This is a genomic window from Humibacter sp. (assembly GCF_051954055.1).
In the GTDB taxonomy this organism is placed as follows: domain Bacteria; phylum Actinomycetota; class Actinomycetes; order Actinomycetales; family Microbacteriaceae; genus Humibacter.
This window is the reverse complement of record NZ_JBQCIE010000122.1, coordinates 1-57,671: the sequence shown is the minus strand read 5'-3', so window position 1 is coordinate 57,671 and position 57,671 is coordinate 1. Positions and strand designations below refer to the sequence as shown.

The window sequence follows — 57,671 nt, the reverse complement described above, 5'->3', positions numbered from 1 at the left end:
CGTCAGCGGACGACGGGAACTCTCTTGAGCGAGTTCACGAGCGCCTCAGCAAAAACTGCCGCCGCGCTGGTCATCCACAGCGCTCGCAAGCTGGATGTCGACGGCCAGGTCGATGACTTCTGGCTCGCCACCGAGCGCGACCGCATCGTCGCCACCGGGAATGGCACCGGCTGGCGGGCGTACGCGGACGGCGCCACTGTCGCGGATGCCGGTGGCCGCTGGCTCACGCCGGGCTTCATCGACGTGCACTCGCACGGAGCCGGCGGATGCGCCTACGAGGGCGACCTCGATGACCTGCGAACCGCGCTGGGCACGCACCGGCGGCACGGCACGACGCGCTCGGTGCTGAGCCTGGTCGCCAACCCGGTTCCGCAGCTGTGCGAGAGCCTGCGCCTCATCGCCGACCTTGCCGACTCGGATCCCCTCGTGCTCGGCTCGCACCTGGAGGGCCCGTTCCTCAACCCGGACAAGCGAGGCGCGCACAACCCGGACTTCCTCATCACGCCCGACGACCTCGAGGCGGTCGAGCTGCTCATCGCTGCCGCAAGGGACACGCTGCGGCAGATCACGATCGCGCCAGAACTGCCGGGGGCGATGGAGGCGATCGACGTGCTGGTCGAGGCGGGGGTCGTCGTCGCCGTCGGTCACACGGATGCGACGGAGCAGCAGGCCGAGCGGGCGTTCGATGCCGGTGCGCGCGTGCTGACGCACGCCTTCAATGCGATGCCGGGCATCCATCACCGGGCTCCCGGCCCCATCGTCGCGGCGATGGACGATCCGCGCGTCACGCTGGAGCTGATCCTCGACGGGTTCCACGTGCATCCGGATGTCGCGCACCTCGCGTTCGTGCAGGCGCCGCACCGCATCGCGCTCATCACGGATGCCATGGCCGCGGCCGGCTCCGCCGACGGCGTGTACCAGCTCGGCTCGCTCACCGTGAACGTGGTGAACGGCCAGGCCATGCTGGCGGACGGCACGAGCATCGCGGGATCCACCCTGACGCAGGACACCGCGCTCAAGATCGCGGTTGAGCGCACCCGCATCGCGCCTTCCACAGCCGTCGAGGCGCTGACGCTGACACCTGCCAGCATGCTGGGCCGCGAGCACGAGCTCGGACGCCTCGCCGCCGGCTACCTCGCCGACGCCGTGCTGCTCGACCACGAGTGGTCGGTGCAGCAGGTCTGGGCCGCCGGCGAGCCCCTGCGCTAGAGCTGCCAGGCCGGCTTGTTGTCGTAGGTGTACTTGTAGTAATCCGCGAGACGCAGCTTGCTCGCTGCCGCCTCGTCCACGATCACGGTCGCGTGCTCGTGGAACTGCAGGATGGATGCCGGGCACACGCTCGAGACGGGGCCCTCGACGGCAGCGGCGATGGCATCCGCCTTCCCCTCGCCCTGGGCGACGAGAACGAGCCTGCGGGCATCCATGATCGTGCCGAGTCCCTGCGTCACGCAGTGCGTCGGCACCTGCTCGGGCGAGTCGAAGAAGCGGGCGTTATCGGCACGCGTCTTCGGCGCGAGCGTCTTGATCCGGGTGCGCGAACGGAACGACGACGTCGGCTCGTTGAAACCGATGTGCCCGTTACCGCCGATGCCGAGGATCTGGATGTCGATCCCACCCGCATCCGCGATCGCCTGCTCGTAGTCCCGGCACGCCACCTCGATGTCGACCGACCGTCCGTCGGGCACCTGCACGAGCGTCGGATCCATGTGCAACGGCTCGACGACCTCGGTGCGGATCACGGACGCGTAGCTCTGCGGATGATCCTCGGGGATGCCGACGTACTCGTCGAGCGCGAAGCCGCGCACGCCCGTGAAGTCGAGAGTGCCCGCATCCACCCGCTGCGCCAGGCTGGCGTAGATCGCCAGCGGCGACGACCCGGTCGCCAGTCCGATCACCGCGCGCGGCTTCGACTCCACAACCCGCTCGATCAGGTCGGCGGCGAGCACTCCCACCTCATCGGCGGTCTGCTTGATCACGACTTCCACGGATGCCCCTCCAGAAGCTCTCGAGTCCCGGTACCAGTCTGCTCTACCAGGGCGGCCCCGCCCACCGGCCCCGCTCGACCGACGAGAGCCGCGCCGACGGCAGCGGCAGACAACTCGGGCGGCAGCATGCGCACGCGCGATGCGAGTCCGAGCGAGGCGAGGAACGCCGAGTCCGCGCTCCAGTCGCGCAGCACGTCACGCACCGGCGCAAGCAGCCGGTCGCCGAGGTTGCTCAGTCCGCCGGCGATCACGACCGTTCCGACGTCGACCGTGAGCACGAGAACACGGACCGCGGATGCCACGCCCTCCGCGAGCGCGCGCCGCACCTCCTGCGCCCGCGGAACGCCGGCATCCGCCGCATCGAACAGGGCGACGGCGGGCGGTTCGGTCTTGCTCGGCCACAGCCGGGCGACCGCGGATCCGCTCGCGATGGTCTCGAGGCATCCGCGCTGGCCGCAGCTGCACAGCACACCGCCCGGCACGACCGGGATGTGGCCGATCTCACCTGCGCCGCCCTCTGCGCCGCGCCACAGGCATCCGTCGACCACGATGCCGGCGGCGAGCCCGGTGCCGAGATTGAGCAGGGCGGCCGATCCGCTGAGCCCGAGTAGGTGGTACGCCCCGAGCGCGGCCGCCTTCACGTCGTTCTCCACCCGAACCGGCGCCCCGATTCGCAGGGCGAGCTCGTCGGCGAGCGCGAGGTGCTCGACCTCGAGGTTCACGGCGTGGCGCACCTCGCCCGTCGCGGCATCCACCATGCCGGGGATGCCGATGCCGACAGAACTCACGTCGCGCAGTGACACGTCAGGCACGGCCACCACCTCGCGCACGGCGCGCTCCGCCGATGCCAGCACGCGGTCGGGTCCGAGTCCGGTTGGGATCCGCACCTTCGCGATCACGTTGAGGTCGTCGTCGAGCACGACGGCGTCGATCTTGGTGCCGCCGATGTCGAGGCCGACCCTCACTGGTGGTTCTCCTGGTCCGCGGGTGCGGCCAGCAGCGAGATCAGCGCGCGGCCGATCAGCCTCGACGCCCCGAACGTCGCGACGTCGGCGTACGCCCGATCGTCCGACGGCCAGCCCATGTCGACCACCACCGTGGTGCGAGCGGACCGCAGCGCATCCACGGTCGCCCGCGCGAACGGATGCCTGTGCACGGCCTTGCCGATCACCACGACTCCGCGGTCCGCCGGCACCGCGGTCAGCACTTCGGCGATGCGGCGGTCGAGTTCGCCGCGCCCGGCATCGGACTCCGAGACGATGAACTCCGGATGTCCGGCCCACTCGACCGAATCCGCGGACGCCGGCTCCGCGACGACCTGCGCGAACGGTCCCCACGGCGCGACACCGACGGCGATGTTCGCCTCGGTCTCCAACCGCACGACGGCGAACGGCTCTTCTGCACGACGCAGCGCATCCAGGGCGTCCGCTCGCACGTCGAACGCCTGCGCTGCACGGCCCACCGATACCGCGGCATCCTCGAGGCTCGCGGGACGCTCAGGGATGTCCTCCCGCAGCGCCTCGAGACGCCGCGCCAGCGTACCCACCCGTCCTGCGGCATCCGCGACGCGTTCGGCGCTCAGTCGTCCGGCGTCGATGGCGTCGCTCACCGCGCGGATGATCTCGCTGATCAGTTCGTCGCTCGTCTCGGTGCCCAGGCACAGCAGATCGCAGCCTGCGCTCAGTGCACGAACGGCGGCCTCCGGAATGCCGATCTCACCGCTGGCGCCCTTCATGTCGAGCGCGTCGGTGACGATCACGCCGTCGAAGCCGAGCTCGTCGCGCAGCAGACCCTGCAGGATGCGTGAGGAGAACGTGGCGGGCGTGCCGGCATCCACCTGGGGAAGCACGATGTGCGACGTCATGATGCTCAGCACGCCGGCCTCGATCGCCGCCCGGAACGGCACGAGCTCGCGCTCGCGCAGCTCGTCCAGCGAACGGTCGATCACGGGAAGCGCGAGATGCGAGTCGAGCGCGGTGTCGCCGTGTCCCGGAAAGTGCTTCGCGCACGCGGCCACTCCGGTCGACTGGATGCCCGTGGCCCAGGCGACCCCGTGCCGCGCGACGAGATCGGCTTCGGCGCCGAAGCTGCGCACGCCGATCACCGGGTTGTCCGGATTCGAGTTGACATCGACGTCTGGCGCGAAGTCGAGCGTGCAGGCGGTGCGCCGGAGCGCCAGTCCGACGTCGCGGCCGACGCGCTCCGTGAGCGACAGGTCGTCGAGCCGTCCCAGCACCGCGTTGCCCGGGTGCGGCGAGCCGTCCGCGTAGTTCAGCCGCGTGACGTCGCCGCCTTCCTCGTCGATCGCGATCACGGCATGCGGCGCCACGGAGAGGATGTCGTCGTTCAGCTCGCGCAGCTGCTTTTCCGACACGATGTTCGGCCCGAACACGCACACCCCGCCGAGGCCGTGGGCGAGTCGGTCACGCAGTGCGTCCGGCAGACGGATGCCCGTGAAGCCGGGAAGCAGGGTGGCGGCGATGGCGCGAGAGCGGGCACCCGCATCGCTGAGGTCGATCTGCGGCGCGTCCTGATCGGAAGAAACCTCGGGCTCGGGCATATTTGTTAGTAAAGCTTACGAAGCACACGCCTGGCAAACCCGTCGGCTTGACACACAGTTTGTAAGAGCAGTTCACTAAACAACGAACACCACGAGCGATGGAGGTGCCATGGCCCAGCTGAGGGTGACCTCGAAGGCGCTCCCTGAGCACAACCGTCAGCACAACCGGTCTCTGCTCCTGCAGACCCTGCTGCACGACGGCGCGATGAGCCGTGCCGACCTTTCCCGAGAGTCCGGACTCACCCGCGTGACGGTCTCCGACCTGGTGAGCGAGCTGGCATCCGAGGGGCTCATCAGTGAGCTCGGCCCGCGCCCCGACGCACGCGTGGGCAAGCCGGCGCAGCTCATCGGCCTGAACGAGAACGCCTACCACGTGGTGACCCTCGACCTCTCCGCCTCCGACCGGTTCACGGGCGCGATCGTCGCGATCGACGGCCGGATCGTGCACCGCGCGGAAGCACCGCTCGACGACGCCTCAGGATCCGATGCCCTCGCCAAGGCCAGCGGACTCGCCCGTGAACTCGTCAAGCGGTCCACCGTGCGACTGCTCGGCATCGGAATCGGCACACCCGGTGTGGTGGATCCAACCGGCGTCGTTCTGTCGGCGCCGAACCTCGACTGGGCGGGCCTCGATCTCGCCGGCGCCTTCCGCACCGAGTTCGGAGTGCCCGTGCACGTGGGAAACGACGCCAATGCTGCGGCCCTCGCCATCCACACGTTCCACGAAGCCGCGCCGAGCTTCATGCTCGTCGAGATCGAGCACGGCGTCGGCGCAGGTCTCGTGATCGGCGACATCCTGGTCGAGGGCAGCAACCGCAATGCCGGCGAGATCGGCCACCTCGTGGTCGACGAGAACGGCGAGCTCTGCGCGTGCGGGCGACGCGGATGCCTCGAGCAGATCGTCGCCGTCCCCCACCTGCGCGCCCGGTTGCGTTCGTCGAGCCCCGAAACACACGAGGCGGTGCTGTCGGATGCCGGCCGCTCGCTCGGACTGGCCATCGCGCCCATCGTCGCCGCGCTGGGTCTCGACGACGTCGTGCTCTCGGGGCCGCGAGACCTGATCGAGGGACCTCTCCTGGACTCCGCACTGGAGATCGTGCGGTCACGCACCCTGTCCACGGTCGGCGACGGACCACGCATGAGCATCGCGAACGACAGCCACGACCTCGTACTGCTCGGCGCGGCCGTGTTCGTGCTGTCTGCTGAATTGGGGGTGTCGTGATGCTCACGACACCCTGGGCCGAGTTGGGGGTCTCCTGAGGTCGCATTCGCGCGGGGAATCGGCGTGACACGTCGCCACATCAGGCGGCTGGCCGGCGTGTCACGTCGATCCTCCGCACGACGGCGTTCCCACATTCCGACCCGACGTCGCCGGCTGACGGATGCCTACAACACGGCTACCGCGCCTCGCGCCCGCGACTGTGGCCGGCGTGCACCAACCCGGGGCGGGCCTCCCGAGCGGAGTAGGTTGCACAACCATGAGCGACACGATCCTGTTCGAGGTGTCCGACGGTCTGGCGCACCTCACCCTGAACCGTCCGGACCGGCTGAACGCCATCGACGGCGAGGCGGCGTACCGGTGGCGGGACCTGGCTCGCGAGGTCGGCGAGCGCGAGGACATCCGTGCCGTGCTGTTCGACGCGGCGGGACCCGCGTTCTGCGCGGGCGGTGACGTCGCTGCGATGGCGGCGACGGGAGGCGACGGTGAGGTCGTCGCGGGCCTGGCCGACGTCATCCACGAGGGCCACCGCATCTTCAATGAGACGCCGAAGCCGATCGTCGCCGCCGTGCAGGGCGCTGTGGCCGGCGGCGGCCTGGGCTTCATGCTCGTCGCCGACTACGTCGTCGCGGGCGAGGCCGCGTTCTTCGTCTCGAAGTACGCCGACATCGGCCTCACGCCGGACTGCGGCGTCAGCACCCTCCTGCCCCAAGCGGTCGGCGTGCGCAGGGCCATGCAGCTTCTGCTCACCGACCGCTCCCTCACCGCCGTCGAAGGACTCGAATGGGGCCTTGTCGCCGAGGTGGTGCCGAACGACGTGCTGCACGAACGCGCCCGAGCGATCGCCGAGCACTGGCTCGCGGGGGCGGCGGGCGCCTACGGGCAGGCGAAGCGGCTCGTGCGCGGCTCGGTGGCGCGCAGCTACCGCGACGGGCTCGACGACGAGGCCCGCACCATCGGGTCCGCCTTCGAGACTCCGGATGCCCGTGCCCGCGTGGCCGCGTTCGCCGCGCGATCCGCCCGCTGACAGCATCCCAACAGACGACACCAGGAGACCCCCATGACCACTCTCGAAGGACGCACCATTCTGATGTCCGGAGGCAGCCGCGGCATCGGCCTCGCGATCGCCGTTCGCGCCGCCCGCGACGGCGCGAACGTCGCGTTGCTGGCCAAGACGGACACGCCCGACCCGCGGCTGCCGGGAACGATCCACACCGCGGCCGACGACATCCGCGCCGCAGGCGGCAACGCGCTGCCCATTGTCGGCGACGTGCGCAACGACGACGACATCGCACGCGCCGTCGAATCGACGGTCGCGGAGTTCGGCGGGATCGACGTCGTCGTCAACAACGCCAGCGTCATCAACCTCTCCCGCACGCTCGAACTCGAGCCGAAGCGCTACGACCTGATGCAAGACGTCAACGTGCGCGGAACGTTCATGCTCTCCCGCGCCGCCATCCCGCACCTGAAGAACGGGTTCAACCCGCACATCCTCTCGCTCAGCCCGCCCATCAACCTCGATCCGAAGTGGCTCGGCGCGCACACCGGCTACACGCTTGCGAAGTACGGCATGAGCATGGTGACGCTCGGACTGGCCGCCGAGTTCGCACGCGACGGCATCGCGGCGAACACGCTGTGGCCCCGCACCACCATCAAGACCGCAGCGGTAGGCAACGTCCTGGGCGGCGAGGCGTTGCTCGCGAAGAGCCGCACGCCGGAGATCTACGCGGATGCCGCCTACGAGGTGCTCACCAAGCCCGCCCGCGAGTTCACCGGCCGCTCCCTCATCGTCGAGGACGTCCTGGCGGATGCCGGCATCACCGACCTGAAGAAGTACTCCCCCGGGGTGGACGAGAGCGAGCTTTTCCCGGACATCTTCCTCTGAGGCGCTACAGCGACGTGTCGATACCGAAGTCCGTCAGGCTCGATCGACTCGTCTCTGCCACCGCCGCCGTTTGTCCCGTCGTCGCTGCGACCCGGGACTCCGAGTCGGCGATCCGTGCCGTCAGCGGTGCGAAGTACGCGGCGCGCTGCTGCGGAGTGACGGGACGCCCGGTCACACCCGGCCGCTGCTGCCAGGGAAGCGGACCGGACGAACGGCGGTATTCGACGCCGAGGGCATCCAGCCGAGTGAGGTGCTGGTCGAGCCGGCCGGCGAACTCGTCGTAGTCGCGCTCACCGTCGAGCCAGAGCGCTTCGGCGAGCGCGCACATCCGCGGGAAGGCGAAGTAGTCGACCGTTCGGGGTGAGTCCATGTGCTCGGTCCAGATGTTGCCCTGACCGCCGAGCACGTGGTGCGCGTCTTCCGAATCGAGCTCGGCGGGCACGGGATCGAAGCGATACGCGTCGGCGATCGTGAGCACGGTGCCGACCGGGATGGGCTCGTCCGAGCGGTCGGACTGCCGGTAGTCGAGGTACGCCTGGTCATCGGGGCAGGCGACCACGTCGTGACCGGCGCGGGCGGCGGCGATCGCGCCGGTCATCCCGCGCCACGACGCGACAGTCGCCCCCTGGCTCACGGAGCCGGCGAGGCCGCCCTCGAGGATCTCGTCCCAGCCGTAGAGCCTGCGACCGCGGCGCGACAGGTGGTCGTCGAGACGGCGGATGAACCACGCCTGCAGCTCGTCCTCAGTGGAGAGCCCGAGCTCGGCCTTGCGCTGCTGCGTCCGTTCATCAAGCAACCAGCCGTTCTTCGGGCACTCGTCGCCTCCGATCCCGATGAACGGCGAGGGGAAGACCTCGATGACCTCGTCGAGCACGTTCGTGAAGAACTCGACCGTCGACTCCTCGAGGTTGATGACGTTGTCATCCATGCCCCACCTGGTCCACACACCGAGCGGGTCGCTCTCCTCGCGGGCAAGACCCAGCTCAGGGTAGGCGGCGATGGCGGCCTGGGTGTGCCCGGGCGACTCGATCTCGGGCACGACGTTGATCGCCCGGTCCATCGCGTAGGAGACGATCTCGCGCAGATCGTCCTGCGTGTAGAAGCCGCCATGCGGACGGGAGTCGCCGCGCGAATAGGATGCCGCGCCCAGCTGGCTCTCACGCCGCCACGACCCGACCTCCGTCAGCTTCGGGTACCGCTTGATCTCCACGCGCCAGCCCTGGTCATCCGTCAGGTGCAGGTGCAGCGTGTTCAGCCGGTGCATCGCCATCAGGTCGATGAATCGCATGATGTCGTGCTTCGGCATGAAGTGTCTGGCGACGTCGAGCATGATGCCGCGCCACCCGAATCGCGGCGCATCCTGGATGCTCACCACCGGCACCACCCACGGCACGTCGAGCACGCGCCCCTTGCGGTAGATCTGCGGGGGCAGCAGCTGCAGCAGGGACTGGCATCCGTAGAACACCCCGGCCGGACCGCCGCCGGCGATGTGCACGCCCTCCGGCGTCACGTCGAGCGTGTAGCCCTCCGGCGCCAGCTGCGGGTTCCACTCCAGCTCGATGCCGCCGTCCGGTCCCATCTCGAGCGGGAATCCGGTCGCGGGGCGAAGCGCGCCCTGCAGCCACGACGCGGCCCCGGCGAGTTCGGCGGGAGCGGTGATGCGGGCGATACGGGTCAACTCGAACTCGCCCTCGCCGATGGAGAGGGTCGTCGGTCGGGGAAGCAGCATGCCTCTACTCTCTCAGGTGCCGCACAGCATGGGCGAATGCCTCGGCACGACGGCGGATGTCCGGCCAGTTGGATGCCGCCAGCGACTCGGCGGGAACGACCGAGGATCCGGCGGTGACGGCGTACGACCCGGCGTCGAGGAACGAGCGCGCGTTCTCGGCCACGATGCCGCCGGAGGCGATGAGCCGGGCCATCGGCATCGGCCCCAGCAGGTGCTGGAAATGCTCGGGCCCTGCCGTCTGTGCGGGGAACACCTTCACCGCCCACACGCCCTGGGCGAGCGCCTGCATGATCTCGCTGGGCGTGAACGCCCCCATCATCATCGGAACGGATGCCTGTGACGCGATCTCCGCGACCGCGGGGCTCAGCCCGGGTGTTGCGATGAACTGCGCGCCGGCATCCAGCGCACTGCGCGCCTGCGCGGGAGTGAGAACGCTGCCCGCGCCGACGAGGGCACCGGTGTCGCGTGCCGTGGCGCGCTCGATGTGCCTCTCGACGTCGGGCGTCGTGAACGTGAATTCGATGGCCCGGATGCCCCCGGCGACGAGCGTGTCGGCGAGCGCCGCGGCATCCGGAATCACACTGGCCCTGATGAGCGCCATGGCACGGTCATCACCGATGATGTCGATCGCCGCCATGAACGCCCCTTCGTGCCCTGTTCCGTACCTCGCACAGTACCGCTCGCCGGCGACATGCCGGCCGCCGTTCGGCGCCTCACGACGCGAGCACGGACCGCGCGGCGCCCACCTCGTCGCTGATCGATCGCAGCAGCTGGTCGGCGGGAAGCTGAATGGACTCCGGCGGCCGGTCAGCGCGCACCGCGTCGGCGAGATCGGTGAGGGCGTCGTGCAGCGTGCCGACGGCATCCTGGTTGGCGTGCAGCCGGGACTGCGCGGCATGGATGGCCGTGGATGTCACCGCGTCGGTCACGCGTTCCAGCGCCACGATCTCGGGCCACCACGCGGCCGCCGCGGTGCTGATGGGCGGCGGCTCCGCGAGGGTCTGCTGCACGAGCGTGCGCAGATCGGAGAGCCTGCGGTAGGTGCTGCGGCGCGCAGAGGATCTGTCGCGCGCTGCGGCCGGACGGTCCGCCTCGTCGGGTGGCGGTGTGGCGAGCGCCACCTTGAGGTAGCCGGCGACGTCGGTGGCGACATCCGCGACCCGTCCGCTGAGCTGGCGGGACGGGCGCCAGGTGGACGGCCAGGGCAGGTAGCCGACGACGAGGACGATGGCGCAGCCGATCAAGGTGTCGGCCACCCGGCTGACGATGAGGCCGGTGTCTCCGCTGTGCACGAGCTCGAGAAGGATGACGATGACTGGCGTGATGAACGTGGAGAACAGCCCGTAGTTGCGGCGGATCGCGATGGGCATCCCGCCGGCGAGCAGCGCGAGCGCGACGACCTGAGGCCAGCCGGTCGGCAGGAGCTCGACGACGGCTGCGCCGACCAGCACGCCGACCACTGTGCCGAGCCCGCGCTGCACGGCCCGGGCGAATACGGAGCCGAAGTCGGGCTTCATCACCACCGCGACCGTCAGCACGATCCAGTACGGGCGCTCCAACGGGAACAGCACACTCACCGCCTCGGCCACGGCGACGCAGACCACGAGCCGCAGCACCGCGAACCACGTCTCCCCGCCGCTGATCAGGTGGTCGAGGGCGGTGCGCGCTCTCTGCCGCAGGGTGACTCGGGGCAGGCCGACGGCATCCGGTCGCTGGATCGGCACCGTGGTCGTGATGGGGCCATCGCCCTTCAGGAGGGAACCGGCGAGGCGCAGCGACGACGAGAGAGCTGCGCGTCCTGGCGTCGACCGGTCGGGCGTGGGCATCGTCGGCGGCGGCGCCTTGGGGTCCTCGATGGATCGCGCCAGCGACCGCAGGGTGTTCGGCAGGAGCGGCGGCAGCGGTTCCCCCTCCGCCGCCACCGTGGTGGCGGCCTCCACGATCGGAGTCGCTGCGTTGAGCTGGGTGACGAGGGTGCGCCACTTCGGATCACGGCCGGCGAGCGCCGTGCGGGCGGCCACCATGAGGTCGTACGCCTGGTTCATCGCCGTCGTCACGTCGCGCCTCGCTGCGTCGATCGCGGGCGTGCCGATCGCGTCGAGCTGTGCGGCGACGGCGGTGTAGACGGATGCCACGGCCGCTCGCTCCGGCGCCCGCGCCCGCCCGGTGATCGCGATCGCGATGCCGGTGAGGCCCAGCCGCCACGCCGCCCCGACGAGCAGCGGCAGCGGCGCCACCCAGATCGGACGCAACCCGAAGTCGATGCCGCTGCCGACGATGACGTAGATCAGGAACTGCAGGGCCGCCTGGGAGGCGTTCGCGCTCACCACGCCCGCGATGCCGGACAGCACGGCCGCAGCGACCACGACGATGACGGTGGCGACGTCGTTGCCGAGCGCCAGGGATCCGGCGAGCAGCCCGATCGCGGCGGAGATCGCGGTGGTCAGGATGCGCCGCATCCGGTCGACCGCCGCGCCTCCGCGGTCGGCCACCGACGTGATGAGCGCGCCGATCGAGACGAGCACGCCGAGCCCGAGGATCGCGGGGTCGCCGGGGAAGATCACGAGCGACACCCCGACCGGCACCGCGACCGCGATGGCGGTGAGCACCGCGAGATCCCAGGGCGCCGGGGCGGACTTCGGGCGCACCAACTCGCGCACCCAGGAGCTGCTCGGCGCTCCCGGCGGTGACGACATGTGGATGAGGTTACGCGTGCACCGAGTGCCTTAGGACACAAGCACTCGCTCTCGCGCAAGCCGTGTCCTGTGCTCGTCGAGCTCGGCGGCCACTGTGATGGGCCGGGTGACGGCTCCGATGGCGCCGGAGACGCGCCGTCCGGCCCATCCGGCGAGGCGACGGGACGGCCGCTCGACGAGCACGTACATCACGATCGCGAGCGCGAAGCTGGTGATGATCGCGAGGCCTGCTCCCAGCGCCCAGCGGGATCCGGTGAAGTTCAGTCCGAAGAGCACCACGATGGGCGAGTGCACGAGGTAGAGGCTGAAGCTCACCTTGCCGAGCGTGGCGAAGGGGCGGGCCGCGAAGATGCGTCCGGCGGCCGGCCAGAACGCGACGGCTGCAACGAGCAGAAGCGCGCCGGGCACGCGCATTGCCATCGCGACGCCGTCACCGGTCGTGCCGGCGATGGGCCGGACGAACCAGTAGCAGATCGATAGCAGCGGACCTCCGACCAGGATGCCCGCGAACACGAAGGTGAGCACACGGCTGCCCTGCCACCGGGCGACGAGGTCGCGGATCCGGTCGGCGTTGGCGCCCATCAGCGCTCCGAGGGCGAAGGCCGGCAGGAACATGGCCGCCTCGATCACGGCCAGGTAGCCGTAGACGCTGACGGCGATGAACAGCATTGCCCACAGCACCGGAACGCGGCGGCTGAACAGGGCGATCAGCACGACGAGCGGCAGCAGAAGCGAGAACCACATCTCCCAGGTGAGGGACCACAGTGGCGGATTCACCGAGGGATGATTCGGGTCGACGATCAGCAGAGTCTCGGTCCACAGGTTGTGGAAGCTGGTGTCCGGATGCGCCTGTCGCGTCAACCACGAACCGTCCGATCCCTTGGACGGATGCGGGAACAGCGTGATGACGAAGAACGCCAGCACCATCGACGCGACGACCGGCACGCCCAGCCGCAGAACGCGCCGCGGGTAGTAGGCGAACCAGTCGTAGCTGCGACTGCGGAGCCCCGCCAGCCCACCCCGCCCCGACCGCAGGGCGGCCGCATCCAGGTCTTCCCGAGCCTTCAGCGGTGCGAGTGCCAGCACGAAACCGCTGAGCACGAAGAACACGAGCACGAACTCGGGGCCCGCCACGAAGACCTTGAGCGGCGTCTCGACCAGCCACCACGCCGGCGAGAACACGTCCAGCTCGCTGGCGCTGTCGTAGCCGTTCGACACCGCAGGAATGGTCATCGAGAGGTGATGAAGCAGCACGATGGCGGCCGCCACGCCTCGTAGACCGTCGAGCGAGCGGAGTCTGAGCTGGGGTTCCGAAACCGATGGTACTGAAGCCGATCGCATCGGTAAGACGCTACCGACTCAACCTAAGAACCCCCCGAAAGCGGGTCAGGAGGCCGCTATCACGCCGATCGGAGGCGCAACGTGACCACCTGGAACGGTCGTACCGAGAGGATGTTCGTGTCCGCGTCGAACCCGTCGGGATGCTCGAGCGGCTGCTCCAGTAGGTCGGTCTGCACGACCGAGCCCACCGGGAAGCCGAACCCGATGGTTGCCGAGGTGCGGCGGCCGAGGGCCTCGTACAGCCGCACGATGACGTCGCCGGAGCGGTCCTCGGCGAGCTTCACGGACTCGACGAGCACGCCGTCGCCGTCCACGGTCACCAGCGGCTCGATCGGCGCCGCGGCCTGGCGCAACGGAAGGTTGAGCGCGTAGCCGGCGGCGATGGCATCCGCGAGCTCGGCCCCGAGCGTCAGCGAGGACCGCACCACGTGCTCGCCCTGGTCCGCCTCGGGGTCGGGGAACAACGGCGCCCGTAGCAGCGACTGGCGAACGAGGGTCATCGTTCCGCCGCCTCGCCGGGTGCGGCGGGAGATGTCGTGCCCGTACGTGGAGTCGTTCGCGACGGCGACGCCGAATCCCGGCTCACCGACGTGCACCCAGCGGTGTGCGGAGGTCTCGAAGCGGGCGGCATCCCACGACGTGTTCTCGTGCGTCGGCCGGTACACGTGCCCGAACTGCACCTCGCTGGCGGCGCGGTCGGCACGCACGTCGAGCGGGAACGCGAACTTGAGCAGGCGCTGTCGCTCGTGCCAGTCCACCCGCGTGGTGATCTGAAGGGTCGGCGTGTCGGGCCCGAGCGTGAACTCCTGCTCGATCGTCGACTCCCCCACTGAACGGGTGACCCGCACCGCGCCGCGCGACTCGTCCGCCTCCAGCGAGACCACGGCGTCGAGCTCCTCCTCGTGGCGGCGGTAGTGCTCGTCGATGTCCCACGCATCCCACCGATTCGGGGTGTCGCGGAAGAGCTGCAACCCAGCGGATTCGCCCGGTGCGATCGCCTCCCGACCGCTCGCCAGGTCGACGGCCGAGACCACCCGGCCACGGGCATCCAGGATGAAGCGCGCCAGGCCGTTCTCGAGCACCATCGTGTCGCCGTCACGGCGAACGGATGCGGCGACACCCGCGGTCGGCGCACCGGCGCCCAGTGCAGGCACTCCGCGTAGCGGAACCGGCGCCGCGTTCACGAGCACGCCGCCTTCCGCCCCGCCCGCGCCGCCGCCGAGCGTGTCGAGCGCGCGCTGGATGACCACTTCGACCCGCTCGGCGACAGCGGCGTAGTTGCGCTCGGCCTCGCGGTGCACCCACGCGATCGAGGACCCGGGCAGGATGTCGTGGAACTGCTGCAGCAGCACGATCTGCCACGCCGCCTCGAGCTCGTCGTACGGGTACTCCGCCCCGGTGCGCACGGCCGCGGTCGCCGCCCACAGCTCCGCCTGGCGAAGCAGGTGCTCGCTGCGCCGGTTGCCCTGCTTGGTGCGCGCCTGCGACGTGTACGTTCCGCGGTGCAGCTCCAGGTACAGCTCCCCCGACCACACCGGCGGATGCTCGTACTCGGCCTTCGCCCGCGCGAAGAAGTCCTCCGGGGTGCCGAGCTCAACGGCGGGCAGACCGTCGAGCGAGCGTGCCCTGCGCGCCGACGCGATCATCTCGCGCGTGGGTCCACCGCCTCCGTCACCCCAGCCATACAGTGCCAGCGACGAGTTCGCCGCGCCCTTCTCCGCATACTGCCGATCCGAGAGCGCCAGCTCCCGCGGCGACAGGTCGGAGTTGTAGGTGTCCATCGGCGGGAAGTGCGTGAACATCCGCGTGCCGTCGATGCCCTCCCATAGGAATGTGTGGTGCGGGAACCGGTCGGTGTCGTTCCACGAGATTTTCTGCGTGACGAACTGGCGGATGCCCGCACCCGCCAGCAGCTGTGGCAGCGCACCGGTGTAGCCGAACGAGTCGGGCAGCCACCCGGTGACCGCGCGCTTGCCGAACTCCCGCTGAAAGAATCCCTGACCCGCCACGAACTGGCGCACCATCGCCTCGCCGCCGACCATGTTCGTGTCCGACTCCACCCACATGCCACCGACCAGTACGAACCGGCCCTCCGCCACCCGGGCACGGATGCGCTCGAACAGCTCGGGATAGAACTGCTTCACCCACGCGTACTGCTGCGCCGACGAGCAGGCGAACACGAAGTCCGGATGCTCGTCCATCAGCGCCAGCACGTTCGAGAACGTTCGCGCACACTTGCGGATGGTCTCCCGCGTCGGCCACAGCCACGCGGAGTCGATGTGGGCGTGCCCGACAGCCGTGATGTGGTGCACGTTCGCGGCGGCCTCGTCGTGCAGGACCCCGGCGAGCGCGTCCCGTCCCGCCTGCGCCGTTCCCGCGACGTCGTGCGGATCCATCACGTCGCACATGCGCTCCAGCGCCCGCAGCAGCCGCGCGGCCCGGTTGGATCCCGGCACCAGCTCGGCGTGCAGCCCGAGCAGGGTGAACACGTCGCGCTCCAGCTCCCACACTGTCAGGTCGCGTCGGGCGAGGGCGATGCTCCGAACGCGGTAGATCGGGTCGGCTCCGGCCGTCGCCTTGTCGCCCATCGGCGTGGCGCCCCAGCCCCACGAGCCTCCGATGTTCGGGTTCGATGCCGCCTCGATATAGAGGTCGACCGTCTCTCCCTCGACGGCGACCGCGGCGTTGAACGGCTCGACCGCCTTCACGATCGTCCCGTCCGGTGCGTACACCAGCCCCTCGGCCTGGAAGCCGGCGCCGTCGCCCTCGAACCCGAGATCGACCACGAGCTCGACGCGAGAGTCGTCTGATGCCTCGCGCCAGGCATCCGGAACGCTCCCCTTCACGTGGAACCAGGTCGTCCCCCACGGCTTGCTCCACGGCTGACCGACCGCGAACGGCTCGAACGGCTGCACGATCGCCTCGGCGAACGGCACCGGTTCGTCCGGCACATCCCACGCGGTCAGCTCGAGCGGGATCCGCTCCGGGTAGATGGCGGGGGCGATGCGCTCGCCGAGAAAACGGTTGATGCGCTCCAGAACGAGGCGCGAATCATCGTGCACTGTTGTGCTCCTAGGTCATGCGTGCGGACGGGGTGGTGCGTGCGGACGGTGTGGTGCGTGTGGACTGGGTGCTGCGTGTGGGTGCTGCTGTGGTCGGACGCCGCCCTCAACCCTTGACGGCGCCGGCCAGAGCCGAGCTTCCGCCGAGGAACCGGGACGTCACGACGTAGAGCCCCAGCACCGGCAGCGAGTAGATCAGGGAGAACGCGGCCAGTTTGCCGTACGCGACCGCGCCGTACTGCCCGAAGAACTGGTAGATGCTCACGGATGCCGGCATGTTGTTCGGGCTGAGCAGCAGCACGAACGGGATGAAGAAGTTCCCCCACGCCTGCACGAACACGAAGATGAACACCACGGCGAGCCCCGGACGCATGAGCGGAACGACGATACGGGTCAGGGTGGACATCATCGACGAACCGTCGGTCCAGGCCGCCTCTTCGAGAGTGATGGGCACCGAGTCCATGAAGTTCTTCATCATCCAGATCGCCATGGGGAGGCTCGTGGCCGCCATGAACAGAACCGTTCCCCAGAGGGAGTCGAGAAGGTTCATCGAGACGAAGAGGTTGTAGACCGGCACCATCATGGCCGTGATGGGCAGGCACGTGCCGAAAAGGATGCCGTACATGTACGGCCGGTTGATCCGCATGCGGTAACGAGAGAGCGGGTACGCCGCCAGCACGGCGATCACGACCGTGATGATCGCGCATCCGAACGAGATCACGACGCTGTTCCAGAGCGGCTGGAACGCCAGGCTCGGCGTCAGCACCGACGTGAAGTTGTCGAGCGTGAACGGTGCGGGCAGCTTCAGGGTGAGGTTGGCCGTGCCGTCGAACGACGCGATAAGAAGCCACAGCAGGGGCAGCAGAAAGCAGAGTCCGACGATCACCAGGATGGTGTTCGAGACGATCTTCAGGCCGCGGCCCGATGGCGATGAGAGCTTCATGTCAGTCGACCTCCGGCTTGAGGGCGCGGATGTAGATGATGGAGAACACGCCTCCGATGATCAGCATCACGACGGCGATGGCGGTGCCGAGGCCCAGTTGCGAGAACTTGAACGCCTCCTGATACGCGAGCACGGGAAGCGTCGAGCTGGAGGTGCCTGGACCGCCTGCCGTCATGATGTAGATCAGGCCGAAGACGCTCAACGTCTGCAGCGTGGTGAGCATCAGGTTGGTCGAGATGCTCCGGCGGATCATCGGGATCGTGATGTAGATCAGCCGCTTCCACCCGCTCGCGCCGTCCAGCTCAGCCGACTCCGTGACCTCCTCGGGCACCTCCGTGATCGCCGCGGAGTAGACCATCATCGAGAACGCCGTGCCGCGCCAGATGTTCGCCAGGATCACGGATGCCATCGGCAGCACGTAGAGCCAGTCAGGGCCCTTCAGCCCGGCGACCGACAGGATGGCGTTGAGTGTGCCGCCGCCGTTGAAGAACGCGTAGCAGCAGAACGCTCCCACCACCTCGGGAACGACCCATGACGTGACGACGAGCGTTCCCACGATGCCGGTCAGCACCTTGTTGCCCGAGCGCATGAGCATGGCGAGCGCCAGGCCGAGCACGTTCTGGCCGATGATCGCGCTGCCGACGACGAACAGGATCGTCAGCCAGACCGATTTCAGGAAGTCGGGGTTCTGGAACAGCTGGATGTAGTTCTGCAGGCCGACGAATTGGGAGCTCTCGGCCGCGGCACCGGTGAGCGCCATGTTGGTGAACGACCCGTAGAACGCCTCGACCACCGGGCCGAGCAGGAAGATCGCGACCAGCACCATGGATGGAAGAAGAGGCAGTGCGCGTACGAAAGTGCGGCGAGCGCGGTGCGGGCGGGAAGAGGAATCCCCTCCCCGCCCGGTCGCGCCCGTCGTCACGGCGGTGTGCGTGAGCGACGTCATGGTCATGCGCTATTTCGTGACCACGTTCTTAGAGCCGCCGACCGCTTGAGGCAGCGCCTGGTCGTACGCCTTTTGCGCCTCGGCGGACGTCTGCTGGCCCGTCATGACCGACTCCATCGCCACCTGGATGTTGTTCGACACCGCGGGGTACGACGAGGTCGCTGGACGGAAGTGCGTGATCTTCACGAGATCGGCGAAGAACGCGTTGGTCGGGTTCGACTTCACGTAGGCCGGGTCGTTCGCCACATCCGTGCGCACCGGGATGTTCTGGTTGCTCGTGGCGTAGAAGAGCGAGTTGTCCTTGTTGAGCGCCAGCGAGATGAAGTTCCATGCCGCCGTCGGGTTCTTCGACTTCGAGCCGAGGGCGAGGGTCCATCCACCCGACAGGCTGGTCGCACCGGGAGCGGCGCCATCCTGCGTCGGCATCTTCGCCTCCCCCATCACGGAGTTCCAGTCCTTCCACGGCGCCACGCCCGCGTTGCCCCAGTTGCTGGACACCCAGGAGCCGTCGAGGCTGATGCCGAGCTTGTTCTGCGACAGCAGCGCCGGCGTCTGATTCGACCAGTTCGGGTCGAGCGCTTGCTGCGCCGTCGGTCCGAGACCGCCCTGGTAGACATCGTGGATGAACTGCAGCGAGTCCTTGAATCCGGGCGACCCCGCGACCCACTTGCCGTCGCTCGTCGTCAGCTGGTTCTTGGTGCCGTAGAGCAGCATCTCGAAGCCCTGCATCGTCGATCCCTCACCGGTGCCCTTGCCGGAGTAGATGTTGAACGGGATCACACCGGGCTCGGATGCCTTGATCTTCTTCGCGGCGTCGAGGATGTCGTTCCACGACTTCGGCTGCCAGGGAACCGTGATGCCGGCCTTCTGCAGGACGGTCTTGTTGTACCAGAGCGCCCGGGTGTCCGTGCCCATCGGGATGCCGTAGAGCTTGCCGTCCGCGCCCTCACCGGCCTGCCGCGCGTTGGCGGGGAACTGCGACCAGTCGCTCCACTTCTTCACGTAGCCGTCCAGGGGTGCAAGGTAGCCGGCGGCCGCGTCGGACTTGATCAGGAACGTGTCCTCGTAGAGCACGTCCGGCGCGGTCGCGGCCGACTTGTTCATCAGCGCGAGCTTCGTGTAGTAGTCGTTCTCCGCCGCCTGGATCGGCACGAGCTTGGCGGTGTAGCCGGGGTACTTCTTGTCGTATTGCTGGGCGATGCGGGACATGTAGTTCTGCATCTGCTTGCCGCCGTACGACTCGTAGGCGATCTTGATGGTCTTGCTACTGCTCCCGCCCGCCGACGAGCATCCCGTCAGCGCCGCGGCAGCGACCACACCCACCGCAATGGCGGAGATGATCCTCTTCTTCATGATGCTCCTTCGCCTCATGGTGCAAGGGGTGCCGGGCCATCCGCTCGGCACGATCGTCGTTAGTAAATCATCTGCATTTATTACTGTCAACATGTCACGACAAAGTTCTCGAATGTCGCCCATGCGGGGGTCAGGACCGACGATTCGACCGCCCGACTCCCGCCCAGTCGCGCCGCGCGCCGCAATTCATCAAGTAACTTGACTGATTGCCGCACTGCTCGGGATGATGTGCTGCACAACCGAATGAATGGAGACGACGATGTCAGCCGATGGCCGACTCAGAGTGGCCGTGCTCAGCTTCTGGCACGTGCACGCCGGGGACTACGCGAAGACCGCAGCGCAGCATCCGCAGACCGAGCTCGTGGCGGTGTGGGACGACGACGAGGCTCGGGGACGGGAGGCAGCCGCAGAGTTCGGCGTCGACTTCGAGTCGGACCTCGACGCACTGCTGGCCCGTGACGACATCGACGCCGTCACGATCACCACGTCGACGAAGGATCACCGCGATGTCATGCTGAAGGCGGCGGGCGCCGGCAAGCACATCTTCACCGAGAAGCTGCTCGCCCCGACCGTCGAAGAGGCCGAGGAGATCATCCGAGCCTGCGACGAGCACGGTGTGAAGCTGATCGTCTCCTTGCCGCGGCTGTACCACGGATACACGCAGGCGGTGAAGGATGTTCTCGCCGACGGAGCGCTCGGCACCATCACGTACTCCCGTGTGCGGCTCTCGCACGACGGGGCCGTCGCGAACTGGCTGCCTGAGCGGTTCTACGATCCCGAGCTCACGTTCGGACTGGCCATCGCCGACCTCGGATGCCACCCCGCCTATCTCACGCAACTCTTCCTGGGCGCTCGGCCGGCGACGATCTCCTCGACGTACACGCACGTGACCGGCCGCGACGTCGAGGACAACGCGGTCGTCGCCGTCACGTACGACGACGGCACGATCGGCGTGATCGAGTCGGGCGTCGTCTCCCCCGACCCGTTCCTCATCGAGATCGGCGGGACGAACGGATGGCTGAGCTACTCGGAACGCGACCGTCACGTCGCGCTCGCCCTCAAGGGCGGGGACACCGAGACGATTCCCGTGCCGGAGGACCTGCCGACCGCGTTCGACCAGTGGGTCGAGCACATCCGCGACGACACCCGAGCGGACGACAACCTGAGCCGCGCCGTCGAGCTGACCAGGCTCGTCGTCGCCGCGAACCACGCAGCACGAACAGGAACCAAGGAGGACTATCGATGATCAGGATCGGTCTGATCGGCGGCGGCGGAATCGCCGACGCCCACATCCGCGGGTATCGCGCCCACAGCGACTCGATCACGGTGGTCGCGGTCGCCGACGCCTTCGAGGAGACGGCGCAGCGCCGCGGAGCCGAGCTGGACGCCGCGCCGTACACGGACTACCGCCAGATGATCGTCGGCGAGCAGCTCGACGCCGTCGACATCTGCCTTCCGCACCACCTGCACGCCGACGCGATCGTCGCCGCCGCCGAGGCCGGCCTTAACGTGCTCTGCGAGAAGCCGCTGTGCCTGACCGCCGAGGAGGCGCGGCGGGTCAATGCGGCGGTCGCCGAGAGCGGCATCACGTTGATGTGCGCGCACAATCAGCTGTTCCTGCCGGCGGTGGCGAAGGCGAAGGAGCTGCTGGAGGCCGGCACCATCGGCACGGTGTACGAGGTGCGGACCACGGACTCGTTCTACAACGACTTCGATCCGGCGAACATGGGCTGGCGTGCGCACGCCTCGACCTCCGGCGGCGGCGAGCTCATCGACACCGGCTACCACCCCAGCTATCTCTTGCTGCATCTCGCAGGAGCCAGGCCGATCGAGGCGACGGCCATGCTGTCGACGCATCGGCTCAAGTTCATGGAGGGCGAGGACAGCGCCCAGGTGCTCATCCGCTTCGAGGGCGGCGTGGTCGGACAGCTCGTGACGAGCTGGGCGTACGAGCCGGCGACCTCGACCGAACGGTTCTCCGTCGTCGGTGAGCTCGGATCGCTCACGAGCGACGGCACGACGGTCAGCTATCGGCTCCGGGACGGCCGCGAGGAGTCGTTCTCCTTCGAGCCGGTCGACACGTTCGTGGCCGAGATCGGCGCCTTCGCGCAGTGTCTCGCCACCGGCTCCCGTCCCCCGCACACCGAGGATGAGGGCATCCAGGTGCTCGGGATGCTGCTCGCGGCGTACGAGAGCGCGCGCGGCAAGACCATCGCGCCCGTGCTGGACGTGCTGCGGCCGGCGGCCGCCGTGCTGAGTTGAGAGCGCAGCCGAGCTGAGCTCTCGTCGCTGGCCCTCCGCCGCGTCCCGTTGCGGAGGGTCAGCGACTGATCAAGAACGACTGCGGCCTCGGCGACAGCCGGTCGTCGAGCACGAGGCACGCGGCGCCGATGGCGGCCACGTCTTCGCCGATCGACGACTCGCAGAACGTGATGGGGTGCGGCAGCGTGTACGAAGGCGACCCCATCACGAGCGGGGGCACGCGCTTCAGGAACGCGTCCCGCATCGGCGCGAAGAACGGACCGCCGAACACGACGCGGTCCATGTCGAGAAGGTTCGCGAGGATCAGCAGGCCCTCGGCAAGGTCGCCGACGGCCGCGCCGACGATCCGCTGGGCACGTGGGTCGTCGGTCATCCCCGCCAGTTCGGAGAAGGCGGCGCCGACCTCCGCGGTCGTCATCGAGTCCGCGTCGCCCGCGATGATTCCGGCATCGATCGCGTCGCCGACCAGGAGCCTCGGCATGATGGAGTTCCCGAGCCGCCAGCGCCGGTGACCGGTCTTCGGCACCCCGCCCACGATCACGCTGCCCACGTCGCCGGCGTTGCTGGAGAACCCGCGGATGACCTCGCCCCTTGAGACCATGCCGAGACCGATCCCTGTGCCGCAGTAGAAGAACACCATGTCGTTGCGCTCGCCTGCGGTGTCCATCCACAGCTCCGCGACGGCCGCAGCCGTGACATCCTTCTCCAGGATCACGGGCATGCCGAGCGCTTGCGCCAGGTCGTCGCGGACGGGCACGTCGTGCCATCCGGTCAGGAGAGGCGGGTTCAGCACGACGCCGGAGACCATGTCGATCGGTCCGGGGGCGGCGATGCCCGCGCCCATCACCCTCGAGTCATCCACTCCGGCCTCGGCCAGCAGCGACTGGACCCCGCGCACGATGCGGGTGATCGTGCGCGACGCCTTCGCCGTCGAGGTCGTGCGGAGTCGCCGATGCGAGACCACACTGCCGGCGAGGTCGAGGAGCACGATCGTGATGACGGAGGGGTCGAGGTGGATGCCGACCGCGAGACGCGCCATGGGGTCCAGCCGGAGGATGGTGCGCGGCTTCCCCACGCCGACTCCACGCGTCCCCGCCTCGACGACGAGCCCCTCCTGGATGAGCCGGCGCACGATGTTCGTGACCGTCTGCGCGGACAGCCCCGTGCTGTTCGCCACCTCGACGCGGCTGACCCCGTCAGGGGCGCGGCGGACCGCGTCGAGGATCACCGCCTGGTTGTAACCCCCGACGGCAGGAAGGTTGCTTCCCGCACGCATCGCAAGTCCTGTCATCACCCGGTCGCGCCGGACGGCGCGTCTGCTGAGACTATCGCCAGACGGCGTCTGCGAGCAGCGCCGGTGTCGGGTATCGTCTAAACCAGACGATTTATCTTGACGTCAAGATTGTTTTCTCCGCCATACCGCCGATTGGAGCGTGCTGACGCGATGGCAAAGATCATCTACACCCACACCGACGAGGCTCCGCTGCTGGCGACGTACTCGTTCCTGCCGATCGTCTCCGCGTTCGCGGAGAAGGCCGGCGTCGAGTTCGAGACCCGCGACATCTCGGTTGCTGGGCGCATCCTCGCGCAGTTCGGGCTCGCCGACGACGCGCTCGCGGAGCTCGGCGAGCTGACCGGCTCGCCCGACGCGAACATCGTCAAGCTGCCCAACATCTCGGCATCCATCCCGCAGTTGAAGGCGGCGATCAAGGAGCTGCAGGAGAAGGGCTACGACGTTCCCGACTACCCGGACTCGCCGGTCACGGACGAGGAGGCCGAGATCCGCGCGAAGTACTTCAAGGTCATCGGATCCGTCGTGAACCCCGTGCTGCGCCAGGGCAACTCGGACCGCCGCGCACCCCAGTCGGTGAAGGCGTACGCGAAGAAGCATCCGCACACCAACAAGGCGTTCGCCGACGGCTCGAAGACCACCGTCGCCACCATGGGCGAACACGACTTCAAGAGCAACGAGAAGTCCGTCACCATGGCCGCAGACGACACGCTGACGATCGTGTTGGAGACCCAGGACCGCGAACAGAACGTGCTGCTCGAGCAACTGCCGGTGAAGGCCGGAGAGGTGGTCGACGCGACTCACCTCTCCGCTGAGCACCTCGACGCGTTCCTCGCGAACGCGCTGAAGCGGGCTCAGGCCGAGAACGTGCTGTTCTCCGTGCACCTCAAGGCGACCATGATGAAGGTCTCCGACCCGATCATCTTCGGCCACGTCGTGCGCGCCTACTTCAAGGATGTCTTCGACACGTACGGTGCCGACCTCGCCGCCGCCGGCATCTCGGCGAACGACGGGCTCGGCGCCATCCTCTCCGGCATCCAGTCGCTGCCGAACGGCGACGAGATCCGTGAGGCGATCGACCTTGCACTGGCCGGCGGCCCGCGCCTCTCGTACGTCAACTCGGACAAGGGCATCACGAACCTGCACGTGCCCTCCGACGTGATCATCGACGCATCGATGCCCGCGCTCATCCGCAACGGCGGCAAGCTGTGGGACGGCGAGGGACGCGAAGACGACACCCTCGCGGTCATCCCGGACTCGTCCTACGCGGGCGTGTACGCCACGGTCATCGAGGATGTGAAGAAGAACGGCCCGCTCGACCCCGCCGTGATCGGCTCGGTCTCCAACGTCGGCCTCATGGCGCAGGCCGCCGAGGAGTACGGCTCGCACAACAAGACGTTCGAGATCCCCGTCGCCGGCACCGTGAAGGTGCTGAACAAGGCGGGCGACGTGCTGCTCGAGCACGAGGTGGGCGCCGGCGACATCTGGCGCGCATGCCAGACCAAGGACGTCCCGATCCGCGACTGGGTGAAGCTCGCCGTCGCTCGTGCCCGCGCCAGCCGGACGCCGGCGGTGTTCTGGCTCGACGAGACCCGCGCCCACGACGCGCAGCTCATCGCAAAGGTGCGCGAATACCTCGCCGACTCCGACCTCGTCGGAGACACCGACGGTCTGACGATCGAGATCCTCGCACCGGAGCTCGCCACCGCGTACTCCCTGGAGCGGATGCGCAAGGGCCAGGACACGATCTCGGTGACCGGCAACGTGCTGCGCGACTACAACACCGACCTGTTCCCCATCCTCGAGCTCGGCACCTCGGCGAAGATGCTGTCGATCGTGCCGCTGATCGCCGGCGGCGGCCTCTTCGAGACCGGTGCGGGCGGCTCGGCTCCCAAACACGTTCAGCAGCTCGTGCAGGAGGACTACCTGCGCTGGGACTCGCTCGGCGAGTTCTTCGCGCTCGTGCCCTCGTTCGAGAAATATGCGGAGCAGGCGGGGCGCCCGGCCGCGAAGGTGCTCGCCGACACGCTCGACCGGGCGACGGCGACGTTCCTCGACGAGGACCGCAGCCCCGGCCGCAAGCTCGGCACCATCGACAACCGTGGATCGCACTTCTACCTCGCGCTGTACTGGGCGCAGGAGCTCGCCAAGCAGACGGATGACCCGGAGCTTGCTGCCGTGTTCGCGCCGCTCGCGGAGGCGCTCACCGAAAAGGAGTCCACCATCGTTGAGGAGCTCGTCGCGGTGCAGGGGCAGCCGGCGGACATCGGCGGCTACTACCTGCCCGACCCGGAGAAGGCGAGCGCCGTGATGCGCCCTTCCGCCACCTTCAACGAAGCGCTCGCGGCGTTCTGAGCGGCCTTAGCACCTATCCGAATTGTGGACGCTTCCTGCCGCTGCAGGCGGGCGCGAGCGACCACAAGCGTCCACAATTCTGCTCGATGCCCTCTGCCGCCCTCTACGGCCGCGACTACCGTGGGCACAGCACACCGGATAGCCTTTTGCCATGGCTGAGCTGCGTCTTGAGGAATTGTCCGCGTCGAACATCTCTGCTGCGAACGCGTTGACGCTCAAGCCGGGCCAGGAACAGTTCATCACCCCGGTGTCGTACTCGGCGGCGGCAGCGGTGAACGATCCGAACATGACGTGGCAGCGCGTCGTGGTCGACGGCGATCACGAGGTCGTCGGCTTCATCATGGGCAGCTTCGACCCGGATGCCGACGACGAGTTCCGCTCGATCCTCTGGCGCATCAACGTGGACGCCGAGGTGCAGGGTCGCGGCATCGGCCAGTTCGCCGTCGACGCGCTCGCCGACGAGGCGCGGGGGCGCGGGCAGGACAGGCTCTACGTGATCTGGGAGACCGGTGAGCTCGGCCCAGAGGCGTTCTTCCTCCGCACCGGGTTCACCCCCATCGGCGAGACGCAGTACGGGGAGACCATCGGCGCACTGGACCTCTGAGTCCTCGTCGCATGTCGGCATCGAACGCGCAGCAGCGGATGCCCGAACCCGCCGAAGGATTCGTCGAGGCCGTCCTCGAAGTGGTGGCGGACATCCCGCCGGGTCGCGTCATGACGTACGGGCAGATCGCGGCGCTCCTCGGTTCGCGGGGTGCGCGCGTCGTCGGCAACGTGATGGCCAGGTACGGATCGGACGTTCCGTGGTGGCGGGTGATCAGGGCATCCGGCCAGCCGCCCGCCTGTCACGAGGGCAAGGCGCTCGAGCACTACCTCGACGAGAGCACGCCGCTGAAGGGCATGACCGGCGAGCAGGCGTCGCGTGAGGATGCCGTCGACCGCTACCGCGTCGACCTCGCGTCCGCTCGCTGGTCGCCGATCTGAGGTTCCGTCCTCTCCGCTCAGAACGTCTCGACGTATTCCTCGCTCTGCCCGAGCTCGGCGTGGTCGCGCAGCTCGAGCGAGTCGCCGCGGTGCTCCAGCTCAAGCACCGTGATGGTGTTCTCGCCGGCGCGCAGCAGCGGCGCAGGCACGTAGAGCGTCTGCTGCGGGCCGATGTTCCAGTAGCGACCGAGCAGGAAGTCCCCGATCCACACAAAGCCCTTCCCGAACCCCGGAAGCGCGAGGAACGTGTCCGCCGGTGCGCCGAGGTCGAGGTGTGCGGTCGCGAAGCCGCCGGAATCCGCTGCCGGTGTCGGATCGCCATCGGCGTGCCCGTTCATCCGCCGGCGCAGCTCGTCGCCGGACCACTCGTCGAGCGGGAGCGGCGTGGTGTGCCAGCCACGAACATCCACCCCGTCGACCTCGACGCCGCCGAGGATGCCCTTGCCCTGCCCGAGCAGCGGCCCGTAGTTGATGCGGCCCTGGTTCTCGACCAGCAGCTCCAGGCGGGCGACTCCGCCGCGGGCGGACAGCGCGAGCTCGCCCGTCTCCGTGTCGATCACGCCCACGCGCTTCCCGTCGAGGAACACAACCGCTCTGTCGTGCAGGCCGGTCACGCGCAGGACGCGCTCGCCCGCCGGCAGCGTCGGGTGGGCGCGATAGAGCACGATTCCGGCACCGAGACCGAGCTGCTCGAAGCTCGGCGGGCGGCTGGATGCCTGCGCTTCAGCCGCACTGGATCGCAAGGCGGCGAGCAGTCCCGCGCCTCGGACGACCGGGATCGTGCGCGGCCGCAAGGTGGCAGGCGCTGGCTCGAACGAGGTGGAATCCGTGCAGGCGTCCGGCCAGAGCGCCGAGCGGATCGCGAAGTACTTGGGAGTAAGGGCGCCGTTCTCGGCGATCGGCGCATCCGAGTCGTAGCTCGTCACGGTGGGCTGCAGACTGCCCTCGCGATTCGCGCCCTCCTTGTCATTCGCGCCCTGCTTATCATTCGCGCCCTGCTTGTAGTTCGCCCCCGCCCACAAGCCGAAGTTCGTGCCGCCGTGCGCCATGTAGATGCTGACCGAGCCGCCGGTCGCGACGATGCTCTGGACGTTGTGCGCGGCATCCGCCGCCGAACGCACGTGATGCCGCTCACCCCAGTGGTCGAACCAGCCGTTCCAGAACTCCGCGCACAGGAACGGTTCCCCGTCGCGGCGGGCGCGAAGCAGCGCGGCAGCCTCCTCCGGCTTGGAGCCGAACGTTGCCGCGGCCAGCACGCCGGGGATCGAGCCGCCTTCCTGCATGCGCTGGGTCGGGCCATCCGCGGTGAACATCAGCTCGGTGATCCCGCGGTCGCGCAGCGCGTCGTGCACCCACTGCAGGTACTCCTGATCGGCGCCGAAGCTGCCGAACTCGTTCTCCACCTGCACAGCGACCACGGGACCGCCGGCGGATGCCTGCAACGGCACGAGGCGCGGGACGAGCACGTCGAACCAGCGTTCCACGGCATCCAGGTACTGGGGGTCGGTGCTGCGCAGGCGGATGCCGGGCCGTGCGGACAGCCAGGCGGGCAGGCCTCCGTTGTCCCACTCCGCACAGATGTACGGGCCGGGACGCACGGCCACGTCGAGGCCGGCGTCCTGCGCGAGGAGCAGGTATCGCTCGATATCGCGCCAGCCGTCGAACCGAGGTTCGCCCTCCACCCGCTCGTGGAAGTTCCACGCCACGTAGGTGTCGAGCGCGTTGACCCCGAGGTCGGCCAGGCGCGCCATGCGGTCCTGCCACAGTGCAGGATGCACGCGGAAGTAGTGCATGCCCCCCGCGATCACCTGGTGCGGCCGGCCCTCTCGCAGGAGCACGCCGTCGGCATACGTCAGCGTCGCGGTCGCCGGTAGGGGCGACGTGGGACCCGCTGACGACACAGCGCGGGTTGCAGGGACGATCGCTCGGTCCGCGAGCGCAGTCGCGTTCGGGGTCGGGAGAGTCTGCGACATGGTGCGACTATGTCACAGTATTGATATCGATAACAACAGCCGCGTCCCCCTCCGTTCGGGCCACACTGGCCTCGGGACACGGTGGGCGCACCCGAGATCCGGGCGATGCGTTCTGTCGGGCCGTAGTATCGATCATCCGTGAGGAGACCTCCCATCGCATGAGCAGCACGACGAGCAGCGCGCGGAGCGCCGCATGACCGGAACCGCCTCGAAGCAGGATGAACCGGCGACGCCACGCGCACCAGGCATGACCGATGTCGCTCGCCTCGCGGGCGTCTCGGCGCAGACGGTCTCGCGCACGCTGAGCGGGCATCCTAACGTGCAGGCGGCGACTCGCGCAAAGGTGCTCGCAGCCGTCGAGCAGCTCGGGTACCGCCGGAACAACGCGGCACGTGCTCTGTCATCCGGCCGCAGCCGCACCCTCGGCGTCGTCACCTTGCGCATCGGGTTCTACTCGCGCACCGCACTCGCCGTCGGCATCGAGGCGGCGGCCGCCGCGGCAGGCTATGCGGTGAACACCGTGACCACGCCGTCGCTGGACGCCTCCGCCATCGAGGAATCGATGTCGCGCCTGGCCGACCAGGGCGTTGAGGGCATCGTGCTCGCGGTGCCGCTCATCGAGTCCAACAGGGCGATCGACGAGCTCACCCGGTCGCTGCCCACGATCACGATCGACGGCTCCCGCACTGAGTCCACCGAGGTGGTCGCGATCGACCAGGCGGAGATCGGCAGGATCGCCACCCAGCACCTGCTCGACCTCGGGCACGAGACCGTCTGGCACGTGGCGGGCCCGCAGCGCTGGCTCGACGCGGCCAGCCGCAGCCAGGGCTGGCGCGAGGCCCTGTCGCAAGCCGGGCTGCAGCCGCCGCCGGAGCTGACCGGCGATTGGTCGCCGGCATCCGGATACCAGGCCGGCCTCATTCTGGGACGGATTCCCGAGGTGACGTCGGTGTTCGTGGCCAGCGACGAGATGGCGTTCGGCGTCATCAGGGCGCTCGACGAGCTCGGGCGACGCGTTCCCGACGACATCTCGGTTGTCGGAGTCGACGACATCTCGCTCGCCGCGTACTGCTCCCCCGCGCTGACGACCGTCGCGCAGCCCTTCGCCGACATGGGCCGCCTGGCCGTCGAGCACCTGCTGCGGTACATCGCCAAGCCCGACACCGTTCCGCCCATCGAGACGATCGAGCCGCAACTCGTGGTGCGCGCGTCGACCGCGGCGCCGCGGCGCTGAGGCGTCGTTAATCGTTCCTGGAACTGAGGCGTTGTCACCGCTACCACGAGCGTGTGCTCTCTGAACTCGTGGTCCCTCGGCTCACTGCACGCCCCTTGTGTTATCGATGCCAATCGGCGTAGCGTTTTCGGCGTCGCGCCCCCACGGCCGACGGTGAAGTCCACGACGGAGCCCGGCGATCGCCGAGCGCCACATCAACGAAGCCCCGAACAACGAAGTGAGGAAGGGCCATGACTCTCCGCATCCGATATCCGCAACGCCTACGGCGGCCGCTGCTCGGCGTGCTCGCCGTCGTCGGCACGGCCGCGCTCTGCCTGAGCGGTGGTCTCGCCGCGAACGCCGCGACCTCGTCCACCGGCACGGATGCCGGCTCCTCGAGCCCGCAGTACACGGTGAGCACGGGGTCCCTCGGAACGTTCGACAACCCGGACGACACCCCGGCGAGCCCGTTCATGGACTCCAATGGTGCGTACTACTACAGCGAGTCGCACGCGCTGTACGGCGCAAGCGACCCTCGTCAGTGGCAGTTCTACACCGGCACCACTATCGACGACGCCCAGCCGGACGCCGCGCTCGACAACGCGGTGGATCCGAACGACCCGAGCGATAAGAACAACGACACCACGGTGCGCTGCAACAACAGCCCCACGGGTCTCACCGCGACGTATGCGCCCGCCGGCTCCGGCTACTCGCAGCGCAACTACTGCGACCTCACACAGCAGTGGGTCGACCCGGATACGGGCGACTGGTACGGGCTGGTGCACAACGAGTTCACGCCGCAGCCGTTCGGCGACGGACTGCACTTCGACTCCATCGACTACGCCGTCTCGAAGGATCACGGACACACCTGGACCATCGAGGGCCACGCGATCACCTCGCCGTACAGCACGACCCGCGGCGACACGGCGGCCTTCCCGCAGCAGACGTACTACTACGGCGACGGCGACCCGCGTATGTATGTGGACACGGCATCCGGATACTTCTACGTCTATTACGGCTCACGCGTGGTGAACAAGGGCGGCGGCTGGGTCGCGTTCTACGAGCACGTGGCCCGGGCGCCGATCGCCGACAAGATGGCGACCGGGTCGTGGCAGAAGTTCTACGACGGCCAGTGGAGCCAGCCGGGCGTCGGCGGCAAGGAGAGCAACCTCATCCCGGTGTCGTCGTCCAACCCGAACGGCTACACGCCGCCGTCGAAGGAGTACAACCCGAACACGCCGGGCACGGCGCAGCAGCAGATCGCCGCGGGTCTGACGCCTCCGACTTCGCCGCTGTTCGTGATGGACATCACCTACGACGCGTACCTCGGCCTGTACATCGGCGAACCGCAGAATCCGGACCAGAGCGGCAACGCACCGCAGCAGTACTACGCCACGAAGAGCCTCGCCACCCAGAAGTGGTTCCTGCTCGGAGACTCCGGCAGCTCGTTCGAGACCGCATCGTGGTACCGGTGGTTCATCGACCCGGCCAATGCGACCAGCACGTCGATCGTGGGCAAGACGTTCCGCTCGTACTGCGCATGGGCGTGCGAGGGCGGCGCGTACGCGGACTACGCGAACATCACGGCGGACTCCACCGCTCCCGCCGCACCGGTCAAGACGTCGATCTCGTACCGCATCGCCACCGGCAATGGCCTGGAGCTCTCGCAGGTGCCCGGGCAGTCGGCGACGAAGGCGACGGGTGCCGGCCACTCCGCGCTCGGAGCGTGGCGGTTCACGGCGACCGGCGACGGCGCGTACACGATCACGAACGTCGGGACCGGGCAGCTGCTCGGCGTGGACTCGAGCTCGACGTCGAATCGGGCGTGGGGCACGGCTCTGACGGTGCGCGCCGCGACGACACCGACGGTCGGACAGCAGTGGTTCGTCGTGCCGGACACCTCGGCCGCAACCGGGGAGACGACCGGCACGTTCCGGCTCGTCAACCGCTACAGCGGGCTCGTGCTCGCCCTGACCGGGAACGGTGCCGCGGCGCAGAGCGCACCGGGCCGCACCTGGGATGCCCAGGCATCCGACGCGGTCGACACCGCACCCCTGGAATCGCAGCAGACCGTGTCGCTGATTGCGACGCCGGCAGGAGGCCGCCACTGATGCGGTAGAGCACCTTTCCGATCACCGCGTTGGCGGCAGGGAACCGACTCCGCCCTGGGTCCAGCGTCGACGCGGGCAGCGCGCGGGCGGCATCCTTCAGATGGATGCCGCCCGCGTGCGGTCTCCCGGCGGCTGCGACGGCGGTCCGAAGAGAGTTCGGGCCCTGTGGTGCTCCTCGGTGAGATCGTGCAGCCTCGGCTGGAGGAGATCCGCGATCCCGACCCGGCCGATGACGTTGTTCTCGGCATCGACGACGTCCGCCTCGGTGCAACCGTTCTCGGCGAACAGGTAGGCGAGGGCGCGCACCGTCAGCCGGTCGCGTACCGCGAAACGACCGCTCTCGCCGGCGCTGTCATCGATCGGATGCATGACATCTCTGACGAAGAAGGTCTCCAGCGGATCCGTGGAGTACTCCCTGGTGAGGTGGAGCCCGCGTCGCGCGATCTTCTCGGTGAGAACGGACCGTTTCAGCACGAGCACCGAAAGCGCATATGCGGCGGTCGCCGAGAGCAGAAGCGCTGGCAACGCGTCCCACGAGTGCGTGAGCTCGAGCGTGAACACGACACCGGTCAGCGGAGAGCGCATCACGCCCCCGAGCACGGCGGCGAGCCCGCACATCGCCCAGAACCCCGGCATGACCTCAGGCAGGACCGCGCCCTCGAGCGCACCGAGCGCCCCGCCCACCATGAACATCGGAGCCAGCACTCCGCCCGAAGTGCCCGAACCGAGGGACAGGGACCAGATCAGCGTCTTGACCACCAGGATGCCCAGGATCAGCGACATCGTCGCCTTACCGGTGAGCAGCTGGTCGATCACGTCGTAGCCCACGCCCAGCGCCTGCGGCTCGATGAGGCCGCCGACACCGATGATGAGCCCGCCTATCGCGGGCCACCACATCCAGTGGATCGGAAGCCGGGTGAAACCGTCCTCCGCCTTGTACACCATCCAGGTCGCGCCGACGGCGAGGAGTCCTCCGGTCAGGCCGACCACCGCCGCCAGCCCGCACACCAGCGGAGACAGGTGCAGGTGCGAGGCATCCACCGGGAACACCGGTCCCGTTCCGAGCAGCACGCCACGGACCATCGTCGCGACCGCGACTGCTGCCACGGCCGGCACGAAGCTGCGCGGTCTCCACTCGAACAGCAGGAGCTCAACGGCCAGGAGCACCGACGCCAGCGGGGCGTTGAACGTGGCGGCCATGCCGGCGGCGGCACCGGCGACGAGAAGCGTCTTGCGCTCATCGGCCGAGAGCTTGAGGAGCTGAGCGAGAAGCGAACCGAGCGCACCGCCTGTCATGATGATCGGTCCCTCGGCGCCGAACGGTCCGCCTGTTCCGATGCTCACGGCTGCCGAGATCGGCTTGAGCACCGTCACCTTCGGGGAGACCCGACTGCCGCCGGTCAGGATCGCCTCGATGGCCTCCGGCATGCCGTGACCGCGGATCTTCTCCGAGCCGAACCGGGCCATGAACCCCACGACGAGGCCGCCGAGAACCGGGGCGAACAGGATGATCCACCACGGTGCGTGCGCAGCGCTCGGGGCCACCAGCGCGGTGTCGATGCGTCCGAAGAACACCAGGTTCGTGACCAGGCCGATGAGCCGGAGCAGCACGAAGGCCGCCAGCCCGGCCAGTGCCCCGATCGGCAGGGCGAGAGCGGTGATGACGAGCATCCGGCGGTCCACGGCGAAGTCTCCGAGGACGAGCCCGCGGGCATGCGCTGACTTCGAGACGCGGCCGGGCCGACGCCTCTGCTTCTTGCTCATCACAGCGGCAACCACCCGAGGTGCGAGTGCTCCGGGCGGCTGGCGGCGGCCTCATGGAACGCCGCAAGAGCGCGCGTCGTCACCGCACGGTCCGCGGGATCGAGAGCTCGGAGAATGCGGGCCAGTTCGACGTGGCGCCACGACAGCACGTCGCGCACGGTCTTGACTCCGAGCGGGCTCAACGCCAGCGCGACGATCGAACGCTTCTCGCCGTCCCGCTCACGGTTCACGTGCCCCGCCGTCACGAGCCGGTCGGCCATGCGCGTCACCGACGACGGCGAGACGGCCAGTTCACGAGCCAGCTTCGTCGACGGAGTGACGCCCAGGTCGTCGAGCACGAGCATGAGCCGGAACTGCGGAAGGGACAGGCCCGGCGCCACGACCTCGACGCTGCGCACGGCCACGTCGATCAGGTCTCGGGTGGCCACCTGGAAGGCGGAGATCTCGTCGTCGGAGGGCGCGGCTCCGTCCGAGGGGTCGTTCATTTGCACTAAGCAAGTATTGCAGCGGGCAAGCGATTCTTCACAATCGTCACCGCACGCGTCACGCCGGGCGAAGTCGGACGACCAGATGCACGACCATCGACACGGCGACGATGACCCAGACGCCGAAGGCCACCCAGATGCTCACCACGCCGATGGCGCCGAGAATCGGCAGCCGGTCCGCCTTGCCGAGATACATGCTCGCAACGGCATACATGCTCATCGGGAAGACCATTCCCCACAGGCTCGCCTCGTACCGCAGCGGCACGCGATGCACGACGTGCCTCCACCAGCCGATGCCGAGGAGGGCAGGAATCAGCCAGGTCGCAAACGACCACAGTCCGACGGCTGCGCCGGCGATGAGGCCGCGGGACACGTCGATCATCGGCATGTCGGTCATCTCGACGAGCTTCGACGCCGCGAGCACCGTGATCGCCGCTGCGCCCATCGCCACCCAATAGTCCGGACCGAGCTCGGCTGCCGAGATGCCCTGCGTCAGCATGCGAACGACCATGACCACACCGATCACGCCGTAGAGCACGACGCCGATCGACCAGGACAGCACGGCGATGATCGCGAGCAACTCTGCAGAGAATGTGGCTAGCGGTTCGAGCGACGCGGCGACCAGCGCCACGGACTGGCTCGCGACCGGCCAGATGAACCAGGTCCCGTTGACGTCGCGGAGGGCGTCGACATGCCAGGGATGCGACAACACGACACCGCCGGGGATCGCGTATTCCAGCACGAGCCACGCCGCGAACGCGACGATCAGCAGCACGCAGGGCAGACCGAATCCCACCGCCGGGATGAACCTCGCCGCGAGCACGTCGGTGGCCGCGACGAACGTGAAGAACGCGAAACCGGTCCGCACGCGAGTGAAGTCCGTGACGATCTCGTGACGGTAGGCGATCAGACGCCACACGGTGAGCACCACGAGCGCGATGTAGGCCAAGACCGCGATCCAGAGCAGTGCCTGCGAGATCGCCGGTCGCCCCACTTGCGCGATACCGACCGACACCGTGCCCGTGGCCATCACCACGGCGAAGTACGTCGGCGACAGCGTGCGAACCGCTTCGCTCAACCCGTGGCCTTGCGCCTCCAGCACACCCCCAGCCTAGGCTCGCGACATCGGACACGGACCGGCCGCCGAGACGGCGGCCGGCGCTGGGGTGGAAGCGGAGGGCAGAGCGTGGGAGCGGAGGCCGGAAATGGCCCGCCGCTCCCACGTCGGCGCGCTACACGAGCGAGTCCCGCCAGGCGGCGTGCAACTGGGCGAAGCGGCCGGTGCCGGCGATGAGGTCGGCTGGTGAGCCGTCCTCGACGACGCGGCCGTGCTCCATGACGAGCACCCGATCGGCGATCGCGACCGTGGAGAGCCGGTGAGCGATGATCAGAGCCGTTCGGTCCTTCAGCAGCGTCTGCAGGGCATCCTGAACCAGACGCTCGCTCGGGATGTCGAGCGAGCTCGTCGCCTCGTCGAGGATGAGCACCGCCGGGTTCGCGAGGAACGCCCGCGCGAACGAGATCAGCTGACGCTGACCCGCCGAGACCCGTCCGCCGCGCTTGTTCACGTCCGTGTCGTACCCATCGGGCAGACCCTGGATGAACTCGGCGGCGCCGACCGCCTCCGCGGCGGCACGGATCTCGTCGGACGTGGCATCCGGTTTGCCGAGCGCGATGTTGTCGGCCACCGTCCCCGAGAACAGGTACGCCTCCTGCGTGACCATGACGATCGCGCGCCGCAGATCCTTCGGGTGGAGATCCCGCAGGTCGACGCCGTCGAGCGTCACCGATCCTTCCGTGGGGTCGTAGAACCGCGCGATCAGCTTCGCCAACGTCGACTTGCCTGCCCCCGTGGAGCCGACGAGTGCGATCGTCTGCCCGGCAGGCACATCGAGCGTGAACTCCGGCAGGATGACCCGATCCTTCTTGTAGGCGAAGGTCACGTCGTCGAACTTCACATGGCCCTTCGCCTCCCACAGGTCGACCGGGTGCGCCGGATCCGGCACGCTCGGCTCCTCCTCCAGAACACCCGAGATCTTCTCGAGTGCTGCGGCGGCCGACTGGTAGGAGTTGTAGAACATCGCCATCTCCTCCATCGGGTCGAAGAACCGACGGGTGTAGAGCAGCACGGCCAGCAGGATGCCGATGGGCAGTGCACCCATCGCCACCCGGAATCCGCCGACCAGCAGCACCACCGCGACGGTGATGTTGCCGATCATCACGAGGCCGGGATCGAAGATCCCGAACAGCTGGATGGTCTTGGCGTTGACGTCGCGGTAGTCCTCGACCAGGTCGCCGAACTCCTTCTCGTTGCGCTTCTCCTTGCGGAACGCCTTGACGGCACGGATGCCCGTCATGGTCTCCACGAAGTGCACGATGAGCTTCGCGGATGCCACGCGCGAACGCCGGAACAGCACCTGCGAACGCTTCTGGAACCACCGCGTCAGGAAGTACAGCGGAACCAGCGCGCAGAACAGGATGACGCCGGAGACCCAGTCGTTCACGAACATGAACACCGCGATGAAGCCGGAGTACAGCACGCCCTGCACGAGCTGGTTGATGCCGGAGTCCAGCAGCTCGCGGATGGAGTCCAGGTCGCTCGTCTGCCGCGAGATGATGCGGCCGGACGTGTACGACTCGTGGAACTCCAGGCTCAACCGCTGCGTGTGCAGGAACACCCGCTTGCGCAGGTCGAGCAGGATCGCCTGGCTGATGCGCGCCGACATGACCGTGTACCACGACACGGTGGCAGCGCCGATCACACCGGTGACCAGGTAGGCGGCACCGGTGAGGGCGATCGGCCACCAGTTCTGCGACTTCAGCGCCGCGATTCCCTGGTCGACGCCGATGCCGATCAGCGTCGGGCCGATCACCTGCGCGAGCGTGGAGACCACGATCACGACGAACGCGAACGCCACCCGGCCGCGCAAGGGCCGCAGCAGCGACCCGAGCAGTCGCAGCGATCTGCGGCGGATCTGCCGCGACTCCTCCTTGGAGAAGTCGCCCCGCTCCTCGCCCTCGACACCGAGAACAGTTGCCGTGCTCACAGGTTCACCTCCTCGAGAATCTCTTGTTCTTCGTCGTCTTCCAGACTCGAGATGACGAATCGGTAGTGCTCGTTGGTCGCCAGCAGGTCGTGGTGCGTGCCAACCGCCGTGATGCGACCGTCTTCGAGCAACGCGACGCGGTCGGCCAGCATGACCGTGGACGGTCGGTGCGCCACGATGAGCGCCGTCGTGGACGCGAGCACTCGTCGCAGCGCCGCCTCCACGAGGGCCTCGGTGTCGACATCCAGAGCCGAGAGCGGGTCGTCGAGCACGAGCACCTCGGGGTTCGCGGCGACCGCACGGGCCAACGCCAGGCGCTGTCGCTGTCCACCGGACAGGCTCAGGCCCTCCTCGCCCACCTTCGTGTCGACGCCGTCCGGGAGGTCGTACGCGAAGCCCGCCTGCGCAACTTCGAGCGCCTCGGTGAGCACGGCATCCGCCCGCTTCTGCGTCTCCGGATCGTCGCCGGCCAGCTCGGCGCGGCCGAGCAGCACGTTGTCGCGCACGGAGGCGGAGAACAGCGTGGCATCCTCGAACGCCATGGCGATGTGGGTGCGCAGCTCGTTCCTGCTCAAGGCCCGGATATCGACGCCGTCGAGCGTGATCGACCCGCCCGTCACGTCGTACAGCCGGGTGGTGAGCGCGGTGAGCGTGGACTTGCCGCTACCGGTCAGACCGACGAGCGCCATGGTCTCCCCCGGCTCCAGCTCGAGGTCGATGCCGTCGAGCAGGTCAGGGTAGCCGGCCGGCGTGTCGGCGTAGCGGAAGTGCGCGTCGTGGAACGCGAGCCGGCCCTGCGGGTCGGTCACGACCTCGGGATGCTCCGGGTCGTCGATCTCGTTCGGCGTGTTCATCACGTCGAAGAACCGGTCGGCTGCCGTGCGGGTGTCGAACGTCATCGACAGCAGGAATCCGATCGACTCGATCGGGAACCGCAGCACGGTCGCGGTGGCGAAGAAGGCGAGCAGCTGGCCGGCCGTGAGCGAGTTGGTCGACACCAGCCAGACGCCGACGACGAGGCACACCGCGAACGCGACATCCGGAACCAGCAGCAGCCACAGCCAGATGCCCGCGATGGCCTTCGCCTTCGCGATCTCGGTGCCGCGCAGGTCTTCCGCCTGCTTCTCGAAGTTGCGGAGCGCGTGCCGGCCGCGGCCGAACGCCTTGAGCACGCGGATGCCGTGCACCGACTCCTCGACGGCGGTCGCCAGGTCACCTGCCTGGTCCTGGCTGCGGCGTGCGATGACCGAGTACCGGCTCTCGAAGACGTAGCCGTAGATCCACAGCGGGATCGAGCACACCATGAAGATGACCGCGAGCAGCCAGTTCCAGGTGATCAGCACGACGAAGCCGATCGCGATCGTGAGGATGTTCACGAACAGCAGCACGAAGCCGAAGCTCAGCCAGCGGCGGATCAGGTTGAGGTCGCTGACGGCACGGCTGAGCAGCTGACCGGATGGCCAACCGTCGTGGAAGCTCACCGGCAGGTCCTGCAGCTTGGCGTAGAACGCGTTGCGCAGATCGGCCTCCACCTTCGTGCCAGGCGTGAGCACGAACCAGCGGCGCAGCGAGATGAGCACCGCCTCGGCGGCGCCGAGCACCAGCACGAGCAGCGCGGACGGCACGACCTCTGACGGGTCGCCGTCTTTCATCGGGCCGTCGACGAGCGCCTGCAGCACGATGGGGATCAGCAGCGCCACGATGGATGCGCCGATCGCCGCGACCATGCCCAGGTAGATGCGCGACATGGCCGGTTTCGCGTACGGGTAGATGCGCGCGAGCGAGCGGAATGTGCTCAGACGCTTGCCGCTCGTCGCCTCGTGCTCGGGCGCGCGCACCTCCTGCTCCGGCTCGTACTCGGGCGCTTGCTCGGGTGGGTGGAGAAGAGGTGTCTGGTTCTGTGCCTCAGAGGCAGACATGGTTCACCGTTTCGTGTGGAAGGTGTGTGTTGTGCTTTGTTCGTGGATGTCTTGTGAGGCATCCATGAGCGCAGAATCGCGAGTCGAATCGATTCTGCCGCTGGGGAGCGACACTCGATCCGTTTCAAGACACGAGATCGGTCGCGAGCGAAGTGGTCCGAGCGGTGAGCGGGGGTCGCAGGAGCCGACAATCGTCGGATGCCCCGTGCGGGTCGGACGTTCGCGTGGGCGGCGGAGGTCTCCGCGCGCCTGGCCGGAAAGGCTGAAGGGTGAGCTGGCGTGTGGCCTTTGTGTCAGCTAACCGATCGCGGCGGCGCTCCCGCCGGCGGGAGACGCTGCATGCCGATACCCGGCCGGACCGCTGAAGGCGGTCGGCACGAGGAGGACCGCGACGCCCGCGCGCTGCCGCGGCGTGATCTCGGTCTTCGTCATCATGGCGTCCTCCTTGCGGTGTCGGGACGCTCGCACGTGGAGCGACCCGGGTCTCGACCAGTCATCCGGAATGCCGCTCAAGGTAGCCGAAAGGCGTGAAGAGCGACAGCAGATCAGGCTATACCGATGCACGCGCCGATCGCAAGGCGCGCATCGAGGTCGCTCGACATGACATCCGCCTCGGAACATGCCAATGCGTCCTGTCCCGGGCGGGAGAGCGCGATCTGTCATGTTGACGGATTCGGCCGGGCGGCCCTGCGGCGAGGTCAGACCAGGGCGGGGACGGCGTCCAGTCGCTCCATGGCGAGTGCCTCGGCCGCGGCGAGGGTCGTGACGTCGCGGTCGCGGGCATCCTCGAAGATCCGCGCGACGGTGTCGCCGATCTGCTCGACCCGCTCCCTGGTGGCCTCGGCGGACGCGCCGGGTTGGGTGAGCGTGTCGAGGAAGATCACGCCGCCGGCGTTCACCACGAAGTCCGGCGCCCAGGCGATGCCGCGCTCGCGGAGCAGGTCGGCCACGCTGCGCTCGGCGAGCTGGTTGTTCGCCGGCCCGCACACGGCGCGCACCTGCAGCCCGTCGACGACCTCGGGGGTGAGGATGCCGCCGACCCCTGCCGGCACGAACACGTCGCCTGGCACGCGGGTCGCCTCGTCGGGCTCCGTCCACTGCGCGCCGAGTCGTGCGGCCAGCTGGCGCTTGACCGGGTTCACGTCGGTGACGGTCAGGATGCCGCCGTCTCCGGCAAGGCGGGTGGCGAGCAGCGATCCGACGTGACCGAGTCCGAGCACGATGAAGCGGCGCCCGGTGACCGTGCGGTCTCCGAAGACGGCCTCGAGAGTGGCGAGGATGCCCGCATACACGCCGTGCGCGGTCGCGTCGCTCGGCTCCCCCACGCCGCCCTTGTCGGAGGGCAGCCCGCATACGTCGGACGTGCGTTCCGCGACGATCGCCATATCGTCTGCACTGGTGCCGACATCCTCCGCGGTCATGTAAGCGCCATCGAGGGAGGCGATCGCGTCACCGAGGTCGAGCATGACGGCGCGGCGGCGCTCGTCATCCAGTTCCGTGCCGCGCGGCAGGTAGATGACCGTCTTGCCGCCGCCTCGGCGGAGGCCGGCTGCTGCGTTCTTGTACGTCATGCCCTCGGCGAGGCGCAGTGAGTCGTGAACGGCCTCGACCCAGTTGTCATACGACCACAGCCTGCAGCCGCCGAGAGCCTGGCCCAGCTTGGTGGAGTGCACCGCGATGCTGATCGTCAGTCCGCTCCGCGGCCCCTTCACGATCAGGAGCTTCTCGTGCGGAAGATCGGTTCCGAACGCTTCGGTGAGTTCGGGCATGGCGGACATCGGTGTCTCCTTAGCGGGCCGCGGCAACGGGGTGGTGTGTCACAGGCATCCGATCCGCTTTGTGAGCGGACCGTGCACCTCCATCTTGCCACCTCGCGCGGGGCATGGAGACCGCGTGAGCGCGCTCAGCCGATGAGGATGCTCAGGCAGGTGACGCAGCCCTCGAGCTTCTCGAACTCGGAGATGTCGACCGTGACGACGCGGTACCCGAGGTCGGTGAGTAGCTCCGCGGTCTTCGGGGCGGATGCCGCCAACAACACGGCATCCGGAGCGAGCACGAGCACGGCCGCACCACTGGCCTCCGGGACGGGAAGGAACCGGTCGAAGACAGCGGGGTCGACGTGGGCGGCGCTGCCGATGACGGTGCCGTCGGGCAGCGCAGTCACGGCGGACTTGAGGTGCAGTGCGCCCTTCACCGGCACCGCGACGACGTTGTAGCCCTCCTCGGCGGCCATGCCGCGCAGCTGGCGGATGCCCTCGCCGTTGGTGCGCTCGCTCCGACCGACGTAGAGCGTGGTCCCAACACGGAGCACGTCGCCGCCGTCGAGCGTTCCGGGCTCCTGGATGCGATCGATGCGCAGCCCCAGGTCGGTGAGCACGGCCTCGGTCCCCGGCGTCTCGCCGCGTCGCTGCTCGGCGCCGGACCGGGCGATGACGGCGCGGTCGCCGAGGATGACCGCGGTGTCCTCCACGAACACCGAGTCGGGGAGCACCTCGGCCGAGGCCACCTCGACCGTCTCCCAGCCGTTGTCGGCGAGCGCGGCGACGTAGGCATCCCACTGCTCGTCCGCCTTGGGCGAGTCCACCTCGACACGGTCGATGTTGGTGACGATGCCCTCGGCGAGGTTGGTGGCGGGGATGCGCACCAGTGCCACCCTGCGGCCGCGCACGGTGGCCGTGTCGTACTGGGCGATCACGCGGTAGAGCCAGCGGCCGAAGGTCGGCGTGAGCGCCGCGACCAAGGCGATGAAGAGCAGGTTGCGCTCGCCCGTGAAGCCCCACAGCACTTCGATCGTGGGCTTCTGCCCGTTGACCGCGTAGTAGATCATCGTGTCGAGCGCCGTGGAGATGACGCCGATCACCACGCCGGCGATGAGCGCGCCCCACCAGGTGGCGAAGATGTCGAAGATGGCCGCGACCGCCAGCAGCACGAACGTGAAGATCGACGCGAGCACGAAGTATCCGCTGATCGAGACGATCGCGGCCCAGCTCGCGCTCTGCGCCGCCAGGTAGGCCTCGTTCGTGAGCACCACCGTTCCGATGTGCACCAGGAGCGCGACGAGGAAGGCGGTGAGGATGGACGCCGCGATGCGGCGGCCCCAGGCGACAGTCATGGGTACGACCCTAGCCGAGCGCATGCTATGCGCTTGCTGGGCCGGCACTAGCCATCCTGGGACAGACTAGGTTAATTTAACTTACTGTGGCTTATCCCGAGATTCTCATCCTCCGTCACCTGTCTCGCCGACCGGCGCACGGCTACGAACTGCGCAAGCGGGTCGAGGAGACGACCGGCATCGTCATCAACAACAACTCGCTGTATCCGGCGCTGAAGCGCTTCGTCGAAGCCGGCGCGGTCGAGGTGACGGTCGAACAGCACGAGTCGAAACCGCCGCGACACGTCTACACGCTCACCGACATCGGTCGGGAGCTCCTGCACGACCTGCTCTCCGACCTGCCCACTGCGCAGGCGGGTGACGATCTGGAGTTCCTCACTCGGCTCGGCCAGTTCGCCTTTCTGGATGCCGGCGAGCGCACCGCGATCATCGACACTCGTTCGGCGGCGCTGGAGAGTCATCGGGAGCGGCTCGGGGCGCTCGAGGGGCGAACCTCGGGCGAGTTCTGGAGCTCAGCGGTCGTCGCCCATCTCCGCGAGCAGATCGAGGCGGAGCTGCGCTGGCTGAAGGAGCTTCGGGCGGAGGCGACCCGCACATGACGACGAGGACCGCTGCGCGCCTCGGAGTGGCCGCGCAGTACGGACTCCTCGCCGGTCCGTTGCTGTCCATGCTCGATTCGAGCATCGTGAACGTGGCGATAGCGCCGATCGGGGAGGACCTGAACGCGGGGCTCGGCACGGTCCAGTGGGTGACGAGCGGCTACCTGCTCGCGCTCGGAACCGGTCTGGCAATGACGTCGTACCTGGCACGTCGCTTCGGGACTCTCCGCACCTACGTGGTGGGGGTCGTCGCCTTCACCGCGGCTTCCGTGCTGTGCGGGCTCTCGCCGGACATCCAGTTCCTGATCGGCGCACGCATCCTGCAGGGCCTCACGGGGGCGACGCTCGTTCCGCTCGCGATGAGCATGCTCCTCGGCTCGGCCGGCGCCTCCCGCAACATCTCGCCCCTTGCAGGAATGGTTCTCTTCCTCGGGCCTGCGCTCGGTCCGAGCCTCGGGGGGCTGCTCATCGGCGCGTTCGGCTGGCGCTCGATCTTCTTCATCAACCTGCCGGTCGGCATCCTCGCCGCGTTCGCCGCTCGCGCCATCCCCGGCGACGTCGCACCGCCCCGGCAGAAGGATGCGCGCCTCGACGCACTCGGACTGGCGCTGCTCGCGTTCGGGCTGTTCGGTGTGCTCTTCGGACTCGACCGTGGGGCGAGCAACGGATGGGCGTCAGCCGTCTCCTGGATTCCGCTCGCGCTCGGTGCGCTGCTGCTGTCCGGCTACGCTCTGCGCTCGGTGCGATCACCGCGCCCGGCGCTGGACCTTCGCGTGCTGCGCGATCGCGGTGCAGCGGTGTCCTTCGTGCTCTGCGCGGCCGCGTCGGTCGCTGCGTGGTCGATCCTGTTCCTGCTGCCGATCTTCCTGCAGCAGGTGCAGGGATACTCGGCGCTCATGGCGGGGCTCGCGATGCTGCCGCAGGGCATCCTCACCGGCCTCGGCACCGTGCTCGGGCAGAAGGTGGCAGAGCGGATCGGCGTGCGCTTCACCGTGCTCATCGGGTTCGCCGTGCTCGTGGCGTCCAGCCTCGGTCTCTTCGCGGTCGACGCGACGACGTCGCTTTGGATCACCTCGGGCATCCTCGCCGCCCGCTCGGCCGCGATCGGCCTGGTCGTCACCCCGCTCCTCACCGTCGTGAACCGCAGCCTGAGACCGGATGAGCAGGCCGACGCCAACACCGTCTTCAACGTCGTTCAACGGATCGCGGGTTCTCTCGGCATCGGACTCCTCGCCGGATTCTTCGCGACGCAGAGCGCCGCCAGTGGACCCGTGGATGCCCTCCACGAGGTCGCGATCGTCATCGCCGCTCTCGCCGCGGTCGCGGCTGCCGGCGCCGCGCTACTCCCCCGCAGGCATCCGTGATCCGGCCTCTTCGGCCGGATGGCGCTCTGCGGTCTTGAAGACACGCAGGCTCAGCAGGACGAGCAGGATCGGTACAGCTACCGCGCATGCCACGACCACGAACGCGGTGCGGGGTCCCGCCGCGTCGTTGATGAGGCCGCCCGTGAAGGAGCCCAGCGACATCCCGCAGATCACGAGCGTGTTCAACCAGGCGAGAGCTTCGGTGATGATCGCCGGCGAAACGATCTCGTGCGCGATGTGGTTGACGGCGATGAAGAACGGCGCGATCGTGGCGCCCGCGAGGACCCCGAGCGGGTAGAACCACCAGATGCCGGGGAGGAGCGCGAGCGATGCCCACGTGACGAAGAGAGCGAGGGCCGTGCCGACGAGCATCTGCCGCGAGCCGAGCCTGGTGGACAGCGCACCGAAGAGGAACCCGCCGGAGGCGCTCCCGATCGAGTAGGCCGTGAGCACGGTCCCGGCGAGCTCGGGAACACCGTTCGCGCTCGCGAGCGACACGATCGACAGGTCGTTGATGCCGAAGCCGATGCCGGTCGCGAAGCTGGCGATCAGGAGGATGACGAACGGCGCCGAGCGCAGGAGCTGACCGGGGCGGTGAGCGTGTTCGGTCACGGCGGCGGGTTTCGCGTCAGGCATCATCCGCAGGAAGAGCGCGCCGAGCGGCCCGATGATGCCGGAGAGGACCAGACCTCCTGCCGGCGCGACGCCCGCCGCGAGGAAGGCGGCGACTGCCGGGCCGAACACCCACACGATCTCGTCGGCCACCCCCTCGATGGCGTACGCGGTGCGGAGCAGGAACGTGTCCTCGACGATGGCCGACCAGCGAGCGCGCATGAACGCTCCCACTGGTGCGACGGTGACGCCGCAGAACACCGACATGATCACGAGGCCAACCATCGAACCGAGGTAGCCACAGGCGATGGCGCCGGCGATGGCGATCGGATGCGTGATCGCGGATGCCAGCAGAAGCTGTCGCTGTCCGCGGCGGTCGGCGACGCGCCCGGCGAGCGGTCCGACGAGGCCCATCGACGCGATCGCGAGCCCGGAGGTGAGACCGCCGAGTGCGTACGATCCCGTGCTCGCGTGGGCGAAGTAGAGGAAGCCGAATCCGAGAACGGCGATCGGGGTGCGTGCGAGCAGACCCGCGACGACCATGAGCGTGCGGGAGGGTACGGAGAGGAGCCTGCCGTATGCGCGGAATCCGAGATTGCTCATGGTGCGATCCGTGCGTTCGGGACTCGCCCGATCACCGTCTCGTTCCGCGCGTGTGCCACAGCGTTCTACGCTATCGCGCCGGGACTCCCATCCGAGCGGCGTGTGAGGGTCCAGACGTTGGAGTCACCGTGCCGTTCGCAGGAGATCGTCGAGAGCAGGCGGCGGGCCAGAGCCAGACCACGCTCGATCAGAGCCTCCCATCCAGCCGGACAACCGCACAACAGCGACCCACGAGAGCTATCCGCTAGGGCTCCCGCATCCGTGCCCTGAGCACGTCGAATTCGCAGCCACGCGCATCCGGATCGAAGCCATGCTCGATCAGCCATCGGGATGCCACCAGGCTGCGCAGTGACCACCAGCCGCGGATGACGTCGCGGTCGGCATCGTCGCCGTACCCGTCGAGCAGGTCATCCAGTCGTTCCTCGTGTCCGAGCGTCAAGATGGCGAGGTCGAACATGGCGTCGCCGGGGCCGGCTTCGGACCAGTCGATGATGCCGGTCACCTCGTCTCCGTCGACGAACACGTGGGTGATCTGCAGATCGCCGTGGATGAACGCAGGTTTCCACGGTCGTAGTGCGATCTCGGCGACCTCGCGGTTGCGACGGATGACGTCCCTCGGCAACACGTCGTTAGCCAGCAGCCACTCGCACTCGCTGTCGAGCTCAGTCGCGAGGTCGTCGAGTCTGCGCCCGCCAAATGAAGGCAGGGGTGCATCGTGCAGGGTTCGTACAGCGGTACCCGCGGCAGCCCAAGCTGCGGATGACGCCGGTGACGGTTCGCCGAGAACGCCGAGCGCTTTGCCGGGAACTGCAGCGATCGCGAGCACCGGTGGCCGGTGCCAGAGGATGTGCGGAGTCGGCACCGGCGCGATCGCCATCGCCCGCACCTCGACATCGGCATGCGATGTGTCGCCGTCGATCTTGAGAAAGACGTCGCCGACGCGCAGGGTCGCGCGTTGGCTGTGCGCGACGACCACCTCGACCTGGCCCATATCGGCCATTCTCACGGATGTCGTCAGTGGTCGCGCTACGCGCTCGACTGACTCAATCGTCAGTAGTCGCGCTACGCCCTCGACTGACTCAATCGGCTCGGCAGAGCACGCGAGCGTGCTCTGCTCTCGCCTCAATCGTCAGTGGAAGAAGTGGCGCTCTCCGGTGAAGTACATCGTGATGCCTGCGGCCTTCGCGGTGTCGATCGTGAGCTGATCGCGGATCGACCCGCCGGGCTGCACGATCGCCTTCACGCCGGCCTGGATGAGAATCTCGGGGCCGTCAGGGAACGGGAAGTAGGCATCCGACGCCGCCACCGAGCCGGCGGCACGATCGCCCGCACGCTTGACGGCGAGATCGCACGAGTCGACCCGGTTCACCTGCCCCATTCCGACGCCGACGGATGCCTCGCCCGACGCGAGCAATATCGCGTTCGACTTCACGGCGCGGCACGCCGTCCACGCGAACTCGAGGTCCTTCATGGTGGCCTCGTCGGCCGCCTCGCCGGCGACGAGCGTCCACTCCGAGACGGGCGCGAAGTGCCGGTCGGCATCCTGCATCAGCATCCCGCCGGAGAGCTGCTTGATCTCCGTCGTCGGCAGCGCGAAGCCCTCGCGCAGCTTCAGGATGCGCAGGTCCTTCTTCGTCTGCAGCAGTTCGAGCGCCTCAGGCTCGTAGTCCGGCGCGATGATCACCTCGGTGAAGATCGGCTTCACCGACTGGGCCATGGCGAGCGTCACCGTGCGGTTCGCGGCGATGACCCCGCCGAACGCCGACGTCGGGTCGCACTCGTGGGCCTTCCGGTGGGCATCCGCGATGTCATCGGAGACCGCGATGCCGCACGGGTTCGCGTGCTTGATGATCGCGACCGCCGGGCGCTCGAAGTCGTGCGCGGCGCGCAGCGCGGCATCCGCGTCGACGTAGTTGTTGTACGACATCTCCTTGCCGCCGAGTTGCTCGGCCTGGGCGATGCCGTTGCCGACGAGCGAGGTGAACAGCGCAGCGGCCTGGTGGCTGTTCTCGCCGTACCGCAGGGATGCCTTGCGCTGCCAGGTCGCACCGACCCACGCCGGCAGGTGAGAGTCGGCGTCGTCCGGCGCGAGCACGTTGCCCAGCCAGGAGGCGACGGCCACGTCGTAGCCCGCTGTGTGCCGGAACGCATCGCGCGCCAGCTCGCTGCGGAACGCCAGGTTCGTGCCGCCCGAGGCGATGGCATCGGCCACCTCGGCGTACCGCTCGGGCGAAACGACGACCGCGACGTTCGCGAAGTTCTTCGCCGACGCGCGCACCATCGCAGGCCCGCCGATGTCGATCTGCTCGACGATCTCGCCCGCATCCGCTCCGCTGGCGACCGTCTCCGCGAACGGATACAGGTTCACGACGACGAGCTCGAACGGACGGATGCCCAGCTCGGTCAGCTGCGTCTCGTGGTCCTGGAGGCGGAGGTCGGCGAGCAGCCCGGCGTGCACGGCAGGGTGCAGTGTCTTCACGCGGCCGCCGAGCGACTCCGGAAATCCGGTGAGCTCCGAGACATCCGTCACCGCAATGCCCGCATCACGGATCGTGCGGGCCGTGTTGCCGGTCGAGACGAGCTCGACGCCGGCGTCGTTCAGGGCGGTGGCCAGCTCGGCGATGCCCGTCTTGTCCGTCACGGAAAGCAGGGCGCGACGCACCGGGATGACGTCGCGTTCGCGATAGAGACTCGGGTCGGCGGCGTGTGCGGCGCTCATGCTGTGGCCAGTTCCTTCAGGTCGATGTGTCCGTTGGCGATGTCGAGAACGGCCTGGATGAGCAGACGCCGCTCCACGATTTTGATGCGTTCATGCAGGCCCGCCTCGGTGTCGCCGGGCAGCACGGGCACGCGCTCTCGCGCGATGATCGGACCGGTGTCGACCCCGTTGTCCACCACGATCACGCTCGCACCGGTCTGGCTCACACCCGCCTTCAGGGCATCGCGCACCCCGTGGGCTCCGGGGAATTCGGGCAGGAACGCGGGATGCGTGTTGATCATCTGCGGGCTGAGCGCGTCAACGACCCGCGGCGGGAACAGTCGCATGAATCCGGAGAGGATGACCAGGTCGGGAGACCACTGCGTGATCTGCTCGAGCATCGCATCCCCCCACTCGGCACGGTCGTCGAACGACGAGAACGCGACGGTGAAGGTGGGGATGCCGTACTCCTCCGCCACCTGAAGGCCACCCGCGTCGTCGCGGTCACTGCCCACGGCGACGACTCTGGCGGGGAACTCGGCGTCGTGGGATGCCTCGAGCAGCGAACGCAGGTTGGAACCCTGGCCGGAGACCAGCACGACGAGCGACAGCACCCACTCAGCCTACCGGCGCCTCAGGGCTCTACCGACGCTGGGCGACCTCCACGCCGGACCCGGCCCGCGACGCCCTAACCCTCGTCGGGATCGGCGGTCTCGTGGCGGGAGAAGTCCGGCGAGGCGAACTCGGATTCGCGGTAGACGCGCGGAAGACGGCCGCGCGGTGTCGGCACGCGTGGTGCCGACGGGCGCGCGAGTCCTGAACTGGCCCGCGCCGGGGCCCGCGCGGTCTGCTCTGCCTTGCCCTGACGCTTCACGGGCGGCGGAGCATCCTCCTCCAGCACCTTGCTGATCCAGTCGTCATCGTCCGACGCATCCGTCTCGTCGCCGAACGACGCGAACACAGTCGACACGTCGATCGGACCCGTGACCGCCGTGCTCGCGTCCCAGGCCGGAGCAGTTCGTGAAGGCCTCGGCTTTGCGACCGGGGATGGATCGGCGCTGATTCGCCGCTCCCGCACGCTCAGCCGTGCCGTGCTCGCCACGTGCTCGCGGCGTACGGCGACGCCGATCGCCGCGCCGACCAACACCTCGGCGGCGACGGCGCCCGCGACGAAGAGCGGATTCGGCCCTGCCTGCTGCAGCCGTCCCGGCCCGATCGCGCCCGACGCCCACCACGCAAGCAGCCCGAGCACGGCGCCCGAAACGACCGCCGTTCCGAGCACGACGAGCGACAGCCGTCCGGCGCTCCAGCCTGAGTCGTATGGGCCGCTGCCGCGCGGCGCGGGCATCCGGTCGAGGCGTTGCCGGGTGAGGAAGCCGGCCGCCACCCCGCACAGCACGGGCAGGATGATGGCGATGAGTCCGAACCCGGGGTCGCCCTGCGGCAGCGCTCCGAACAGCGGAACGCTCGGCAGCGGCCCGAGTGCGGTCTGCGCGACGTCGACGGATGACCCGGTGCCGACCGCGAAGCCGGGTCCGGCGATCCACGACGCCGTCCAGATAACGGCGTTCGGCAGCAGCGCGAGCTGGGCCAGCGTGAGGGCGATGGCGCCGAGCACTCCGGGCTGTAACGTCTCGTAGAGCCCGACGATCCGCCCGTAGTTCACGGCCATGAGCACGGCGAGAAGCACGGCGGATACCGCGACGACGAGAGCGGATGCCGCGACGCCGCCCCGCAGGGCAGCGGCGAGCACGGCCCGGGTGGTGGGGTTCCACCGGTCGACCGGCCACGGCAATCGCCCCGCGCTCTCCGCACGCACTGATGCCGCGCTGTCGCCGCGCGAGACATCCGTCGTCCCGGTGCCCGGCCCCTCGCTCATGCGGCCGGCGATCATGCCGATCCCGATGCCGATCGCGAAGACTCCCGCCGGTAGCAGTGAGCCCTGCAGCAGCGACGGCACCGCGGGCAGGGTGTGCGCACTGAGTGTGACGAGCGCGGAGAGTACGGCGAAGGTCCCGATGCCGGCGATCGCCGCCGTCCACGGATGCGGTGTCGCCCACGCGCGCCGCCCGGTTCGTGTGCCGAGAAAGACGGTGAGAAGGGCGAACCCGAGGGCGGCGATGCTCACGGTGAAGACGTTCGTGCCGGTCAGCCCGAAGGCGGCGGAAGCGACGGGATTCAGTGTGACGGTGACGTCGACTCCGTGGCCGAGCAGCCAGATGTCGGCGCCGGCGTGCCAGAACGGCAGCCAGTCGTTCGAGAGGTCGAACTGCAGTCCCCACGCCACTGTCAGCGGAACGAGCGGGATCGCCACGCCCACGCCGAGGGCGATCACCGCGTCGAGCGCGGCCAGCAGGATGACGGTGATGCGGTTCATGCGCTGACGACCCTACCGGCGCCCGGCGGCCGGGCCGGGCGGGCGCGCCAGGGCACAGGCATCCTTCACGAAGGCTGCGGTGGACTATTGCTCGGCGCCGCGTTCAGCTGGCGTTGTGGAGTGTGTCGAGGAGCGGGTTTTTGCGGTGGAGGAGGATGTCGTCGCGGTCGTCGGTGGATCCGGGCGGTCGTAGCCAGTACCGGTCGTGTCCGGTTTTGTCGGGTCGTCGGTGGATTCTCCAGCCGTCGTTGTGGAGTCTGAGGTGGCAGGGGCGGCAGAGCAGGATGCCGTCGTCGATGTCGGTGTTGCCGTGGTGGGCGTCCCAGTGGTCGGTGTGGTGTGCTTCGCACCAGTCGGGTGGTCGGTCGCAGCCTGGCCACATGCATCCCCCGTCGCGGGCGTTGAGGATCTCGCGTTGCCTGCTGGTGAACAGGCGTTGTGCCCGCCCGTAGTTGAGGGTGTGCCCGTTCTCGTCTTGCACGATCTGCTGGTGCCCGTTGCACAGGTGCCGTTCGACGGTTTCAATCGAAACCGGATCGGTTTGTCCCAGCAGCACCCCGAACGCGGCACCTGTGCCGCTGCCGGTCCGGCCATTGGTGCCGTCGCTGGCGCTGGCGCGCTGGTCGATGCTACTGCCACCGCCTGTGCCGCTGCTAACGGTGGCGGTGTGGAGGGTAGCGATCAGCCGCACGGTGGGGCGGATGGTGCCGAAGAGTTTCCCGGTGTCCTTCTTCACGGCGAGGGTGACGATGTCGACGAGGGTGTCGGCCATGATCTGTTCGGTGCTGCGCGGGTCATCCAGGAGTTTCTGCGCCCGGTCTTGGTCGGTCTTCTTCGTGAACCGGGGTCCGCCGCGGCGGGGGCTGGTGACGGTGTCGAAGGCGGAGCACACGATCTGCGCGGATTCCGGGTCCAGGAGTCCGGTGAGGCGGGTCATCCCGTCCGGTTGAGGGAACAGTCTGAGGTAGCGGGCGTCGCGGCGTTGCCTCTCCCGGTCGGAGATGCCGTCGGGGTCGAGCAGGTCGCGTTCGTTGCGGGCACGCGCCCACACATCATCTGCGTGCGCCCTGCCCGCGTACTCGATCAGCCGGCTGACCGCGGCCCGCATCGCTTCTACCGGGGCACCGTCGCCGGGCTCCCCGAGCCCGCGGCGGATCCCGTCGGCAGCATCCACCGACACCACACCGGCGGCGACGGCACGGTCCAGTTCGGCATGCCACGGCCCGGCAACGGCCGATGCCGTGTGAGGACTTGTGTTGTCGCTGTCTGCGTCTTCCGGTCGGACGACCGGTGGGTCGTCGAGTAGCCCGGGCTGGTCTGCGCGGGTGTCGCCGGCGAGGGTTTCCGCGACCTGGGTTCCGACGCGCACCAGTTTGCGGGCATCCGCCCCGGTGGTTCCGGTGACCTGTTGGATCAGTTTCTCCGGGGACCGGAACCCGGCCCGGTGCGCCAACCCGTCGTGTCCGAGTTCCCGGCGAGACCGGTGCGCGATCTCTGCGGCGATCAGGGCGCTGATCGTCTGCAACCGCTTCGTGGCCTCAGCGACACCGGCTTGCAGCTGCAGCAGCTGTGCGTCGGTCTGGGTGCACGGTTCGATGACACTGTCCCCAGCGGGATGCAGCGCGGTGATCTTCTCGATCACTTCATCGAACCTGAATGCCATGCTGCATGATACCAACGCGACTCGACATTCGAAAGTGTGTGTGAACAACTCATCAAACCAACAACTGGGGACGGAAAGACATCACCAGCGTGTGGGGAGACGGGGATAAGAAAGTGGCGCGCTCCACGCGTCACGCGGAGAGGGACGCTGTCTCGTCGCGCCCGACGCCGCTCGCCTCGTCCACCTCCACCGGTGGGCGGCTCACCAGCTCGAGCACGGCGATGATGATGACCGCGATGACGGCCGTCCACACGATGACGGGCGGCGTGAGCGGACGCAGGAACAGCACGACAGCGGCACCCGCGAGCCCCACGATCACCCGCAGCAGAACGCGCTGCCCGTAGATCCACTCCCCCGGGCGCCCCGTCGTGATGCCGTGGCGTCCCGCACCGCGGCGGGCGGCGGCGAACCCCGACGAGACGTAGCCGCGCAGCGCCCTCGCCCAACGGAACGGCCCGCCAACGAGCGCGATCACCAGCACCGTGATCGCGAGCACCGCGACGGCCACCACGATGGACTGCACGAAGCCGAGGATGCCGCTGTAGAGCGTGCCGGCGGCATCCGCCGGTATCGCGTCGGAGACGGACAGCTGGAACACGGTCTTACCCACTGAGATGCCGATGCTGACGAGCACCATGGAGAGCCCGAGCGCTACGGATGCCCACACCAGCGCGATCGTGCGACGTCGCGCAACGAGCACGCCCGCGACCAGCAGCACGAGCACCGCCCAGGGCAGCCAGATGCCGACGGCGACGACGAGGTTGTAGAGCCCCATGTACAGCGTCACGGAGCTCGACTTCGCGATCACGATCGTCTTGTCGATGGTCGGAATGCTCTTCGCGAAGCCGAATCCCTGCTCCACGAGCCGGGACTTCACGGCGTCGATGATGGGCCCGAGCTGGAGCCCGATCTGGCCGTTCGGACCGATCGAGACGGCGGCGTTCTTGTCGCCGTTCAGTGTGGCCAGCAACTGCTGGTGCGTGGTGGTGAGCGCCTGTCTCCAGATATCGGCGAAGGCATCCGATTGCACGAACTTCGTCACGGTCGAAGTGATCAGGCTCTTGATTCCGGCGACGAGCGGTGCCTGCAGCGAGTTCAGCGCGGATGACGCGCGAGGACCGAGGCCGAGCTTCTCGAGGCCGGTGAAGACGTCGGAGGTGATGCCCTGGATGTCCACGTTCGACTCGATCGCCGCAACGGTCTGCGTCACGACGAGGTCCTGCACAGCGGGCTGTTTCACGAGCGGCGCGAACGTGCTCACGAAGTAGTCGGTGTCGGTCAGCTCACGCTGAGCCCAGGTGGAGACGACGGCGACCGGTGCGAGGATCGCCGCGATCACGACCAGCACGGTCGCCAGCAGCGTCCACCCCCAGCCCCGCTTCTTACGCCCGGTGGATGCCGCCGTCGTCGCGCTCGCAGCGCCTCCCTGCGCGGCGGCGGCCTGCGCCTCGGCTCGCGCGGCTTCCGCCTCAGCTCGTGCGGCCTCCGCTCGCTCGGCGTCTGCACGAGCCGCCTCCGCCCTCGCGGCTTCCCCTTCCGCGCGTTCGACGGCTTCCTCGGCCAGCACCCGCGCCGATTCCGCTTCGGCGCGGGCACCCTGAATCTCGGCCACGGCGCGCGCCCGCTCCGCGTCGGCGTCCTCCCGCGCTCGCAACGCCTCCTCGCGGGCTCGTTCCACGGCCGCCTTCGACCGCTCGACCTCATCCCTGGCGCGTTCAGCATCGGCCAGCGCGCGCTGGAGCTCCTCCTGCAGTTCCTGATTCGTCTTGCGCGCCATGGCTTTCCCCTCAGCTCCGGCGGGCGGTGCGGCGTCGTCTGCCGTCATCGGACTGCGCCTCGGCGGCGACGGCTGCGAGCCAACTCTACGAGCGCCGATGGCCGGCATCCGGTGCCCCGCCGAACGGATCATCCGGAAGGGATGAGCGCGGTAACGTCGAACGGATGGACTGGCGCGACGATCGGATCGGCTCGGCTTCCCGCGGCGAGAACCCCACGGTGCTGGCCGAGCTGCGAAGCGGGTACGCCGTGATCGGCGACGTGCAGTTCCTCCCCGGATACTGCGTTCTGCTCGGCAAGAACCCGACGGCGACGGCGCTCGCCGACCTGCCGAGAACCGAGCGAGTCCAGTTCCTGGCCGACGCCGACCTGCTCGCCACGGCCGTCGAGCGCGCCTGCCGCGACGCGGATCCCGCGTTCCGCAGGGTCAACATCGAGATCCTCGGCAACGCGGATGCCTTCGTGCACGCCCACATCTGGCCGCGCTACGAGTGGGAGCCGCCTGAGCTTCGTTGGCGCCCGGTGTGGCTCTACGATCTGGCGAACTGGCACGATCCCGCGTCGCAGCTGGGGGCAGCACAGGATGCCCTGCGAGCCGCGATAACGGACGAGCTGCGGTCGCTCGCGCAGCGCGACGCGATTCAGATCACCGCATCCTGACCACGGGTACGCGCACCACACCGACAACCGCCGCATAGCGGCTCCGAGCAGCGAAGTCCTCCCACATCCAGAGCGCTGGACGACCCTCCTCCGCGCACAGGTGCAGGAGCGACGGGCCGAACGCCACGGCGACGTGCGCTCCCCATGCGGCACCGTTCGTGCTGAACAGCACCAGGTCTAGGTCACGCGCCTCGTCGGGTTCGACGTGGGCGAACGACCGGTCATCCCACAGCTCGCTGGACCGGTGCGGCGGCACCATGCGCCCGAACAGCGCCAGAACCGCATAGGCGTAGACCTGGCAGTTGGCGCCGTCCTCTGGCCGAGCGGAACGAACGGCGTCGGGGAAGACAGCCGTCGCATACGGCGCATCCCTCGCCCAGGACGGCCAGCCCGACCGAGGCACTGCGACGCGACTCAGTTCAGCCTTCGTGATCGGCATGTTCCGATTCCAGCACGGCCGAGTGTTCCCTGCGTCAGTGGCGCCGAGCCCGATGCCGGATTTGCCGTCCGAGATGGCCGCTACCGTCCCACCTCGAACTCTCAGACCAGAACTGCGGAGCTCAGCTGCGCGCGGATGAACGCCCCGGCCCGGTCGAGCGCCTCTTCCGCCTCGTCGAGCTCTCCCGCCCGGTTCTGGAACACGTGCGGCAGCGCGGCTCCGACCTCGAGTCGTACCTCGACGTCGGCGAGCGCCGCGGCCCGTGCGAGACCGATCGAGTCATCCAAGAGCAGCTCGTGACCTCCGACCTGGATCAGGAGCGGCGGCAGCCCGGCGAGGTCGGCGAAGAGCGGGCTCGCCAGCGGTGAAGCGGGGTCGGCCGATCCGACGTACTTCGGGCCGTACCAGTCCAGCGCCTCCGGCGTGAACAGTGGGTCGACACCGTCGAGCCCGTGGATGCTCTGCCCCGAGTGGGTCTGGTCGGTGAGCGGCGAGAACACGACGGCCGCGATCGGCATCGGCAGTCCTGCATCGCGGACCGCGACAAGGGTCGAGATGGCGAGTCCACCGCCCGCCGAGTCGCCTGCGACCACGAGCCTGGCCGCGTCGGCCCCACGCTCGATCAGCTCCCGGTAAGCCGCGACCGCGTCTTCCACCGCAGCTGGGAACGGATGCTCGGGTGCCAGCCGGTAGTCCAGGCTGTACGCCTCGAGTCCAGCCCGCTCCGCCACGAGGCGTGCCAGCTTGGCACCGGTGCGATGCGAGCCCACGACGTAGCCCCCACCGTGCAGGTAAAGCAGGGTGCCGGAGTCGGCGCCATCCGGAGTCAGCCGGAGAGCGGGCCGGCCGCCGAGCGTCACTTCCTCGACGGCGGTATCCGCCGGCACAGGCTCGACCGCGAACGCCTCGAAGCCTCGGCGGTGCTCCTCGACGGTCTGGTCCAGGTCGAAGGGGAATGCGCGGAGTCGTGCGATGATCGCCTCACGCTGGGACGTGCTCATGGGGTTCTCCCTGTCTGTGTCATGATCGTTCCGGGACTGCATTCCTCGGAATCAATGTCCACAACCAGGCTACAACAAAATGTATTCCCTGGAATATTGAGGAGGGCCATGGGCGCCGGTATCGACTTCTTCGACGACCTCGTACGCACCGAGATCACCGTCTACAACCAGGTCGACGACCGCATCAAGGCTGCCAACGGGGTGACCGTTGGCACCGTCAACGTGCTGAGCATGATCGAGCGCACCGAGAACGCACGAGTCGACGATCTCGTGCGCGCGCTCGAGCTGCGGGTCGGAACGGCGAGCAAGATCGTCGACCGCTACGTCGAAGCGGGCTGGCTGACGCGGGTGCCGAATCCCAGCGACCGACGATCGTCGTGGCTCGTGCTGACGGATGCCGGCAGGCAACTGCTCGCGACCGCGTTGCCGACGTTCGAGGCATCCGTCGCCGACATCGTGTCCGGCGTGCTCACGAAGGCGGAGACCGCCCAGCTGCACGAGCTGCTGGCGAAGCTGCGGGCGGGTCTGCGCGGCGGGCAAACGTCGTAGTCAGCCGCAAAACGACGGATGCCGCGAGCCCATAGGCCCGCGGCATCCGTCGTTTCGTTCGTGCTTACGCGTTGACGCTCGCAACCACCTCACGCAGAAGCTGCGCGGTCTCGCTCGGCGTCTTGCCCACGCGAACACCGGCGGCCTCGAGTGCCTCCTTCTTCGCCTGGGCGGTACCGGCCGAGCCGGACACGATCGCGCCGGCGTGGCCCATCGTCTTGCCCTCGGGAGCGGTGAAGCCGGCGACGTAGCCGACGACCGGCTTGGTCACGTTCGCCTTGATGAAATCGGCAGCGCGCTCCTCGGCGTCGCCACCGATCTCGCCGATCATCACGATCGCCTTCGTCTCGGGGTCTGCCTCGAACGCGGCGAGCGCGTCGATGTGCGTCGTGCCGATGATCGGGTCGCCTCCGATGCCGATGGCGGTGGAGAAGCCCAGGTCACGCAGCTCGTACATCATCTGGTAGGTCAGCGTGCCCGACTTCGAGACCAAGCCGATGTTGCCCTTGCCCGTGATCGTTGCCGGGGTGATGCCGACGAGCGACTCACCCGGCGTGATGATGCCTGGGCAGTTCGGGCCGATGATGCGGGTCTTGTTGCCCTTCTCCTTGGCGTACGCCCACGCCTCTGCGGTGTCCTGCACCGGGATGCCCTCGGTGATCACCACGAGAAGCGGGATCTCGGCGTCGATGGCCTCGACCATCGCATCCTTCGCGAAAGCCGGCGGAACGAAGATGATCGAGACATCCGCTCCGGTCTTCTCGATGGCCTCGACCACAGTGCCGAACACGGGGAGTTCCACCGCGGAGCCGTTGGCGGCGGTGTGCGAGACGGTCGTGCCGGCCTTGCGCGCGTTCACGCCGCCGACGACCTGCGTGCCCGCCTTGAGCATGAGCGCGGTGTGCTTGGTGCCCTCGCCGCCCGTGATGCCCTGGACGATGACCTTGGAGTCCTTGTTGAGGAAGATCGACATGAGTTTTGTTCCTTCTACGCGGCGGCCAGCTCGGCGGCCTTGTCGGCGCCCTGGTCCATGGTCTCGGCCAGCGTGACGAGCGGGTGGTTGTAGTCGGTCAGGATGCGACGCCCCTCGACCAC

General features: G+C 68.5%; 47 protein-coding genes (1 of these 47 running past the window's edge). 16 read left to right on the top strand and 31 right to left on the bottom strand.

Annotated elements, in window-relative coordinates; all coding sequences use genetic code 11:
• Both ACTHNC_RS16220 and nagA read left to right on the top strand, forming a co-directional pair.
• On the top strand, positions 1-28 hold the 3' portion of the coding sequence (locus ACTHNC_RS16220; RefSeq protein ID WP_440295659.1) for a YrdB family protein. Its footprint begins 347 nt before the window's first position; only the last 28 of its 375 coding nucleotides appear in the window; the start codon falls outside the window, past its left edge; its stop codon occupies positions 26-28.
• Complete coding sequence (gene nagA, locus ACTHNC_RS16215) at positions 25-1,209, top strand: N-acetylglucosamine-6-phosphate deacetylase (protein WP_440295658.1); 1,185 nt, start codon at positions 25-27, stop codon at positions 1,207-1,209. The genes ACTHNC_RS16220 and nagA overlap by 4 nt, the downstream gene beginning before the upstream one ends.
• Here the strand turns inward: nagA and nagB are convergent.
• From nagB to ACTHNC_RS16200, 3 genes are read right to left on the bottom strand one after another with little or no spacing between them, the layout of a single operon-like run.
• Complete coding sequence (gene nagB / locus ACTHNC_RS16210; protein WP_440295657.1) at positions 1,206-1,985, bottom strand: glucosamine-6-phosphate deaminase; 780 nt, start codon at positions 1,983-1,985, stop codon at positions 1,206-1,208. The two genes, nagA and nagB, sit on opposite strands and share 4 nt — an antisense overlap.
• Positions 1,973-2,950, bottom strand: a complete 978-nt coding sequence (locus tag ACTHNC_RS16205; protein WP_440295656.1) for an ROK family protein — start codon at positions 2,948-2,950, stop codon at positions 1,973-1,975. Before ACTHNC_RS16205 ends, nagB begins: the two co-directional genes overlap by 13 nt.
• Entirely contained in the window at positions 2,947-4,545 is a 1,599-nt protein-coding gene (locus tag ACTHNC_RS16200; RefSeq protein WP_440295655.1) for a glycoside hydrolase family 3 protein, read from the bottom strand. The genes ACTHNC_RS16205 and ACTHNC_RS16200 overlap by 4 nt, the downstream gene beginning before the upstream one ends.
• Before the next feature lie 109 nt (positions 4,546-4,654).
• Here ACTHNC_RS16200 and ACTHNC_RS16195 point away from each other — a divergent pair, with 109 nt between their 5' ends.
• From ACTHNC_RS16195 to ACTHNC_RS16185, 3 genes are all read left to right on the top strand, one after another.
• Complete coding sequence (locus ACTHNC_RS16195) at positions 4,655-5,767, top strand: ROK family transcriptional regulator (RefSeq protein WP_440295654.1); 1,113 nt, start codon at positions 4,655-4,657, stop codon at positions 5,765-5,767.
• A gap of 256 nt (positions 5,768-6,023) precedes the next feature.
• A complete protein-coding gene (locus tag ACTHNC_RS16190) occupies positions 6,024-6,791 on the top strand; it encodes an enoyl-CoA hydratase/isomerase family protein (protein ID WP_440295653.1) in 768 nt (255 codons plus the stop codon).
• Between the two features lie 33 nt (positions 6,792-6,824).
• Positions 6,825-7,649 carry an SDR family oxidoreductase gene (locus tag ACTHNC_RS16185; RefSeq protein WP_440295652.1) on the top strand — a complete coding sequence of 275 codons (825 nt, stop codon included), beginning with the start codon at positions 6,825-6,827 and terminating at the stop codon, positions 7,647-7,649.
• 4 nt (positions 7,650-7,653) lie between these two features.
• On the opposite strand, the gene ACTHNC_RS16180 is transcribed toward ACTHNC_RS16185, so the two are convergent.
• The 8 genes from ACTHNC_RS16180 to ACTHNC_RS16145 all read right to left on the bottom strand — a co-directional run bounded on the left by ACTHNC_RS16180 (position 7,654) and on the right by ACTHNC_RS16145 (position 19,719).
• Positions 7,654-9,378, bottom strand: coding sequence for a beta-N-acetylhexosaminidase (locus tag ACTHNC_RS16180; RefSeq protein ID WP_440295651.1), 1,725 nt, complete (start codon positions 9,376-9,378; stop codon positions 7,654-7,656).
• A 4-nt stretch (positions 9,379-9,382) separates the two neighbouring features.
• Positions 9,383-10,015: a bifunctional 4-hydroxy-2-oxoglutarate aldolase/2-dehydro-3-deoxy-phosphogluconate aldolase gene (locus tag ACTHNC_RS16175; protein WP_440295650.1), complete on the bottom strand. Its 633-nt coding sequence runs from the start codon at positions 10,013-10,015 to the stop codon at positions 9,383-9,385.
• 76 nt (positions 10,016-10,091) lie between these two features.
• Complete coding sequence (locus ACTHNC_RS16170) at positions 10,092-12,074, bottom strand: FUSC family protein (RefSeq protein WP_440295649.1); 1,983 nt, start codon at positions 12,072-12,074, stop codon at positions 10,092-10,094.
• 30 nt (positions 12,075-12,104) lie between these two features.
• Positions 12,105-13,415, bottom strand: coding sequence for an acyltransferase family protein (locus ACTHNC_RS16165; RefSeq protein ID WP_440295648.1), 1,311 nt, complete (start codon positions 13,413-13,415; stop codon positions 12,105-12,107).
• 59 nt (positions 13,416-13,474) lie between these two features.
• The gene (locus tag ACTHNC_RS16160; RefSeq protein WP_440295647.1) at positions 13,475-16,477 is read right to left on the bottom strand and encodes an alpha-mannosidase; all 3,003 of its coding nucleotides are present in this window, start codon (positions 16,475-16,477) and stop codon (positions 13,475-13,477) included.
• Between the two features lie 106 nt (positions 16,478-16,583).
• The gene (locus ACTHNC_RS16155; protein WP_440295646.1) at positions 16,584-17,420 is read right to left on the bottom strand and encodes a carbohydrate ABC transporter permease; all 837 of its coding nucleotides are present in this window, start codon (positions 17,418-17,420) and stop codon (positions 16,584-16,586) included.
• Position 17,421: 1 nt separating this feature from the next.
• Entirely contained in the window at positions 17,422-18,372 is a 951-nt protein-coding gene (locus ACTHNC_RS16150) for a carbohydrate ABC transporter permease (RefSeq protein ID WP_440295645.1), read from the bottom strand.
• Between the two features lie 3 nt (positions 18,373-18,375).
• Positions 18,376-19,719: an extracellular solute-binding protein gene (locus ACTHNC_RS16145; protein WP_440295644.1), complete on the bottom strand. Its 1,344-nt coding sequence runs from the start codon at positions 19,717-19,719 to the stop codon at positions 18,376-18,378.
• Positions 19,720-19,978: 259 nt separating this feature from the next.
• Here ACTHNC_RS16145 and ACTHNC_RS16140 point away from each other — a divergent pair, with 259 nt between their 5' ends.
• Both ACTHNC_RS16140 and ACTHNC_RS16135 read left to right on the top strand, forming a co-directional pair.
• Positions 19,979-20,965, top strand: coding sequence for a Gfo/Idh/MocA family protein (locus tag ACTHNC_RS16140; protein WP_440295643.1), 987 nt, complete (start codon positions 19,979-19,981; stop codon positions 20,963-20,965).
• A complete protein-coding gene (locus ACTHNC_RS16135) occupies positions 20,962-21,981 on the top strand; it encodes a Gfo/Idh/MocA family protein (RefSeq protein WP_440295642.1) in 1,020 nt (339 codons plus the stop codon). Before ACTHNC_RS16140 ends, ACTHNC_RS16135 begins: the two co-directional genes overlap by 4 nt.
• 58 nt (positions 21,982-22,039) lie before the next feature.
• Here the strand turns inward: ACTHNC_RS16135 and ACTHNC_RS16130 are convergent, their stop codons facing one another.
• The gene (locus ACTHNC_RS16130; protein WP_440295641.1) at positions 22,040-23,257 is read right to left on the bottom strand and encodes an ROK family transcriptional regulator; all 1,218 of its coding nucleotides are present in this window, start codon (positions 23,255-23,257) and stop codon (positions 22,040-22,042) included.
• 168 nt (positions 23,258-23,425) lie between these two features.
• Here ACTHNC_RS16130 and ACTHNC_RS16125 point away from each other — a divergent pair, with 168 nt between their 5' ends.
• The 3 genes from ACTHNC_RS16125 to ACTHNC_RS16115 all read left to right on the top strand — a co-directional run bounded on the left by ACTHNC_RS16125 (position 23,426) and on the right by ACTHNC_RS16115 (position 26,611).
• Positions 23,426-25,627 carry an NADP-dependent isocitrate dehydrogenase gene (locus ACTHNC_RS16125; RefSeq protein WP_440295640.1) on the top strand — a complete coding sequence of 734 codons (2,202 nt, stop codon included), beginning with the start codon at positions 23,426-23,428 and terminating at the stop codon, positions 25,625-25,627.
• Between the two features lie 151 nt (positions 25,628-25,778).
• The gene (locus ACTHNC_RS16120) at positions 25,779-26,231 is read left to right on the top strand and encodes a GNAT family N-acetyltransferase (RefSeq protein WP_440295639.1); all 453 of its coding nucleotides are present in this window, start codon (positions 25,779-25,781) and stop codon (positions 26,229-26,231) included.
• An 11-nt stretch (positions 26,232-26,242) separates the two neighbouring features.
• On the top strand, positions 26,243-26,611 hold the full coding sequence (locus tag ACTHNC_RS16115) for an MGMT family protein (RefSeq protein ID WP_440295638.1): 369 nt from the start codon (positions 26,243-26,245) through the stop codon (positions 26,609-26,611).
• Positions 26,612-26,628: 17 nt separating this feature from the next.
• Here ACTHNC_RS16115 and ACTHNC_RS16110 read toward each other — a convergent pair whose 3' ends face one another.
• Complete coding sequence (locus tag ACTHNC_RS16110; RefSeq protein WP_440295637.1) at positions 26,629-28,584, bottom strand: glycoside hydrolase family 35 protein; 1,956 nt, start codon at positions 28,582-28,584, stop codon at positions 26,629-26,631.
• 193 nt (positions 28,585-28,777) lie between these two features.
• On the opposite strand from ACTHNC_RS16110, the gene ACTHNC_RS16105 reads away from it, so the two are divergent.
• Positions 28,778-29,818 (top strand): LacI family DNA-binding transcriptional regulator, encoded by a 1,041-nt coding sequence (locus tag ACTHNC_RS16105; RefSeq protein ID WP_440295636.1) that lies wholly within the window; start codon positions 28,778-28,780, stop codon positions 29,816-29,818.
• A gap of 230 nt (positions 29,819-30,048) precedes the next feature.
• Entirely contained in the window at positions 30,049-31,908 is a 1,860-nt protein-coding gene (locus ACTHNC_RS16100; RefSeq protein WP_440295635.1) for an RICIN domain-containing protein, read from the top strand.
• Between the two features lie 96 nt (positions 31,909-32,004).
• Here ACTHNC_RS16100 and ACTHNC_RS16095 read toward each other — a convergent pair whose 3' ends face one another.
• The 8 genes from ACTHNC_RS16095 to ddaH all read right to left on the bottom strand — a co-directional run bounded on the left by ACTHNC_RS16095 (position 32,005) and on the right by ddaH (position 42,235).
• Positions 32,005-33,672, bottom strand: coding sequence for a chloride channel protein (locus ACTHNC_RS16095; RefSeq protein ID WP_440295634.1), 1,668 nt, complete (start codon positions 33,670-33,672; stop codon positions 32,005-32,007).
• Positions 33,672-34,157: a MarR family winged helix-turn-helix transcriptional regulator gene (locus ACTHNC_RS16090; RefSeq protein WP_440295633.1), complete on the bottom strand. Its 486-nt coding sequence runs from the start codon at positions 34,155-34,157 to the stop codon at positions 33,672-33,674. The genes ACTHNC_RS16095 and ACTHNC_RS16090 overlap by 1 nt, the downstream gene beginning before the upstream one ends.
• Positions 34,158-34,215: 58 nt before the next feature.
• The gene (locus ACTHNC_RS16085) at positions 34,216-35,259 is read right to left on the bottom strand and encodes a tellurite resistance/C4-dicarboxylate transporter family protein (RefSeq protein WP_440295632.1); all 1,044 of its coding nucleotides are present in this window, start codon (positions 35,257-35,259) and stop codon (positions 34,216-34,218) included.
• 130 nt (positions 35,260-35,389) lie between these two features.
• Entirely contained in the window at positions 35,390-37,204 is a 1,815-nt protein-coding gene (locus ACTHNC_RS16080) for an ABC transporter ATP-binding protein (RefSeq protein WP_440295631.1), read from the bottom strand.
• On the bottom strand, positions 37,201-38,952 hold the full coding sequence (locus tag ACTHNC_RS16075) for an ABC transporter ATP-binding protein (RefSeq protein ID WP_440295715.1): 1,752 nt from the start codon (positions 38,950-38,952) through the stop codon (positions 37,201-37,203). The genes ACTHNC_RS16080 and ACTHNC_RS16075 overlap by 4 nt, the downstream gene beginning before the upstream one ends.
• 468 nt (positions 38,953-39,420) lie before the next feature.
• On the bottom strand, positions 39,421-39,558 hold the full coding sequence (locus ACTHNC_RS16070) for a hypothetical protein (RefSeq protein WP_440295630.1): 138 nt from the start codon (positions 39,556-39,558) through the stop codon (positions 39,421-39,423).
• A gap of 263 nt (positions 39,559-39,821) precedes the next feature.
• The gene (locus tag ACTHNC_RS16065; RefSeq protein WP_440295629.1) at positions 39,822-40,901 is read right to left on the bottom strand and encodes a Glu/Leu/Phe/Val dehydrogenase dimerization domain-containing protein; all 1,080 of its coding nucleotides are present in this window, start codon (positions 40,899-40,901) and stop codon (positions 39,822-39,824) included.
• Positions 40,902-41,026: 125 nt separating this feature from the next.
• Complete coding sequence (gene ddaH / locus ACTHNC_RS16060; protein ID WP_440295628.1) at positions 41,027-42,235, bottom strand: dimethylargininase; 1,209 nt, start codon at positions 42,233-42,235, stop codon at positions 41,027-41,029.
• Positions 42,236-42,321: 86 nt separating this feature from the next.
• Between ddaH and ACTHNC_RS16055 the strand changes: the two genes are divergently transcribed.
• Both ACTHNC_RS16055 and ACTHNC_RS16050 read left to right on the top strand, forming a co-directional pair.
• Complete coding sequence (locus tag ACTHNC_RS16055; protein WP_440295627.1) at positions 42,322-42,834, top strand: helix-turn-helix transcriptional regulator; 513 nt, start codon at positions 42,322-42,324, stop codon at positions 42,832-42,834.
• Positions 42,831-44,198, top strand: a complete 1,368-nt coding sequence (locus ACTHNC_RS16050; protein ID WP_440295626.1) for a DHA2 family efflux MFS transporter permease subunit — start codon at positions 42,831-42,833, stop codon at positions 44,196-44,198. The genes ACTHNC_RS16055 and ACTHNC_RS16050 overlap by 4 nt, the downstream gene beginning before the upstream one ends.
• Here the strand turns inward: ACTHNC_RS16050 and ACTHNC_RS16045 are convergent.
• From ACTHNC_RS16045 to ACTHNC_RS16015, 7 genes are all read right to left on the bottom strand, one after another.
• On the bottom strand, positions 44,175-45,413 hold the full coding sequence (locus ACTHNC_RS16045) for an MFS transporter (protein WP_440295625.1): 1,239 nt from the start codon (positions 45,411-45,413) through the stop codon (positions 44,175-44,177). The genes ACTHNC_RS16050 and ACTHNC_RS16045 overlap by 24 nt on opposite strands.
• A 244-nt stretch (positions 45,414-45,657) precedes the next feature.
• Entirely contained in the window at positions 45,658-46,404 is a 747-nt protein-coding gene (locus ACTHNC_RS16040) for a phosphotransferase family protein (RefSeq protein ID WP_440295624.1), read from the bottom strand.
• A 138-nt stretch (positions 46,405-46,542) separates the two neighbouring features.
• A complete protein-coding gene (gene purH / locus ACTHNC_RS16035) occupies positions 46,543-48,132 on the bottom strand; it encodes a bifunctional phosphoribosylaminoimidazolecarboxamide formyltransferase/IMP cyclohydrolase (RefSeq protein WP_440295623.1) in 1,590 nt (529 codons plus the stop codon).
• The gene (gene purN, locus ACTHNC_RS16030) at positions 48,129-48,725 is read right to left on the bottom strand and encodes a phosphoribosylglycinamide formyltransferase (RefSeq protein ID WP_440295622.1); all 597 of its coding nucleotides are present in this window, start codon (positions 48,723-48,725) and stop codon (positions 48,129-48,131) included. Before purN ends, purH begins: the two co-directional genes overlap by 4 nt.
• A 74-nt stretch (positions 48,726-48,799) precedes the next feature.
• Positions 48,800-50,488, bottom strand: coding sequence for a cell division protein PerM (locus ACTHNC_RS16025; RefSeq protein WP_440295621.1), 1,689 nt, complete (start codon positions 50,486-50,488; stop codon positions 48,800-48,802).
• A 103-nt stretch (positions 50,489-50,591) separates the two neighbouring features.
• Complete coding sequence (locus ACTHNC_RS16020; protein ID WP_440295620.1) at positions 50,592-52,151, bottom strand: DUF222 domain-containing protein; 1,560 nt, start codon at positions 52,149-52,151, stop codon at positions 50,592-50,594.
• A gap of 130 nt (positions 52,152-52,281) precedes the next feature.
• On the bottom strand, positions 52,282-53,976 hold the full coding sequence (locus ACTHNC_RS16015) for a hypothetical protein (protein ID WP_440295619.1): 1,695 nt from the start codon (positions 53,974-53,976) through the stop codon (positions 52,282-52,284).
• Between the two features lie 116 nt (positions 53,977-54,092).
• On the opposite strand from ACTHNC_RS16015, the gene ACTHNC_RS16010 reads away from it, so the two are divergent.
• Positions 54,093-54,587, top strand: a complete 495-nt coding sequence (locus ACTHNC_RS16010; protein ID WP_440295618.1) for an HIT family protein — start codon at positions 54,093-54,095, stop codon at positions 54,585-54,587.
• Here the strand turns inward: ACTHNC_RS16010 and ACTHNC_RS16005 are convergent.
• Together ACTHNC_RS16005 and ACTHNC_RS16000 are read right to left on the bottom strand one after the other, a co-directional pair.
• Complete coding sequence (locus ACTHNC_RS16005; RefSeq protein WP_440295617.1) at positions 54,574-55,026, bottom strand: hydrolase; 453 nt, start codon at positions 55,024-55,026, stop codon at positions 54,574-54,576. The two genes, ACTHNC_RS16010 and ACTHNC_RS16005, sit on opposite strands and share 14 nt — an antisense overlap.
• A 101-nt stretch (positions 55,027-55,127) precedes the next feature.
• Positions 55,128-56,027 carry an alpha/beta hydrolase gene (locus ACTHNC_RS16000; RefSeq protein ID WP_440295616.1) on the bottom strand — a complete coding sequence of 300 codons (900 nt, stop codon included), beginning with the start codon at positions 56,025-56,027 and terminating at the stop codon, positions 55,128-55,130.
• Positions 56,028-56,135: 108 nt separating this feature from the next.
• On the opposite strand from ACTHNC_RS16000, the gene ACTHNC_RS15995 reads away from it, so the two are divergent.
• A complete protein-coding gene (locus ACTHNC_RS15995; RefSeq protein ID WP_440295615.1) occupies positions 56,136-56,576 on the top strand; it encodes a MarR family winged helix-turn-helix transcriptional regulator in 441 nt (146 codons plus the stop codon).
• Positions 56,577-56,640: 64 nt separating this feature from the next.
• Here the strand turns inward: ACTHNC_RS15995 and sucD are convergent, their stop codons facing one another.
• A complete protein-coding gene (sucD, locus tag ACTHNC_RS15990; RefSeq protein WP_440295614.1) occupies positions 56,641-57,549 on the bottom strand; it encodes a succinate--CoA ligase subunit alpha in 909 nt (302 codons plus the stop codon).
• Between the last annotated feature and the right edge of the window lie 122 nt (positions 57,550-57,671).

Excerpts from the sequence above, each read along its gene's own strand:
- ACTHNC_RS16200 (WP_440295655.1), bottom strand. The coding sequence starts at position 4,545 with ATGCCCGAGCCCGAGGTTTCTTCCGATCAGGACGCGCCGCAGATCGAC.
- ACTHNC_RS16195 (WP_440295654.1), top strand. The coding sequence starts at position 4,655 with ATGGCCCAGCTGAGGGTGACCTCGAAGGCGCTCCCTGAGCACAACCGT.
- ACTHNC_RS16190 (WP_440295653.1), top strand. The coding sequence starts at position 6,024 with ATGAGCGACACGATCCTGTTCGAGGTGTCCGACGGTCTGGCGCACCTC.
- ACTHNC_RS16185 (WP_440295652.1), top strand. The coding sequence starts at position 6,825 with ATGACCACTCTCGAAGGACGCACCATTCTGATGTCCGGAGGCAGCCGC.
- ACTHNC_RS16180 (WP_440295651.1), bottom strand. The coding sequence starts at position 9,378 with ATGCTGCTTCCCCGACCGACGACCCTCTCCATCGGCGAGGGCGAGTTC.
- ACTHNC_RS16175 (WP_440295650.1), bottom strand. The coding sequence starts at position 10,015 with ATGGCGGCGATCGACATCATCGGTGATGACCGTGCCATGGCGCTCATC.
- ACTHNC_RS16170 (WP_440295649.1), bottom strand. The coding sequence starts at position 12,074 with ATGTCGTCACCGCCGGGAGCGCCGAGCAGCTCCTGGGTGCGCGAGTTG.
- ACTHNC_RS16165 (WP_440295648.1), bottom strand. The coding sequence starts at position 13,415 with ATGCGATCGGCTTCAGTACCATCGGTTTCGGAACCCCAGCTCAGACTC.
- ACTHNC_RS16155 (WP_440295646.1), bottom strand. The coding sequence starts at position 17,420 with ATGAAGCTCTCATCGCCATCGGGCCGCGGCCTGAAGATCGTCTCGAAC.
- ACTHNC_RS16150 (WP_440295645.1), bottom strand. The coding sequence starts at position 18,372 with ATGACCATGACGTCGCTCACGCACACCGCCGTGACGACGGGCGCGACC.
- ACTHNC_RS16145 (WP_440295644.1), bottom strand. The coding sequence starts at position 19,719 with ATGAAGAAGAGGATCATCTCCGCCATTGCGGTGGGTGTGGTCGCTGCC.
- ACTHNC_RS16140 (WP_440295643.1), top strand. The coding sequence starts at position 19,979 with ATGTCAGCCGATGGCCGACTCAGAGTGGCCGTGCTCAGCTTCTGGCAC.
- ACTHNC_RS16135 (WP_440295642.1), top strand. The coding sequence starts at position 20,962 with ATGATCAGGATCGGTCTGATCGGCGGCGGCGGAATCGCCGACGCCCAC.
- ACTHNC_RS16130 (WP_440295641.1), bottom strand. The coding sequence starts at position 23,257 with ATGCGTGCGGGAAGCAACCTTCCTGCCGTCGGGGGTTACAACCAGGCG.
- ACTHNC_RS16125 (WP_440295640.1), top strand. The coding sequence starts at position 23,426 with ATGGCAAAGATCATCTACACCCACACCGACGAGGCTCCGCTGCTGGCG.
- ACTHNC_RS16120 (WP_440295639.1), top strand. The coding sequence starts at position 25,779 with ATGGCTGAGCTGCGTCTTGAGGAATTGTCCGCGTCGAACATCTCTGCT.
- ACTHNC_RS16115 (WP_440295638.1), top strand. The coding sequence starts at position 26,243 with ATGTCGGCATCGAACGCGCAGCAGCGGATGCCCGAACCCGCCGAAGGA.
- ACTHNC_RS16110 (WP_440295637.1), bottom strand. The coding sequence starts at position 28,584 with ATGTCGCAGACTCTCCCGACCCCGAACGCGACTGCGCTCGCGGACCGA.
- ACTHNC_RS16105 (WP_440295636.1), top strand. The coding sequence starts at position 28,778 with ATGACCGGAACCGCCTCGAAGCAGGATGAACCGGCGACGCCACGCGCA.
- ACTHNC_RS16100 (WP_440295635.1), top strand. The coding sequence starts at position 30,049 with ATGACTCTCCGCATCCGATATCCGCAACGCCTACGGCGGCCGCTGCTC.
- ACTHNC_RS16095 (WP_440295634.1), bottom strand. The coding sequence starts at position 33,672 with ATGAGCAAGAAGCAGAGGCGTCGGCCCGGCCGCGTCTCGAAGTCAGCG.
- ACTHNC_RS16090 (WP_440295633.1), bottom strand. The coding sequence starts at position 34,157 with ATGAACGACCCCTCGGACGGAGCCGCGCCCTCCGACGACGAGATCTCC.
- ACTHNC_RS16075 (WP_440295715.1), bottom strand. The coding sequence starts at position 38,952 with ATGTCGCGCATCTACCTGGGCATGGTCGCGGCGATCGGCGCATCCATC.
- ACTHNC_RS16070 (WP_440295630.1), bottom strand. The coding sequence starts at position 39,558 with ATGATGACGAAGACCGAGATCACGCCGCGGCAGCGCGCGGGCGTCGCG.
- ACTHNC_RS16065 (WP_440295629.1), bottom strand. The coding sequence starts at position 40,901 with ATGTCCGCCATGCCCGAACTCACCGAAGCGTTCGGAACCGATCTTCCG.
- ddaH (WP_440295628.1), bottom strand. The coding sequence starts at position 42,235 with ATGACTGTCGCCTGGGGCCGCCGCATCGCGGCGTCCATCCTCACCGCC.
- ACTHNC_RS16050 (WP_440295626.1), top strand. The coding sequence starts at position 42,831 with ATGACGACGAGGACCGCTGCGCGCCTCGGAGTGGCCGCGCAGTACGGA.
- ACTHNC_RS16045 (WP_440295625.1), bottom strand. The coding sequence starts at position 45,413 with ATGAGCAATCTCGGATTCCGCGCATACGGCAGGCTCCTCTCCGTACCC.
- ACTHNC_RS16040 (WP_440295624.1), bottom strand. The coding sequence starts at position 46,404 with ATGGGCCAGGTCGAGGTGGTCGTCGCGCACAGCCAACGCGCGACCCTG.
- purH (WP_440295623.1), bottom strand. The coding sequence starts at position 48,132 with ATGAGCGCCGCACACGCCGCCGACCCGAGTCTCTATCGCGAACGCGAC.
- ACTHNC_RS16025 (WP_440295621.1), bottom strand. The coding sequence starts at position 50,488 with ATGAACCGCATCACCGTCATCCTGCTGGCCGCGCTCGACGCGGTGATC.
- ACTHNC_RS16020 (WP_440295620.1), bottom strand. The coding sequence starts at position 52,151 with ATGGCATTCAGGTTCGATGAAGTGATCGAGAAGATCACCGCGCTGCAT.
- ACTHNC_RS16015 (WP_440295619.1), bottom strand. The coding sequence starts at position 53,976 with ATGACGGCAGACGACGCCGCACCGCCCGCCGGAGCTGAGGGGAAAGCC.
- ACTHNC_RS16010 (WP_440295618.1), top strand. The coding sequence starts at position 54,093 with ATGGACTGGCGCGACGATCGGATCGGCTCGGCTTCCCGCGGCGAGAAC.
- ACTHNC_RS16005 (WP_440295617.1), bottom strand. The coding sequence starts at position 55,026 with ATGCCGATCACGAAGGCTGAACTGAGTCGCGTCGCAGTGCCTCGGTCG.
- ACTHNC_RS16000 (WP_440295616.1), bottom strand. The coding sequence starts at position 56,027 with ATGAGCACGTCCCAGCGTGAGGCGATCATCGCACGACTCCGCGCATTC.
- ACTHNC_RS15995 (WP_440295615.1), top strand. The coding sequence starts at position 56,136 with ATGGGCGCCGGTATCGACTTCTTCGACGACCTCGTACGCACCGAGATC.
- sucD (WP_440295614.1), bottom strand. The coding sequence starts at position 57,549 with ATGTCGATCTTCCTCAACAAGGACTCCAAGGTCATCGTCCAGGGCATC.